Here is a 57671-nt window from a genome sequence, read left to right on the forward strand (position 1 = left end):
CACCGCCATGAAAGGCAATCGAACAATAAATTGTGAAAATAATCCAAAGAAAAATGGTTCCTATCATCTATTTTTGATGATAGGAACCATTTTTAGTTATTTTCGGCTAGTTTTGTCCCAGCCTCTTCATGTTAATCAACAAATTCAAATTCAAATTGTAAAATACGTATTGTATCTCCGTCTTCTGCCCCTCGTTTACGCAGTTCATCATCTACACCCATAGAGCGCATTTGACGAGCAAAACGACGTATTGCTTCTTCTCTATTGAAGTCAGTCATTTTGAATAACTTCTCAATTCGTGGACCAGATAGCACGAATGCACCGTCATCGTCACGGCTAACTTCAAATCCTTTTTCTTCTTTCTGATAGCGATACACAACTTTTTCTTCTGTTTCCTCTAACTGTGGTGCAGTTTTTGGTATTTGTTCTAATAGATCCGCAACAACATATAAAATATCTCTTAAACCTTCTTTTGTTAATGCAGAGATAGGAAATACTCGAATATCTTCTTCTAGTTTCGCTTTAAATTGTTCTAAGTTTTCATCTGCACCAGGCATATCCATTTTATTTGCTGCAATAACTTGAGGCCTAGTTAATAATTTTTCATCATATTGTTCTAACTCTTTATTTATTTTAAGATAATCATCAAATGGGTCTCGTCCTTCTGTACCAGCCATATCGATGACATGAATAATTACTCTCGTTCGTTCAACATGTCTTAAAAATTGATGTCCGAGTCCAATACCTTCATGGGCACCTTCAATTAATCCAGGTAAATCTGCAAGGACAAAACTTCGTTGATCACCTGTATCAACAACTCCTAAATTAGGAGCTAATGTTGTGAAATGATAATCTGCAATTTTAGGTTTTGCCGCGCTCACTACTGAAAGTAAAGTGGACTTGCCAACACTTGGGAAACCAACTAGTCCGACATCAGCGATTAGCTTTAACTCTACTTTAATGTTTCTTTCTTCACCAGGCTCACCATTTTCTGCAAAATCAGGAGCTGGATTTCTAGGTGTTGCGAACCGAGAATTTCCTCTTCCACCACGACCACCTTTTGCTATGACAGCCTCTTGACCATGGATCGTTAAGTCGGCAATTACTTGTTCGGTATCCTCATCAATGACAGTTGTTCCTGGTGGGACGGATACTACAAGTGGAGCTGCATTTTTACCGTGCTGGTTTTTACTCATACCATTCTCTCCGCGTTTCGCTTTAAAATGGCGATTATAACGAAAATCCATTAAAGTGTTTAAACCTTCATCCACCTTAAATACTACATCCCCGCCGTTTCCACCGTCACCACCAGCTGGGCCACCCATTGGTACATATTTTTCTCTACGATAAGCTACAAGACCATTTCCACCGTCTCCAGCTTTGACGTAGACACTGACCTGATCGACAAACATACTACTCACCTCATTTAATCAGGCAAAGATATCGAGAAGACAAATATTATATTTGATTCCTGCTCTTCTGCCTGGATTAACACATTTTCTAGTTTTTCACTTAGTTTATATTTCCATTTATTATAATCGATTGTTTGATCATTTATTATTATAACTAAATCGATTGAGTCTTTGCTTTCTCTTAATTCTAGACTACCTGTTACGATATCTAAATCATCTTCAATGATAATTTCAATCACTGTCTGCCCAATATTCGTTAGCATAAGATCATAGTCATGTAAATTTCGATTTTCTGTATGTATAGAATATGTAAATTGAATATGTTTATGTTCTAAATTTACTTGAATCAACCATAATGCAAAATGAGGGCAATTGATATTCATTAAGAATCTTTCTTGATTAAAACCATCAATAATTTCATTTAACTTTGTTTTAACCTTTTCTGTTTTCCCCATACTTAAATATCCATGAACAATTTGCAAATCATTCATTAAGTCATGTCTTTGTAAACGCAATAATTGAATAATATCCTTTGCTTCCACCATTATCCTCCCCCAATACGTAGAATTATAGCAGAAAACATGGATGAGTTCATTATTGGTTGTGTAGTTTAAAAGGAAAAATATTGTGTAGGGACTATCATTATTCATTTATTTTCTGGATTCAACGTAAAATGATGTTTGACGAACTACCATTATTCATTTCAGCTCAATGTCCAGCGTAAAATGATGTTTGGTGAACTCCAATCATTCATTTCATACCAACATCCAACGTAAAATCATCCAACGTAAAATGATGTTTGACGTTCTCCCATTATTCATTTCATCCCAACGTTCAGCGTAAAATGATATATAGGCTCATATACACCATGCTATTAAATTAAAAAAACTCCAACCACTAAATGATTGGAGTTTTATATGTGTTATTATGCTTCTTGAGCAACTGGGTATACACTTACTTTTTTGCGGTCACGACCATAGCGTTCGAATTTTACAACACCGTCGATTTTTGCATAAAGAGTGTCATCTCCACCGCGGCCTACGTTCTCACCAGGATAGATCTTTGTACCGCGTTGACGGTAAAGAATAGATCCACCAGTTACGAATTGACCATCAGCACGTTTAGCACCAAGACGTTTGGACTCAGAGTCACGACCGTTCTTTGTACTACCCACCCCTTTTTTGGATGCGAAGAACTGTAAATCTAGACGTAGCATTAGAGCACCTCCTATTTACTTTGTATCGTAATGAATTGATTATAGTCACGTTCAATAGTTTCGAGTGAAACAATCATACCCTCGAACAGGAGTTGTACTGTTTCCATTAGTTCCGGTTGTACCGAAGCTGGAATAGTAACTCGAAGATAACCACCTTCTGCTCCTTGTTCGATATCTAGGTCAACTTCCGTTAGCTTAAGGACAGCATTTACTGCACCGAATGAAACAGCGGATACGCCAGCACAGACTAAATCATATCCATATGGTCCACTTTCTGCATGTCCAGATAATTCAAATGACTTTATTTGATTATTATCTCGGTAAATAGTTACCTTAATCATATCGGAATCCTTAATTGTTAATCTTTTCGATTACTAATTTTGTGTAAGGTTGACGATGACCTTGCTTTCTATGGTAGTTTTTCTTAGCTTTGAATTTGAAAACAGTAACTTTCTTTTGACGACCATGTTTTTCAACTTTAGCCGTAACAGTAGCACCGTCAACGTAAGGAGATCCAACTTTAACGTCTTCCCCACCTACGAATAGTACTTTGTCAAAAGTAACAGTTTCATCTACGTCAGCTGCAACTTTTTCAACATAAATTGCTTGACCTTCTTCAACTTTAACTTGTTTACCACCTGTTTCGATAATAGCGTACATAACTGCACCTCCTTAATAAACTCAGACTCGCCATACAGGTAACTTTAAAAGTTTTACAACCTGTTCTGTGCGGTTGTAGCACGGGTGCTACGATGAATAACATACAAATGTTATCATGTATGCTATTGATTTGTCAAGGTTATTTTAAATCGTGGAATAGGTTGCAATCTCACCTATAGTTTTATGGTAATGCTTATCAAAAAAATAACTCTTTAGACAATCACTTTCATCAATTGTTACTCTTTTATTATTTGGCATTTGAATGTAGATCGAGTGTTTTACATCTCTCCTAAAATGAGAAAAAACATCCATAAGTGAATACTGGGATGGAACTGTGATTGAACTAACGGATCGAATAAGATGATTTCCTTTATATCGATTCAATAAAAAACGAATAAACGTAAAATGTCTTTTCTTCCAATCGGAGTAATTTTCAACCAGCAAAAAAATCATTAGCAAACATGCACTTAATGTAAATGGAAAAAATACAAGCTGCGCAATAATAATAAACGAAATTATTACAATAGATGCTTGTATAGTTGTATAGTAAGCTTTCTGAAACGAAAAACGTTTTGATAGTAAATAAAACAATAATTTACCACCATCTAATGGCCAAACAGGAAGTAAATTAAATATTAATATTGTTGTGTTGTAAAATAGAATTGTGCTAATTAACGATGGGGGCAACAATGAAAAAATGGAAACAAAATACATGATAAAATAAATAATTAGATGTTGAAAGGGACCTGAAATGGTTACTATAAATTCTTCCTTTATCGGTCTATTCCCGTGTTCATCCGTATCCATTACCCCACCAAAGACCCATAGCATAATCCTCTTAATTCGCCACTTATAATATGAAGCTGCAAAAAAATGTCCTAACTCATGTATGAATACAATGGAAATAATAATAAACAAATCAATGAATGTACCAGTTAAAATTGAAATGAAAATAAAAATGAATAAAATTGGGTGTATATGTATTGTCGGTATAAATCTATGGTTGATCGTCAACTTCGATCACCTGTACCGGATCTACAAATTCATTGTTCTTTTCAATAGAAAAGTAGACCACTTCATTTGCATCTGTTGGATTAAATTCACCAATTCGTTGATTTGCATCGACGATTTGATATAAGTGAACGTCAATTGAACTTAAAAATCCATAAGTTGTTGTTGATTTATCCGCGTGTTGAATTACAATTGTTTTATTCGTTTCTGACTTTTTCCCAGAGAATATGACGATTCCTTCCCTTAATGCTTGTACAGAAGTAGTTTCAGTTGGAGCAATTGTAATTCCTTTGCCATTCGTCTGAAACGTTTCAATCACATTTCCTGATACAGGTAGTGCAAGTGGAGTCTCGTCAACCACTGTTTCCTTTGCAGGCGAAAAAGCTAAAGGAGTACCAAAAGAATCTTTATACCACTGGTAAACACTAGCAAATGGAAATTCTTCAGTGAGTACACTCGCCGTCCATTCCTTAGGCTTGTCAAAAATTTCCGCATCATTTTGCCATATAATTGCGATAGAAAAAAATAGCATGACCGAAAACAGCCCTTTTAAAATAATCCCTGTTATGGTATTATTTTTTTCACGATTGGTTTCGGTTTGATCAATAAAATTAGGATAAAATCCGTGTTTCTCTTCTTCTTGTGGTAAAGAAGGCATGATTGTATTTACTTTGCTCGTTTTTGTACTAGTTGGTATCCCGCGTGATTTTTTTCGTTCACTTATTGATTTACGTACATCTTTAACTCGTTTCTTCATCCATCCTCATTCCTTCATTCATCGTTTATTTCATTGTATGAAGGGTTTGGACAAGATATGATTGAACATCCTAGAGTTTTATATTGGCTTGTACCGGCTTTAATTAAAATTTATTTAAGTCTTCACTAAATACCAATTCGTAAGTTGCGTATTTTTTATTGATATCGGGTAACAAGTGACTCTTAATAATTTCATTTGCAAATTCTGTTATTTCCTTGTGAATTGTAGATTGCTTGGCTTCATTTTGGGATTCTACTGCTAAGGCTATTTTTACTGGACTCTCAAATTTTTTAATAGCTATTCCTTTAACACAAGGGAATTTCTTATCTAAAATTCTTGTTTATAGTCATATTGGATAATATATCTCCCATTTAAATCAAGACAATGTTTATCTTTAATATAACTTACGCTGTATATTCTATTTCTTCGTCATTAACATATAGTTTGATAGGGCCGAATGGCGTTAGTAGCATATGAACACCTACTTCTCTAATAAAAAAGAGTTCTAAATCATTAATGATATTTAGAACTCAAGATGAATTAAACTATTAACTTCTTATCCCAAAAAACTTCTTCACTCTTTTAAACATACCACTTTCATCTTCTAACGATTGAAGTGGTACAGATTCGCCTAAAATTCTTCTAGCAATATTACGATATGCGATAGAAGCTTTAGAATTTGGTTGGAATGCTACAGGCTCTCCATGGTTAGATGCTTTTATTACTTCATCATCATCTAAAACTATACCAATTAATTCAATCGATAGAATTTGGACGATATCATCAATTTCGATCATGTCACCATTTTTCATCATATGTTTACGGATACGGTTAATCACTAAAGTTGGAGGAGCAATTTCTTCTTTCTCTAATAACCCGATAATTCTGTCAGCATCTCGAACACTAGATTTTTCTGGAGTAGTCACAACAATAGCTTTATCTGCACCAGCAACTGCATTCTGATAACCTTGTTCAATACCAGCTGGACAATCAATTAGAATATAATCATATTCTGTCTTAAGTTCTTTAATAATTCCTCGCATACCTTCTGGTGTTACAGCAGTTTTATCACTTGTCTGAGCAGCAGGTAATAAAGAAAGATAATCAAATCGTTTATCTTTAATTAGAGCGGCCTTTAATTTACAGCGCCCTTGAATAACATCGACAATGTCATAGATAATCCGATTTTCAAGCCCCATAACGACATCTAGATTTCTTAAGCCAATATCTGTATCAATTAAACAAACTTTTTTCCCCATTAGTGCTAATGCTGTTCCGATATTTGCAGTTGTAGTTGTTTTACCAACTCCACCTTTTCCGGATGTTATAACGATTGCCTCACCCATTGATTAAACTCCTTTCAAATCTACTTAAACTATTACGTCTCTGTGCTAAAACTTGTAATCTATCAATAATTATTTTATCTTTTTCCGTATCGATGAGACCACATTCCATATATACACCATCTGATTCATAATCTGGAGCCCGACTTATGTAATCTGCTATACGAAGTTGACTCGGGTTCATATAGGAAGCTGTTATTATTGCGTTACGGTCACCTTCTGAACCTGCATGTGCAATTCCATGCAGGCTCCCCATTATATATATATTACCTGTGGAAACTACTTTCCCACCAGGGTTTACATCGCCAACAAGAAGTAAATCCCCTTTCACTTCTAGTACTTGTCCAGAACGAACGATACGATTTACGGCTTTTACTTCCGTCTCTTCAAGCATTTCTAGGGCTTCATCTCTTAATATCACATTCGACTCAATTGCTTGGATAGTGAATTGATTTAATTCGGTAATTAACTCTTCTAACATTTCTTTTTGATCCTCATAAAGATAACGGTTCCCTAGTTTAATAGTTACCGCTACATCTTTATCTTCTTTGTTCGATTTATTTACCGATAATTTTTCCCTTAACTCACTACACGCTTCTTCAAATGAACAGCGGTCATCAATGAAAAGTGTTAGCCCTTCTCGAGTACCTTTTATCGTTACATATTGTCTTTGTTTTGCATCTTGCATGCTTTCACCTCATTAATACTTCATATATAGCGTGTAGGGGTTGTTTATTACTTTAATAGACGTTCTAATTCACCCTATAACTTTTCCATTTTTCTAGTTTCTTTGTAAACAAAGGATATATTAACGCTAAGAAGATTGAATTAGCTAGTATAGATGGTATCAATCTAACCATCAAATAATCTAGCCACTCCGAATTCATTACACCAATCACAAAATAAATCAGATTAATTATTAATTCAGCTATGATAATACTTATTATACCAAACAATAGTGTGGAATAAATATTACTATGCAATAATTTTTTCATACCATGGATGACATAGATCACCAATCCATAAGTAAACATATAAACACCTAATATACCTGTGTAAGCAATGTCTATCAATAGTCCAAAAATTAATGCATAAATAATTGAGTGGATAGAGTTATTATCATCATAAAAAATAGTGATTAAAATTAGGAACATTAATACCCAATGAGGAGTTATCATCAAATTACCGTCAATGAGACTACTTGGTAATATGTCTAATGCAACTCCTTCCAAAACTACAAAAAGTAGTAGAAGAAGGGGTAGGATTATATGTCTCATTGCTCCTCCCCCTTACCAAGTTTCCGCTCAACTACAATAACATTATTTATTTCGTACATGTTGGCTGCCGGTTCAACTAAAGCAGTGCGAGTTAAGCCATATTGATCTGGAATAACTTCCTTTACCTTTCCAATTAACAATCCTGCTGGAAAGACTCCACCCATACCAGAAGAGAACACTAACTCTCCCTCTTCGACATTATGCTCAGATTCTTCTATAATCCTAAACAATAACGAACCACTTTTCGCATCGTATTCTTCAATTAAACCAAAAACATTTTTATCATCTTCTTTGGAAATAGTAGCAGAAATGCGGTTAAAGGCATCAAATCCTGTTAATAGCTGAACAGTTGAAGTTAGTTCAGAAACACTTTGCACTTTTCCAACCATACCTTCCGCGGTGATAACTGCCATGTTCTCTTCTACTCCAGCTAGGGAGCCTTTATTAATAGTAACTTGTTCAATCCAACGTTCTGGAGATCTTGCTGTTACCGTGGCATGAATCGGATTATAGGAACGAATCGTTTCACTCTTATCGATTATTTCTCGAAGTTCAGCATTTTCTCCCTTTAATTCCTGAACTTCATAGATTAATGCTTTATACTGTGCTAACTTTTCTCTTAATATCTGATTTTCAGTATACGTATTTTTGGCATCATCAATATTACTAATAATACCAGTAACATATTTTACTGGTGTGGAAATAATGTTTTGTGCAAGTCCAATAATATCATGGACAAATTGTTCACCTGTTGTTAAATTACTACGATCTCTTAAAGAAAAACCTATAAGAACAACTAGGATAATAATCCCAATTAATAGCAAAAATAATTTCTTTTTACGAAAAAACGACATAAAAACACCTACTTATTCTACTGTAGGACGAGTAGATACATTTGGCTGCGCCTTAAATTGTTGAATATAATCCAATGACTTGCCAGTACCAATGACAACACAGTCAAGTGGATTATCAGCTACAAAAACAGGCATTTTAGTTTGGTCACTAATTACCTTATCCAAATTTTGTAGTAGAGAACCTCCTCCAGATAAGACAATCCCTCGATCCATTATATCAGCTGATAATTCTGGCGGAGTATTTTCTAACGTCACCTTAACTGCTTCAACTATTGCATCTACTGTATCCATAAGTGCATCTGATATTTCTTTACCATGAATTGTTACTGTATGTGGTAATCCTGTAAGTAAATCCCTACCACGAATTTCCATACTTTTTTCTGCAAAACTCTTATCACTAGCAGAACCAATCTCTATTTTAATCTGCTCTGCTGTTCTTTCACCGATCATTAAGTTATACGTTTTACGAATATAATTGATGATAGATGTATCCATATTATCACCGGCATTTCTAATAGACTGGGCAGTAACAATTCCCCCAAGGGAGATAACAGCTACTTCAGTAGTCCCACCACCGATATCAACAATCATACTTCCAGTTGGTTCCCATACAGGTAATCCTGCACCAATTGCAGCTGCAAAAGGTTCAGCTATCGGGAATGCTTCTTTTGCTCCTGCTTGTTTGGAAGCATCTATAACAGCTCTCTCTTCAACCATCGTAATTCCTGATGGTACACAAATCATAACATTTGGTTTGCTAGCAAATCGCGACCTACTTCGCATCGCTTGTTTAATATAGTATTGCATCATTGCAGCTGTCGTATCATAATCAGCAATTACTCCATCTTTCATTGGACGTATAACCGAAATACCACCCGGATTTCTGCCAATCATATTTTTAGCTGAACGACCTACTGCTTCTATTTCTCCGGTTTCCACATTTTTAGCAACAACTGATGGCTCTCTTAATATTACACCTTTTCCTTTAACAAATACTAATGTATTTGCAGTACCTAAATCAATCCCCAAATCTTGTGAAAATCCAAAAATCCCCAATAAAATCTTCCTCTCCTATATCATGTGGTTTTCTGGTTATTTACTTTACTATCTTATTTTATTCTATGTGACGACCCACATAATATAATCCCATCAGGACAATTTATATATGTATATATCTCTTTATCTTTTTACTAACTCCACTTGAAGAAGCGCCACTTTCACTGCTTTTGAAAATGGCGCTATGTTTCTATCTATTATACGAAAAAAACGATAAAATTGATAGTACAACAATTATAAGTAACCTTTTTCTTTTAAGGATACAAATTTTCTGTCACCAATAATTAAATGATCTAACAATTCAATACCAATCATTTTTCCTGATTCAACTAGTCTTCTAGTAACATGAATATCTTCTTGAGATGGAGTCGGATCTCCGGAGGGGTGATTATGAGCAACGATGATAGAGGCAGCGGAACGCTTAACCGCTTCACGAAATACTTCACGGGGATGGACAATTGAGGCGTTAAGGCTCCCAATGAAAATGGTCTGCCTATGAATAATTTGATTTTTAGTATTAAGAAAAATAGCTACGAAATGCTCTTGATTTAAATTTCTCATTTCTTCCATCACATAATCAGCACCATCTTCAGGTGATCGAATGACATATCTTTCATTAGGCTTATATTGACTCAGTCTCTTTCCTAACTCTAGAGCAGATAGTATTAATACTCCTTTTGCCTTTCCAATCCCTTTAATTGCTGTTAATTCTTCAATGGTTGCATCTTTTAATAATTTTAATCCTTCAAAATGCATTAATAATCGATTTGCTAAGTCCATAACGGATTCATTCTTTGTACCACTCCCTAATAATATGGCAATTAACTCTTGATTAGATAAATGACTTGCACCTAAAGTTAATAATCTTTCTCTTGGTCTATCCTCCTTTGGTACATCTTTTATCATTACATTGGATGTATTCAATCGCTTTTCTCCTTTCTAATTTTAAAAATAGAATAGCTTATATTAAGTTTCTAGACAAACCACTATAATGCTATTATGCAACTGATACCAAGCATAAAAACAAAAAAACAGTAAGTAGAATTTCATTTCTCCTTACTGTTTGTTCATCAATTTTTTATATTTACATATTATCTTAATTGGAAAAGATAGATTGGTAGTCTGCCCAAATAGAAAGTAATATATGATTTGATTCTTTCTCATTTACTTGTTGGATACTATCTTTTAATTCACTTTGAAAACTTGTTAACCTATCCGATTTTTCTGGTAATGAATCGAATAAGGTATTCCATTTTTCATCGTTCCATTTCCCTTCATTTAAAGATGCCACCCACGTTTGCTGGAACGAAGTGATCCATTCTGATTCTTGTTTCGTAAGTTGAATTTCTTTTCCATCTACTACCCATTCTTTTCCATATACATCTAGCCCATTCTCTGTTAAAAAGTTTATGTCTTCTTGTAAATCCTCTTTCTTCTCACCAACTTGCACTAATAAAAAGAATTGATTATCTTTTTCCCAAACAAAGGGTGAGTAGCCTAGTTCATTAAACTGAGAAGATATTTTATTTGCATTTTCTAGTGTTGAAAATATGCCACCTTGGATAACAAAAGCAGACAACGGTTCAATAGTATACAATGTTCTGTCTTGTGAACTGGTATCGTCGTTATTATTTGTCCCATTCTCTTTATCTGGGACTAAGATTGCTGGGGAAGAATTTAAACTATTATCAAAGTTAACAATGACTTTCAACATGACAAATCCTAAAATAGAACCGACGATAAGAGCTGAAGCTATAGCAATAATGATTGGTTTAAACATATCAAATTTATTTATTTTATGAATTGCCGATTGATTACCAATTGACGTAATATCGTATTCTCTCGTATAGGTATGGATTCGATCTTCACTACTATCTTCTGCAGCTGCAATTTCGTCTCTACTTATCTTCTCTATGTCCTTCGAATAACCTTTTCTATCACTTGTTAATCTTTTACCATCTATTTTAACAACGATAGATTTATCTTTTGACATATGCTTCTCCCCTCACTTAGTAGATTAGTTTGTTCTACTCTAGCATAATAAAACTAAAAAGTAAGGAGAATATTGTCATGATTCATTTATTTTTTTCAACATAATTAGCGATAATCTGTAATGTACTTTCGAACCGTTCCGATAAAGTGTAAAGATCCCGCAAAAAAATAAGCTTCCTGATTATTCATATTTTCTAACGCTTGTCTCCAATCACTAATGATAATATTATCAGAATCAATACCATCTACTATCTCCTCAGCATGTGCTGCACGAGGGTGACTAAATGTAGTAATAATAACCGAATCAAAAACTGGTATAGCAATTTGTAACATCTTTTGTAATTCTTTATCTCTAAATCCGGCAAATATAAGTACTTTACGATTCGTTTTATATAAATCATCAACTGTATTTAGCAAGGCTTTCATTCCATCTAGATTATGTGCACCATCTAAGATGATTAAAGGGTGTTGTTTTACCTTCTCAAATCTGCCTGGTATCGACACATTATTAAGGGCAACAAATACTTTATCCCAATCTAGCTTTATTTTTAATAGATGTAGTGCCATCAAAGCTAATCCAATATTTGCGATTTGATGTTTTCCTTGCATCATTATTTCAAATTGATAATGATTCTTCTGATGTCTCCATTCAATTAATTGACTATCTATAGCGTTGGATTTACCTAAACAAAGAAAGTCTTTATTCAATTGATAGATAACAGATTGCTTTTCATTTGCTTCCTTGTATACAATCGGTAAGCATTCCTCTGGAATATCCCCTATTACTACAGGAACAGATTGTTTAATAATGCCTGCCTTCTGAAAAGCAATTTCTTCTAATGATTCCCCTAAAAAATGGGAGTGGTCCATAGCGACATTTGTTATAATAGATAGAATCGGAGTAATACAGTTTGTCGAATCTTCTCGACCACCCATACCAGTTTCTATGATCGCAATATCAACATTATCTCTGAAAAACAGTAATGCAATAGCAGTAATTATTTCGAATTCTGTCAGATATAGGTCTTCTGCGTCCAGCAACTTTATTGTTGGTAACAACTGATTAAATATAGTAACAAATTGTTCTTCCGAGATTTCATCGTCATTTATTAGGATATGGCCAGCTAACCCTGTTAAACTAGGAGAGGTGAAAATACCGACTTTATAATCATTACTAGTTAAAGCTCCTTTTATAAAAGACAATGTAGAACCTTTCCCATTTGTTCCAGCAATATGGATAAATGGTACATTTTGGTGTGGGTTACCATGTAAATCTAAAACCCGATTCATTCTTTCTAGACCTGGCTTAATGCCAAGTGTTCTTCTGTTTTCAATAAACAATTCTACTTGTTTGAGATTCTGATACATAAGGAATCCACCAACTTTCAAGTCGATTTGAACTAAAGTATAGCATAGAAAGAGAGGCTAACGTATAATGAACAAATTTGGATGGATTATTTATAATGGCAATTTACCTGGTAATAAATTTCTTGATTATGCTGAGATGCTCCACGAAGCAGCAGCTAAACAAAACTCACATACGAAGATAATTAAAAATAATGACTTACTATCGGAATTTAACACACTTGGTTTACACCTTATTTCCGACATGGAGTTACCTGACTATGTTATATTCACCGATAAAGATATTTATCTAGCACGACAACTTGAATTGTTAGGTATACCTGTCTATAACAATTCCATTGTCATTGAAACTAGTGATGATAAAATTGCTACGTATCAAATATTAGCCCAGCACAAACTCCCAATTCCTAAGACAATTGTAGCACCTAAAGTTTTTTATCAACGGGAAGATAAGACTTTACCTAATTTGCATAGCATAGTAAATACTCTCGATTTTCCTTTAATCATAAAGGAGGCATTTGGGTCCTTCGGTGAACAGGTGTATATCATACATACAATGGAAGAATTAGAATCTAAAGTCTCTGAATTGTACGGAAGGCCATTTATGTTTCAGGAATTTGTCTCAACAAGTTATGGCAAAGATTTGAGACTACAGGTTGTTGGTAATGAGGTTGTCGCTGCAATGAAGCGAACGGCGAAAGATGATTTTCGAGCAAATATTACTGCTGGCGGGACGATGGAGAAATATGAACCTTCAATCAAAGCAAAAGAAATTGCCATCCAAGCAGCAAAAGCTATTGGAGCTGATTTTTGTGGTGTAGATTTACTCTTTGGAGAAGATGGAGAGTATATCATTTGTGAAATTAACTCTAATGCGCATATAAGGAATCTTTATGAATGCACGGGTATTAATGCTGCTGATGCAATTGTAAAGCACATCCTAGCACAATTATAATAGTAAAAATATGCTACATTACTAATAACATGATAAGGAGCTGCAACAAAAGCTTTCCCTACATAGTAAAAAACCGAACTATACGATATGGGTGCAACTAACCCGCTCTGGAAATATACTTCGCTTTCCGCGGGCGGCTGGTGAGCCAGGCTACTACAACGAATTTGCTTCTTCGCTGCCTTGCACCGAGGAAGCTTTCTTCGTAGCGTGACTTGCAGACGCAGGTGCATCAAAGGGTCTCACCGATGCCTTTCCTCCCGCTGGAGTCTACGTATATTTCCGGAGCTAATGTATCGTATTGTTCGGCTTTAAAATTAGAAATTTAATTTTGTCCCAACCTATTTTCGTTATTTCAATTCATTTAGTCTTGCTTGTACAGCTGCTTGTTTTTCAAGATAATCTTTTTCTTTCTTTTTCTCTTCTTCCACAACTGCCTCTGGCGCTTTTGCAATAAATCCTTGGTTAGATAATTTCTTCTGAACACGTTCTACTTCTTTATTCCATTTTTCAAGTTCTTTCTCAAGACGAGCAATTTCTTTATCAAAGTCGATTAACCCTTCTAGAGGTAAGAATATTTCAGCACCGGTAACAACAGCAGTCATTGCTTTTTCAGGTGCATCTACAGAAGTAGCGATGACTAACTCACTTGGATTACAGAAACGCTCTAAATAACTTCGATTATTCTCTAATTCCGTTACAATTGCTTCATCTTTTGCTTGAATTAGAAGACTTATTTGTTTTGACATTGGAGTATCCACTTCGGCACGGATATTACGTACAGATTTAATGATTGATACGAGACGTTTCATTTCCTCAGATGCTTTTTCGTCATGGAATTCTTCTCGTACTTTAGGCCAATCTGCAATTGTAATAGATTCCCCTTGATGTGGAAGCTTTTGCCAAATTTCCTCAGTAATAAATGGCATAAACGGATGTAATAAGCGCATTGTTTGATCTAATACATGTGCTAAGACAGATTGAGTCGTTTTCTTCGCTTGCTCATCTTCACCATATAGAGGAAGCTTAGCCATTTCAATATACCAATCACATAATTCATCCCAGATGAAATTGTGTAAGTGGCGTCCTGCTTCACCAAATTCATATTTATCTGTATTTCTTGTTACTTGCTCAATCGTCTCGTTTAAACGAGTTAAGATCCATTTATCAGCAAGAGACAAGTTTCCAGTTAAATCCATTTCCTCATACGTAAAGCCTTCTAAATTCATTAATGAGAACCTGGATGCATTCCAAATTTTATTGGCAAAATTCCAAGTAGATTCTACTTTTTCCCAATAGAAACGCATATCTTGACCTGGAGAAGTCCCTGTTAATAAGAAATAGCGAAGGGAATCAGCACCATACTTCTCGATAACATCCATCGGATCGACACCATTTCCAAGAGATTTACTAAATTTCCGCCCTTCTGAATCACGAATGAGTCCATGTAGTAATACATCTTTGAATGGACGTTTCCCAGTAAATTCTTTCGATTGGAATACCATGCGCGCTACCCAGAAAAAGATAATATCATAACCTGTAATTAAAACGTCTGTTGGGAAGTATCGCTTATAATCTTCTGATTCTTCGTTTGGCCAGCCCATTGTCGAGAACGGCCATAAAGCACTAGAGAACCATGTATCTAATACATCTTCATCTTGTTCCCAGTTTTCTATATCTTTTGGTTCATCTTTACCTACATAAAGTTCACCAGTTTCTTTATGATACCATGCTGGGATTCGATGTCCCCACCATAATTGGCGACTAATACACCAATCACGAATATTTTCCATCCAGTTTAAATACGTTCTTTCAAAACGTTCTGGTACGAAGTTTACTCGTTCTTCTGTATTTTGCATTTCTAATACAGCATCTGCTAATGGTTGCATTTTTACAAACCACTGAGTAGATAAATACGGCTCAACTACTGCACCACTACGCTCGGAATGCCCAACTTGGTGAACATGCTCTTCTATTTTAAATAGAACACCTAACTCTTTTAGATCGTTTACAATCTGCTTACGGCATTCGAAACGGTCCATTCCTTCATATTTTCCAGCAGTGGCATTCATCGTTCCATCTTCGTTCATTACTAGAACACGTTCTAGATCATGACGATTACCAATTTCAAAATCATTAGGATCATGTGCTGGAGTTATTTTAACTGCTCCTGATCCAAATTCCATATCTACATATTCATCCGCTACAATTGGAATCTCTCGCCCAACAATAGGTAGAACAACTGTTTTCCCAATTAAATGTGAATAACGCTCATCTTTCGGGTGAACAGCTACTGCAGTATCACCAAGCATCGTTTCTGGACGTGTTGTCGCTATTTCAATTGTTTCATCACTATCTTTAATTGGATATCTCATATGATAGAAATTACCATTTACTTCTTTATAAATAACTTCGATATCAGAAAGAGCTGTTTTTGTTACTGGATCCCAGTTAATAATATATTTCCCACGATAAATTAACCCTTTTTCATAAAGTTTAACGAACACTTCCTTAACTGCATCTGATAATCCCTCATCTAGCGTAAAGCGTTCTCTTGAATAGTCTAACCCTAATCCTAACTTCTCCCATTGAGAGCGGATAAAGCTTGCATATTCTTCTTTCCATTCCCATGATTTTTCTAAGAACTTCTCACGACCAAGCTCATAGCGATTAGTTCCTTCTTCTTTTAATCTTGCTTCTACTTTTGCTTGTGTTGCAATTCCAGCATGGTCCATTCCTGGTAACCATAACACATCGTATCCTTGCATGCGTTTCATACGAGATATAGTATCTTGCATCGTTGTATCCCACGCATGACCAAGGTGTAAACGACCTGTTACATTAGGAGGTGGAATAACGATAGAGAATGGTTCTTTCTCTGGATCACCTGTTGCTTCAAAATATTTACCATCTAACCAAAATTTATAGCGGTCTTGTTCCACTTGCTGATGGTCATATTTGGGTGGTAATGTAGTGTTTTTTTCTTGCATCTTATTATCCTCCTTAAAAGTGTTAAAAATAAAAAACCCTTTCCATCCTTAATAAAAAGGACGAAAAGGGTAAATTTTTCCGTGGTACCACCTTTGTTTACAGAAATAATTCCTGTACACTCATTACTTGATATCGGTTACGAACCGGCAAACTCCTACTGAAGTTTTCAGAGTTGCTACATCAAGGGCGACCTTCCAAAATGTTTACCTAGAAAACTCTCACCAATGTTTTCCTCTCTTAAAGGCAACTCTCTTGTACTCTTCCCTATCATTTGTTTGAAGTATATAATTATTAATCTATTTTATCCAAAAGAGAAAATAAAATCAACTCATAATTAGATAATTGCACAAATTGACTATGATTATACATATAGTATTACACAACAGTTAAAAGGTGAATACATTTTTAAAGAGGTGAAAATGTTATGGCAAGATATTATCGCTACCGTTTACCACCATGGGCAAGAAAATGTTTAATTATTGCTGAAAGAGTTACATTGCCAATACTTATCTTTCAATTAATTCGAACAATTCTTATTCCAACAACACTTGATGTATTACTCACCCTCTTTTTTGCAGGGATATTTGTAGCGTTTTATTTAAAATGGATTTAACTTTCACTACTACTCTCATCAAGTGATATCATTTCATATTCTTCTTCCACAAATTCTGAGAAACTAATTCCAAATACAAGTTGGCGATGCAAACGTTGTAATCTGATGACGGTGTCGATCATCGTTTGATCAGATTCTCTACTTATATAATCGTTTATGATTTCCAAATATGCAGAAGGGTCCAGGAGATAGATTGCAAGTAATGTTAATTCATGAATTTCTAATCTATTCTCTTCCATGTAAAATTTAAACTTATCTAAAAGTAATCGTTTATCCGAATCATAATACAAAGTTTTATTTTTAATGAACTGGGTTAAGTCGACGATTGGATGTTGATAATTTGCTTGTTCCCAATTAATAAAATAATATTGATTCCCAGAAAGAAAGTGAGAATCTTTTAATCTTCCATGGCATAATGTTACCTTTGTCTCGGATACGTCTTCTAAGGATTCGATATATTGGTTAATTCGTTTTTCAAGTAAGTAATATACTTGTACCATATCCCGATATTGTGTACAGACTAGTAATTCAACCGGAGACATAAAGTGCTCTTGTTCAAATTCTTCTACATGAAAGAGTAGTTTCTTTCTACTGTCTATCATTTGTTTTTTGTAAAGAAGAAAATCCTCTTTTAATTTTTCTCTAATATCAGCAGTAATCGGCTGAGATTTCTTTGTTTTTGCATGAATATAGCCAATATGTTGATATATTTTTTCAATTGGATGATTACGATTTGTGGAATCTATCCAGGGGGTCAAATAATAAATATCATTACCTTCTTTAACATATAATTGATTAGAATTAGTAAGGTAAACAGGCAATATACTTTGGAGGTTAGTTGCTTGGGCAATTCGATATACTTCTAACCAATCTGATAATTTTTCTTCATGTAAGTGGCTTTTCTTTAATGCATAATGATGCTTATTTCCTTTTATTTTAAATAATTTCTCGGACACTTTTTCGATATCTACCGGATAGATATGATAAGATTCTAGGACTCGCCTAACTTTCTCCAAGCTGTTTCACCACCTATATTTTCATTAAACATGATACCCCTTGACAGATGACAAGGGGTATCTGGGTATTATGTTCATTTGTTTTTCACTGGAATATAGAGGATCTGACCTTCTATAATATCATCATCTTCCAGTCTATTTTGGCTACGAATATGAAGAGTAGTAGTTTCATATTTTTCAGCTAGTTTTTCGATTGTATCTTTTTCTTGTACAATACATAACTTTAACTTAACGTAATCATCTTCATCACTTCGAAACATATCTGCTAAGTATGTTAAATCCGCTTTTTCATTTCTACTTTCGTAACTTTCTTCCTCTCTACTGTAAGATTCTTCTTCTAATAAAGAGGAGGATTCTTGTAATGCTTCTTCTACTATTTCTGGTTCAGGTTCTTTATTCTTCTGGAAAAACTCTTCAAAGCTTTGTGTTTTTTGCTTGAATAGCCAACGGTCATCTTTTGTTTCATTGTTATCCTCAGCAGTTTCTAATGTTGGTAATTGCTCAGGAGATTCTTCTATATAGCTAGAAGATTCATTCTCCACGACTGCTTCAAATTCAAAAAGTTCCTCTGTTTCCCTTTCTTCATCCACAACATCTGCAAATTGTTCTTGTGTACCTTCCTCTTCCTCAACTTCTTCCAATTGATTATTAATCCCATGTATTTCAATGGCAGAGCGTAAGTACAATTGATTAGATTTTCGTAATTCATAATCAAATTCTGAAATTAGAACTGTAACATCATCTAAATCTTCTACTCGATAGGAAGGTACAGTAATTTCAACAGGAAAGCGATGCATAAATTCTGCATGATTATATTGTGTATCTGTTACCCGTTCCATAAATCTCTTGGAATCATATCCTTCTAGGTAAGAATCTTCCTCACTACCTGAATCTTGGGCCTTCTGATAAGAACCTTGTAATTCTATTACCCCTCTAATGGAGATATAATCATTAAATTCCTGAATGGAGATTTCTGGCTCCAGTGAAATACCCATAATTTCTTCTACTTCCTTGCCTTTCTCAAAATACAATGACTCGTTTAATTCAAAGCGAAATACATTTTGCTCGTTTACCAAGTCGTTTCCTCCCTTCAAAACATACATTCCCATATGCTCTTATCTCTTAATTATCTATATGAGCCAAGGTATTAGGATATGCTAAGGAATGAGAAAACTCTTGACTAAAAACGTTTATTACTTTCACAAAATGGAAAAAAGCCCGTACACAATCCAGCCTCCTATAGGTAAATGATTCCCACCTATAGAAGACACCAAGTGTACGGGCTGCTATGTGTAAATAGCTTTTATTTAAGTTTTGAAAATGCCTTTCTGGCAGCTTGTATTGTTTTTTCAATATGTTCTTCCGTATGTGCAGTTGATAAGAATAGACCTTCAAATTGAGATGGTGGTAAAAAGATCCCCTCTTCAATCATTGTTCGATAATATTGATTAAAGTGTTCTAGATTAGAACTGGAAGCTGTAGCAAAACTAACGACAGGTTCCTCTGCAAAAAATATGCCAACCATTGAACCAGCTCGATTAATTTGTAATGGAATATGATATTCATCTGCTGCTTTTCTATAACCTTCAACAAGTAGATCTACTTTTTTATTCATTTCCACATATGAATCTTCCGTTAAAGCATTTAACGTTTCATAACCAGCTGTCATAGCTAATGGATTTCCAGATAATGTGCCGGCTTGATAAATCGGACCAGCTGGTGCAACTTGTTCCATGATTTCCCGTTTACCACCATAAGCACCGACAGGTAATCCACCACCAATAACTTTTCCTAAACATGTAAGGTCTGGTGTCACATCAAAATGTCCTTGTGCACTATGATAACCTACTCTAAATCCTGTCATTACTTCATCAAAAATTAATAATGAACCATGTTCCTCAGTAATTTCCCTAAGAAAACGTAAGAAATTATTAATTGGTGGAACAACACCCATATTTCCACAAACAGGTTCTGCAATAACAGCTGCAATATTATCTCCGAATTTTTCAAAGGCAGTACGAACACCTTCTTGGTCGTTATAAGCTACCGTAATCGTATTTTGTGCTATTGTTTTTGGAACTCCTGGACTATCTGGCAAGCCCAATGTCGCAACACCAGAACCAGCTTTAATTAATAAGGAATCACCATGTCCGTGGTAACTTCCTTCAAATTTCAAAATTAAATCTCGCCCAGTATATCCTCTAGCCAGTCGTAAAGCACTCATAGTTGCTTCTGTTCCTGAGTTTACCATACGAACCATTTCAATCGATGGGACACGATCAATGACTAATTGAGCTAATTTATTTTCCAATAATGTTGGTGCTCCAAAACTAGTTCCTCTCTCAATTACATCATGAAGTTGACCTACAACTCGTTCATCGGCATGCCCAAGAATTAATGGTCCCCAACTTAACACATAATCAATATATTCGTTTCCATCGATATCTTTAATTGTTGCCCCTTTTCCACTTTCCATAAAAATCGGATCCATACCTACCGATTTAAATGCTCTGACTGGCGAGTTAACTCCACCAGGCATCAAATTAATTGCTTCTTTGTATGCATCAATTGATTGACTAAAACGATCCATTATTTCCACCTCATTTATTTTTACTCTTGCAACCATTTTGCAACGTCTTTAGCAAAATAAGAGATAATTAAATCTGCACCTGCTCGTTTCATAGAAGTTAGTTTTTCTAGTACAAGTTCTTTTTCATTAATCCAACCATTCATTGCTGCAGCTTTTACCATGGAATATTCCCCGCTTACATTATAGGCAACGATTGGAAGGTTAAAGTTGTTTCGAACATCACGTACAACATCTAAATAGGACATCGCTGGTTTGACAATTAGAAAATCAGCGCCTTCCTCCACATCTGATTCCGCTTCACGCAATGCTTCAAGCCGATTTGCTGGGTCCATTTGATATGTTTTACGATCCCCAAACTGTGGTGTACTGTCTGCTGCATCACGGAAAGGACCATAGAATGCTGAAGCGTACTTAACTGCATAAGACATAATGGGAATATGTGTATATCCCGCTTCATCTAATCCGTCTCTAATCACTCTCACAAAGCCGTCCATCATATTTGATGGAGCAATAATATCAGCACCTGCTTCAACCTGTGAAACCGCAGTCTTAGCTAATAATTTCAATGATTCATCATTATCAACATCTTGATTCTGAATTACCCCACAATGTCCATGGGAAGTATATTCACATAAACAGGTGTCAGCTACAATTAAGATATCTGGATAGTGTTCTTTTATTACTCTTGTTGCTTCTTGTACTATTCCGTGATTATGGTATGCTCCACTTCCGACGTCATCTTTACTATTCGGTACACCAAATAAGATAATCGATTTTATTCCAAGATTATGGACTTCCTTTACTTCTTCTACTAATAAATCTAAAGAAACTTGATAGACATTTGGCATAGATGGAACTTCATTCTTTATATTTTCTCCTTCTACAACAAACATTGGATAAATAAAATCTTCAACTCTAAGATGATTCTCTCTAACCATGCTTCTCATAGACTGGGATGAACGTAAACGACGATGACGCTTAAAATTCGTGTTAATTTGCATTTTTATTAATCCTTTCTTTTCAATGATTGCACATGACCTCAATCATACTTTCCGTTGTATATTGAACAGGTGAGATCGTATTTTGAAAACCTAACTCTCTTGCTCGAGCCTCTGTTGTATGGCCGATACAAACAATAGTCGTATCTTCTGGAATATCTTCACCTGAAAATTTCACAAAGGCCTCTACAGTGGATGGACTAGTAAATGTAATAAAATCCAATTTGACAGATCTTAACACCTTTTGTAATAAAGGTGCCGATTGATCATTGTTTACTGTGTCATAAACGATACAAGATTGAAAGCGTACACTTGCTTCTAGTAATCCCTTTGCAATCACATCTCGTGAACGATTGCCTTGCACGAGAAGTACTTGGCCTACCTCTTCATACTGATTTAGAAATTCTTTCACAAATGTTTCTCCGTCATATATTGATGGGAGAAAATCTGCTTTATAACCATATTTCTCGAGTTGAGCCTCTGTTTTATGTCCAACTACTGCAATTTTTATAGGAGGAAGGCTAAGCTGATGATAATTAATGGATTCGAAAAAACAATTTACACCATTTATACTAGTAAAGAAAAGCCAATCAAATTGTTCTAGTGCTCGTAACATTTTTATATCTTGATTGAAGGTTCTACATGATATCTTTAATAATGGGACCTCATATACATCCGCACCACTCGATTCAAGTTGTTTTGTGAATTTCTTGGCAAGGCTTTCCTCACGAGTCACTAAAACACTTTTCCCTAATAATGGAGGTTCCATTATTTATCTAACTCCTCTTTAACTTGCTCAACAATTTCCTTAGCACCTTGACTTAATAATTTCTCCGCTGCTTCTTTTCCAACTTGGATTGGGTCTTCCCCTCTAACAACTTCTTTTAAAATTGTCTTTCCATCTGGTGTACCAACTAGTGCTTGTAATACAACCTCGTTTTCTTCTAGATAGGCATAACCACCAATTGGAATCTGACAGCCACCTTCTAATAAATTAAGATAAGTTCTTTCTGCAGTGATCGTTTTCGTTGTATACTCATCATTGATTTTTGCAAGCATCGAACGCAACTCGTTATCATCTTCACGACATTCAATAGCTAATGCTCCTTGACCTACAGCAGGTAGACAAATCTCAGGTTCTAAATACTCTGTTATAAGTTCTTCATTCAAGCCAACTCGTTTTAAGCCAGAAACTGCTAAAATAATTGCATCATAGTTCTCTTCGTTTAATTTGCGAATTCTCGTTTCTATATTTCCACGTATCCACTTAATTTCTAAATCTGGTCTAAAGGCCAAAATCTGTGCTGCTCTACGTAAACTACTCGTACCTACAACAGCACCTTGTTGTAAATCTTTTAGCTTAATGTCATTTTTAGAGATAAAAGCATCACGATGATCCTCTCTAACAGGTATAGAAGAAATAACTAACCCTTCCGGAAGTACAGCTGGCATATCTTTCATGCTATGTACTGCAAAATCAATTTCTTTATCATATAGAGCTTTCTCTATTTCTTTAACAAATAATCCTTTTCCACCAACTTTAGAAAGTGTTACATCAAGAATTTTATCCCCTTTTGTAACAATTTCCTTTATCTCAAATTCATTATTAATACCCGCATTTTTCAGTTCATTAATAACCCACTTTGTTTGTGTTAATGCAAGATTACTCGTTCTTGAACCTACGATAATTTTTCTCATCTATGCCCCTCCTAGTTAAATATGAAAATTTGAAAACCTACTAAATAAAAAGAAATTAATAATTAAAATAATAAACGCACATGTATTAAATAACGCTAATGACCTTCCAGTGAATTTTCGAATAATCTTCAATAAGAAATAAAGGATATAGACCATTAATACAGTAATGGAACCTAATGTCTTAACATCTAACCAGTAAAACTCCACATCCTCCGTATAAGCCCAACCAAAACCTAAGATAATCCCAATTAATAAAAACGGAACACCGAGAGAAATCATCCGAAATGTAAATTGATGGAGTCGACTTAAATCACCTAGACGCCATATCCACTTCACTGCTTTTTTCTCTTTCAACAAATAGTACTGTACTAGATACATGATAGAGAATAAAAAAGAAATCGTAAAAAATCCATAAGATACGATGGAAAAAGTAATATGTGCAATTAATATTTCATCTACAAGTTTTATCCAATTTTGGTCGATAATATGAGTCCGAGCTACTAAGGAAATATGCATTAACAAAATAAAAAAGCCAAATAAATTTATGAAGAACACAATAAAGTCCATCTTAAATAACTTGTTAGTTATTAAAGAAAACGAAACGAGTACCCATGCATAAAAAAACAAACTATCGGTTAAAGTAGCTATTGGAAAACGGTTATCGATTAGTATAGTCGAAAATAAAAAAACGGTTTGAGCAATCCAAACCATACTAAGTAACCAGAAGGCTAATTTATTCGCCTTCCGGTTTTCTTGCACAAAATCAAGAAAATAAACAATGATGCTTAATGAATATAAAAATAAAATACCTTCATAAATCCAACGAACATCGACCATATGCCTAGTCCTTTACATCATTAATTTGTAGCTAATTTATTAATGAATGAATCTTTATTTTCTATTGATTTTTGGAATACATCACTTTTCTGTGCTTGTTTTTCAAATTCTTCTTTTACTTGTTCTTCAATTCCAAATATATCTATAAATAATTGTAATGCCTCAGCAGCCTTTTCCGTTCCTGCTAATTCTTTCGCTTGTGTTATTGGTTCTTTTAATAATTGATTAATAATACTTTTAGTATGTTTACTAATTACTTTCTTCTCACGTGCTGTTAAATCTGGCATTTTTCGTTCGATACTTTTCATCGTCTCAGCTTGAATAGAAAGTGCTTTATTTCTTAGTGCAGAAATAACTGGAACAACTCCTAGTGTTTTCATCCATTCTTTAAAAGTGACAATTTCATTTTCCATCATCATTTCAATTTGGGATGCTGCTTTTTTTCTTGCTTCTAAGTTCTCGTCCACAATATGTTGTAAATCATCAATATCATATAGGAAAACATTATCTAAATTACTTATCTTAGGATCCAAGTCTCTTGGAACCGCAATATCAATTAAAAATAATGGCTTATCTTTACGTTTTTTCATTATTGGTTCTAGCGTTTCCATCGTCATTACATAGGAGTCAGAGCCAGTTGAACTAATTAAAATATCAGTTTCTGCTAATACCTCGTTTAACTGATCTATTTGCTTTGCATTTGCATGAAACTTTTTGGCTAAGATGTTAGCTTTCTCTAATGTTCGATTTACAACGGTTATCTGTGTATTTCCAGAACCTTGTAGATTCTTAGCAGCAAGTTCCCCCATCTTACCGGCACCAAGTATAACTACATGTTTATTATCTAAAGTTCCAAAGATTTTCTTGGCAAGTTCTACTGCAGCATAACTTACCGATACTGCATGTTCCCCAATTGCAGTATTACTTTGTGACCGTTTAGCAAATGTAATTGCTTGTTTGAACAATTCATTAAATATCGTACCAGTAGCATGAATTTCCTGTGAAGTTAGAAATGCTTGTTTCACTTGGCCTAGTATTTGTGTTTCACCTAATACCATAGAATCTAGACCAGATGTTACTTTAAATAAATGTTCTAGTGCACCGTCATCTTCAGTTATTCGTAAAAAGGCAGAAAACTCCTCTTTATCGATTTCAAACCAATCTGCTAGAAATTGTTTGATATAATATCGACCAGTATGCAGCTGATCAACTACAGCATAAATCTCAGTACGGTTACATGTTGATATAATAACATTTTCAAGAATACTTTTACGTTCTTTTAATGCTTCCATTGCTTCCTGAAGAGAGTTTTCTGAGAAAGTTAGTTTTTCTCTAATTTCAACAGGTGCTGTTTTGTAATTTAAACCAACTTTTAATATATGCAACGTTTCTCTCCTCCAAATTTATTGCTCACACGTCATTCATTTAAAATACGACCATAGTATAACATAGGAAAAGCTATAAATTATTAACTTTCTATGAACAGAATATGAAATAATTGTGATATTATAAAATGAGTGTTACAGATGTACTCTATCACATCAAAGCATATACAATCAAGAAGTCGGAATTCAATCTTTGTTCAATACCATTATGTCCTTATAGGAGGTGTTCTATTTGAAAAATAAGAATAAGTTAACAGCCTACTTATTAATTGGTATTGGGCTTTATTTTCTTTTAAGACAATTAAAATTACCAATTTTTACAGATTTTTATTCTTGGCCTACCATTTTAATAATTATTGGAGTTACATTATTGATTTATAGTTTTAAAGCAAAGGAATACAACCATTTACTTGGCGGAACTATATTATTCGGGATTGGTATACATTTTCATGGGATTAAATATTATAATTTTTGGATCGATCATTGGGCAGTCTATCCACTTATTGTTGGAGTGGGATTCATAGTGCGCTATATTAAGACAAAACAAGGTTTACTTCCTGGACTTATATTAGTTGCCATAGCCTGTGTCTTTATCTTCTCTATAAATATGCCAGAATGGCTTAATTGGGTATATGATGTTTTTGATGTTATTCAATTATACTGGCCAATTCTTTTAATTATTTTTGGTATATACTTATTAAAGAAAAAATAAATGGTTTTGGGTAGTCTCCCCAAAACCATTTCCTTAACCAATATATTTACTTAATATTCTCCACGCTTCCTCTTTACCTTCACCTGTTTCCGATGAAAATGGTAAAACAACGTCGCCTTTTTCAATTTGCAATGTGTTGATTGTTCGCTTTAAATACTGAGCTCTTTTTCCTTTTGGAATTTTATCTAACTTAGTTGCTACTACAATTACCGGTAATTCATAATGTTTTAGAAAATCATACATCATAATATCGTCATTTGTAGGTGCGTGGCGTATATCGGTAATTAATAGAACGGCTTCCAAGTTTTCTCGATTGATGAAGTATTCCTCCATCATTTTACCCCATTTTTCACGTTCTGTTTTTGATACTTTTGCATAGCCATATCCTGGAACATCCACAAAGTAAAACGATTCATTGATTCGATAGAAATTAATAGTTTGTGTTTTACCAGGTTTAGATGAAGTTCTTGCAAGACTCTTTCTACTAATTAACTTATTAATAAAGGATGATTTTCCTACATTAGATCGACCAGCTAGCGCAATTTCAGGAAGTCGGTCATCAGGATACTGTTTTTGACTAACGGCACTTATTACAATTTCTGCATTTGTTACTTTCATGTTATTCCTCCACTAGGGCATGTTTTAATACTTGATCAAGATGGTTAACTGGAATAAAGGTTAGATCGTTTCGAACACTCTCCGGTATATCATCTAAATCCTTTTTATTATCTTCTGGAAATAGAACAGTAGTAATACCAGCACGATGAGCACTTAATGATTTTTCCTTTAATCCTCCAATTGGTAATACGCGCCCTCTTAATGTAATTTCTCCAGTCATAGCAACTTCTTTCTTTACAGCACGGTTAGAAAGTGCAGATACAAGTGCAGTTGCCATTGTAATTCCCGCAGATGGGCCGTCTTTAGGTGTTGCTCCTTCTGGAACATGTATATGAATGTCATACTTTTCGTAAAAATCTTCTTCAATTCCAAGTTCCTTAGCTCTTGAGCGAATATAACTAAATGCAGCTTGTGCAGACTCTCTCATCACCTCTCCCAGTTTACCTGTTAGAGTTAATTTACCTTTACCTGGATAATGAGATACTTCAATAGATAATGTGTCACCACCAGCTGACGTATATGCTAGACCGGTTGCAGCACCAATTTGGTCTTCTTTTTCCATTTGTCCATATCGAAATATTGGTTTACCTAATAATTCTTCTAAACTTTTTTCCGTAACAATAACTCGTTTCTTTTCTTCAGACACTACTAATTTCGCAGCTTTACGGCATATTTTTGCAATCTGTCTTTCTAAAGTACGAACACCTGCTTCACGAGTGTATCTTCGAATCACTTTTAATAGCGCTTCATCCCGAATTTGCAAATTGCTCTTCTTTAAGCCATTCTCTTTAAGTTGCTTCGGAAAAAGATGTTCTTTAGCAATATGAAGTTTTTCAATTTCTGTGTAGCCTGATAAAGAAATAAGTTCCATTCGATCCAATAATGGACCAGGGATATTGTTAACAAAGTTTGCTGTTGCAATAAATAGAACATTCGATAAATCATACGGTTCTTCAATAAAATGATCACTAAAACTATTATTTTGTTCTGGATCCAGTACCTCCAACATTGCAGAAGATGGATCACCACGGAAATCATTGGACATTTTATCAATCTCATCTAGTAAGAAGACCGGATTAATTGTTTTGGCTTTTTTCATACCTTGTATGATTCTTCCTGGCATCGCACCGATATACGTTCTTCTATGCCCTCTAATTTCAGCTTCATCACGAACCCCTCCTAAGGAGATTCGTACAAAATTACGATTAACCGATCGCGCAATAGAACGAGCTAATGAGGTCTTACCTACACCAGGTGGTCCTACTAGACATAAAATAGGGCCTTTTAGTGAATTAGTTAATTTTTGTACAGCTAAGTATTCTAATATTCGTTCCTTTACCTTATCTAGACCATAATGATCTTTATCTAGTATTTCTTGAGCAAAAGTAATATCAATTGTATCCTGCGATTGATTTGTCCAAGGAAGTACTAATAACCATTCTAAGTAATTACGAATTACTGAACTCTCGGCTGAGGATTGTGGAACTTTCTCATATCGATCTAGTTCTTTTAATGCGACTTCCTTAATACGCTGAGGCATATCAGATGATTCAATTTTCTTTCGCAAATCACTTACTTCACCAGATTTACCATCTTTATCTCCTAATTCTTTCTGTATTGCCTTCATCTGCTCACGGAGATAGTATTCTTTTTGGGTTTTCTCCATCGAAGATTTAACACGCTGTCCAATTTTCTTTTCTAGATCTAAAACTTTTTTTTCATTTGAGATTAAGTTAATTAAATACTTTAATCTTTCTTCTCTATTGATAATTTCAAGTATCTCTTGTTTCTCTTTTAATTTGAGAGAAAGATGTGAAGTAATAATATCGGCAAGTCTGCCAGGCTCCTCAATATCAAGTACAGAAGTTAATGTTTCTTTCGTAATCTTTCTAGAGACTTTCACATACTGCTCAAATAATTTTATAATACTTCTCATGAGCGCTTCTTCCTCTATGTGATCTCCTTTTTCTTCTTCCAACTCTTGTACTTCCACCACAAATTCATTTTCGTCATCTATATATCGAATAATCTCACCACGATGTAATCCTTCTACAAGAACACGAAAAGTACCATTAGGAAGCTTTAGCATTTGTTTAATTTTTGCCAATGTACCAATACGATAGATTTCTTCTGCTTTTGGTTCATCAATGCTTACTTTCTTCTGAGCAGCAAGAAAGATAATTTGATCATCGACCATCGCTTTTTCTAAGGCTGCTACAGACTTGTCACGTCCAACATCTAAATGTAATACCATTGTCGGAAAGACTAATAAGCCACGTAATGGGAGGAGGGGAACTTGTACTGAATTCTTTATCATTATGTATGTACCTCCAATAATATAAATTTCATTCTAATAAGTATGTATACTAAACAAGTTTATAGAAGTGTGTTAGCTTTGTAAATTAATTATAAAGTTAACCTTAGTTTACCCTTATCATAATTAACTAATTCTATCTTTACTTACCGTTTAAGTTGAAACAAAAAAGGACTGACTAGGGACTTTTTCTTTCCATAACAGATAAATATCTGGTAAGGAGCCAATAATCCTAGTCAGCCTTCTAAGTCATATTATGCTTAATTATGCACTTTCTTTTGGTAATTTTGTAAACTCATCTATTACCGTTCCATCAGAAAAATATAGCTTAGGTCTGCCATTTTCGTTCGTTACTGTTTCCTTAGTTATTACACATTTCGTAATATCTTCTCTTGAAGGAAGTTCGAACATTACTTCAAGCATTATTGATTCGATAATGGAACGTAATCCTCGAGCACCGGTTTTTCGTTCAATTGCTTTTTTAGCAATTTCCACTAATGCTTCGTCTTCAAATTCTAATTCTACATTATCCATCTGGAATAATTTTTGATATTGTTTAACAAGTGCATTTTTTGGCTTTGTTAATATTTCGACTAATGCCTCTTCATCTAATGGCTCTAAGCTACCAATAACAGGTAATCTCCCTATAAATTCAGGAATTAAACCGTATCGATGTAAATCCTCAGGCAATACTCGTGCAAGCAGTTGGCCTTTATCTAAATCCTCTTGCTTCTCATTAGCACCAAAGCCAATAACTTTTTTCCCAAGTCTTCTCTTAATTACTTGTTCAATACCATCAAATGCCCCACCACAAATAAATAGGATATTTGTTGTATCAATCTGAATGAATTCTTGGTGTGGATGCTTACGCCCACCTTGAGGTGGAACACTTGCTACAGTTCCTTCAAGGATTTTCAGAAGGGCTTGCTGAACCCCTTCACCAGATACGTCTCTCGTAATCGATGGATTTTCTGATTTACGGGCAACCTTGTCTATTTCATCGATATAAATAATTCCCTTTTCGGCTTTTTCTATGTCATAATCTGCTGCTTGTATTAATTTCAATAGAATATTTTCTACATCTTCACCAACATAACCTGCCTCTGTTAACGAGGTAGCATCAGCCATTGCAAATGGAACATTTAAAATACGTGCTAGTGTTTGTGCAAGTAATGTTTTTCCACTTCCTGTCGGTCCAATCATCGCTATGTTACTTTTTGATATTTCAACATCATCATTGTTCTTTGGTGAGTTAATACGTTTATAGTGATTGTATACAGCTACAGATAAATTCTTTTTAGCTTTTTCCTGACCAATTACATAATCGTCTAGAATTTCACAAATTTCCTTAGGCTTTGGAACTTCTTTAAATTCTAATTCTTCCTCTGTACCTAATTCTTCTTCTACAATTTCTGTGCAAAGCTCTATACATTCATCACATATATAAACGCCAGGACCAGCAACTAGCTTTCGAACTTGTTCTTGGCTTTTCCCACAGAACGAACATTTCAGCTGTCCTTTTTCATCATTAAATTTAAACATTAATTTTTTCACCCCTAAAGTTTCTGGTCAGATAACACAAACGTAAAGTTAACTATTAGCTATCATATCAGAAGCAGTTTTTAAAACAAAATAAAATACATTAATTTTCTGTATAAAATTTTGATTATATTCATTTAAGTTAATTTTCAAGTGGAGTAATCATAACCATATCCATACAGTTTATATTTTATTATTATATATAGTATATGTCACTATGCCCAATAAAATTGACAATGATTCGCAAAGTAAAATACTTTGTTTATTATCATACTAAAAAATTGTGAAAAATACTAAGGAATCGCATTGGTTAGGATATTATTATCTTTGGTTAAAAAAACAAGGTACGAATTTCGCACCTTGTTTGTCTTGTATATTATCAGTTTGTAATATAATTATGCAACTGTTTTGCTGTTTTCAACTAGGAAATCAATTGCTTTACGGAATAATAGATCTTCTTTAAGAGCATCTGTGTTACCACCAAGCATTTGTACTAGTTGATCTGCATCTGTACCATACATTTCAGCCATTGTTTGTAACTCTTTGTTTAAATCTTCATCTGATACTTCTAGATTTTCAGCTTTAACAATTGCTTCTAATGTTAAGTTTGTTTTCACACGTTTACCAGCATCTTCACGCATTTGTTCTTTTAAAGCATTCTCATCTTGACCAGAGAATTGATAGTAAAGGTCTAAAGTCATACCTTGCATTTGTAAACGCTGCTCGAATTCGCGCATCATACGATCAAGTTCGGAATCAACCATAACTTCTGGTACTTCAACTTCTGCGTTATCAGTAGCTTTATTAATAAGCTCTTCACGTTTCGCATTTTCAGCTGTTTGTTTTTTCTCTGACTCTAGTTGTTCGCGTTTCTTGGTTTTTAATGCTTCAAGTGTTTCTACTTCATCATCAACATCTTTTGCAAATTCATCATCAAGTTCAGGAAGTTCTTTAGTTTTAATCTCATGGATTGTTACTTTAAAAGTAGCTTCTTTACCTGCTAATTCTTCTGCATGATAATCTTCTGGAAAAGTAACGTTAATGTCTGTTTCCACTCCGGCTTCTTTACCGACAAGTTGTTCTTCAAATCCAGGGATAAATTGACCAGAACCGATTTCTAATGAATGGTTTTCACCTTTTCCACCATCAAATGCTTCACCATCTAAGAAACCTTCGAAGTCCATAACAACTGTATCGCCTTCTTCAACAGTTCCTTCTTCTTTAACAACAAGTTCAGCATGACGCTCTCTTAATTGATTGATTTCATTATCCACATCTTCGTCAGAAACAGTAACTTCAAGTTCTTCTACTTCAAGACCTTTGTACTCACCAAGTTTTACTTCAGGTTTAACTGTTACTTCTGCAGTGAATACTAGTGCTTTACCTCTTTCAATTTCGTCAATATCAATACTTGGTTGATCGATTGGATCAATTCCTGATTCTTCTACAGCTTTCACATAAGCTTCAGGAAGCACGATATCTACTGCATCTTGGTATAATGATTCTACACCAAAACGTTTTTCAAATAATGGACGAGGCATCTTCCCTTTACGGAAACCTGGTACTTGAACTGTTTTAACAACTTTTTTGAAAGCTTTATCTAGAGCAGTTTCAAATTCCTCTGCAGAAACTTCAAACGTTAATACTCCTTCATTGCCTTCTTTTTTCTCCCATTTTACTGACATAAAAATTCCCTCCAAAATCTATTATTTCTATTAACTACTTTAATTCATTAATTAGATAGGTTTATGTGTTCATAAAACGTTTTTAAATTTGCAACCATCTTATTATACCATAATTACTTAGCCTTTCAAGACATAAGCTAAAGTTCCTTTTATTCATGAATAATAGATAAATATAACTGTTCACAGTTTAATATATCATTTAAATACTGGTCTACTTTAGCATGATTAGATAAGGCATTAGTTGTTTGCTGAAACAGTTCATCACCTATACGTAGTAAACTTCTCGCGATATCACCAGCATTGTCAAAAGGTGGAATAATTGGAAATAATACATATAAATATCGATAAAGTAACCTTTCTAAAAAGTTATAAAGGGTCGGATTACTTTGCTCGACATCTTTTATAATATTTATTACCGCCACATATGTCGGATGTGTTTGAATTTTTGATAAGTTAATAGGGATTACTTGTAATTCTTGCCCAAATTTATGTACATTAACCATTTTTGAATAATTATGATTAGCTAATATAAATAATAATTCTGTTTTTATTACTGGGTGAACTTCCGCTTCATTTAAAACCGGAATAATTCGTTCATCCAATTCCTTCATCACTGTTTGAAGATTCATGATAGACTGCCACTGTTTGTCATAATTTGATTGCTGAATCGCTGCTAATAGTTCATCAACGTACATCGAAGATTTCTTGTCATCAATCTCCGTTACCATTGTTTTACTCATATTGTACAGCTGCAAAAATTGCTCCCTTAACAGTTCAGGCAATCCTTTTGAATGGAGCTCATCCTCTAAACGTTCCATTAATAATTCATACTTGTTAGTTTGAAATAATATTGTGAAATACATATGTAAATAATGATAGTAATGTTTATTATTTTTATCACTAATTATTTCCTCACAAAGTTCTTCCGCTTCTTGATAACGGTATAACTCCATTAAACACATTAGTTTACCGATTAAAATTTCATGGTCATTCTTGCTGAACTGTAACAATTTATTTAATTTTTCCAGGGCTTCTTCATATTGTTTTTCTTGAATATGGTAAAAGCTTTCTTCCTTTAAATTAGACTCCCACCTCGGGAACATGATAATATTCTCATCCATGACTTCCCTCCTCTATTAAATAAGTGTAAACGAAAAAAGTAGTTAAATACACTAAAAAAAGAAACCTATAAAAATAGGTTTCTTTTTTGTTAGCGTCCCAGGAGAGATTCGAACTCCCGACCCACAGCTTAGAAGGCTGTTGCTCTATCCTGCTGAGCTACTGGGACATATGTATGGAGCGGGTGATGGGAATCGAACCCACGACATTAGCTTGGAAGGCTAGAGTTTTACCATTAAACTACACCCGCGTTGATTATTTAGTTTAAAATGTTAATTTAGTTGCCCGCGCCATGTTTGGTCCCATTATGCCTCTGCGTCTGCTAGCTTATTCGAAGATGTTTATTCCTCGAGGCAACTCGTAGCAAATCCGGTGGAAGTAATGCTCGTTACTACACCCGCTGTACTTCGGCTAAGTATTAGTTCAGCCATTATGCCCTTGCGTCTACTAGCATATTCGAGGATGTGTATTCCTCAGGGCAACTCGTAGCTTATTCGGTAGGAGTTTCGCTCGTTACTACACCCGCTGCTGTCTGGCGAGGGTTAGTGGTGAACTTATTTGTTACTCTTCCCTAAAAAGCTTGAAGCATTTTTTTGTGTTTCCGTTTTGGTCACAAGTGTTATTATAGGCAGTTTTGGATTTATTGTCAACACCTAAATTTAAATTTGTAATTTGCAGAATTTTTAATGGGTAAAGGGTACGGTTTAGGTACCCTTTAGATCATTGATTTAACGAGGTTTTAAAGGATAATTCTGGAACAATTTCTCCTTCAATTGTGTAATATATAACCTCTATTTCCTCTTTATCTTCCCATTTTACGACTGCGTATGTTTTTTCTTTTCTCATTCTTGGCTGTCTTACACTACCAGGATTTAGAAATAGTTTTCCTCTCGCTACTTCCGCTCCTGCAATGTGGGAATGCCCAAAACAAACAATATGCGCATTTACTTCTTCCGCATAATACGCCAAATTATTTAAATTCATTTTTACATTATGTAAATGTCCATGGACAACAAGAAATGTTAAGCCATTAATTGTTTTTATCATTTCATTTGGAAAGTCACCATAGAAGTCACAATTTCCCTTTACTGTATATATCCCTTTTAGTTCGGAGGAATTCTCTTGAAGTTCGGAATCACCACAATGAAAAATATAGTCTGGTTGCTCTCTCATTTTAATAACATTAATTTCGTTCGTTAAGCCATGAGTATCACTCATAATAACAACTTTCGTCATACATACCTCTCCACTACTGTTGATTTTGTATCCATTCCTCTAGTTGTTTAATAGCATTTGCACGGTGACTAATTTTATTTTTTTCATCCGGCCCAAGTTCTGCCAATGTTTGATTGTACCCTTCAGGAATAAAAATAGGATCGTAACCAAATCCATGTATTCCTTTTTCTTCAAATCCAATAACACCTTCACAAGTACCTTTTTTATAAATAGTTGAATTTCCTGGGATCGATAGGGAAAGAACACAAACAAATCTTGCAGTACGTTTCTCTACCGGTAGATCACCAAGTTCACGTAACACTTTTTCTATATTCTTTTTATCATCCTTTGGTTCGCCTGCATAACGAGCAGAATATATTCCTGGCTTTCCACCAAGAGCATCGATAACTAAACCTGAATCATCCGCTAAAACTGGAATGTTTAAAATCTTAGCAATACCTTCAGATTTTAATGCTGCATTCTCCTCAAAGGTTTCCCCCGTTTCTTCTATATCGGGTAAATCTTCTTGTAAATCTAATAATGATTTTGCTATGATTCCATACCGTTCAAAAAACACTTTAAATTCTTCAGCTTTACCTTTATTTTTGGTAGCAATTAATAATTCTTTCATTTTTTATTTCCTTCTTTTACAGTTTCACCAATTCGATTAGCTAAGTCACCAATTGTTGCTTTTTGTTTTTCAAAGATTTCCATTAGTCCTTCATTAGCAAGACTTAATAATGTTTGTAGCTGTTCCATAGAAAATGTTGCTTCTTCTCCAGTTCCTTGGATTTCTACAAATTCACCGGAACCTGTCATTACAATATTCATATCTACATGCGCTTTCGAGTCTTCCTCATAATTTAAATCTAGAATCTCAGCCCCATTTGGAAGGATTCCAACTGATGTGGCCGCTAAGAAATCAATTACTGGCATTTTCTTCAATACATTAGTTTCTAACAACTTGCCAAATGCCAGTACCATAGCAACATATGCCCCAGTTATGGAAGCTGTTCTAGTTCCACCATCCGCTTGAATAACGTCACAATCGATCCAAATTGTTCTTTCACCGATATTTTCTAAGTCTACTACGGAGCGTAGAGCTCTTCCGATAAGGCGTTGAATTTCCATTGTTCTTCCAGAAACTTTTCCTCTTGAAGATTCTCGAATATTTCTATCTTGTGTCGCTCTTGGTAACATCGCATATTCTGCTGTAATCCAACCTTTACCTTGTCCACGCATAAAAGGAGGAACTCTGTCTTCGATCGTTGCATTACAAATTACTTTTGTATCGCCAACCTCTATGAACACAGAGCCTTCTGGATGTTTAATAAAATTGCTAGTTATTGTAATTGGTCGTAATTCATTTTTGTTACGTTGATCATTTCTCAATATAAAACTCCTCCTTCTCTCGATTAGCTTATCATATTTTACTGGAAAGATTCACCTTATTACATTACCACTTGTACTTATTATTTCCAAAAAAAAAAAAGAGGAGCATAAAATATACTCCTCTACCTTTTATTATAGCTTTTCAGATGGAACAAATACGTCTCTCGTTACAGGTTCTGTATACACTTCTCCATTTTCATTAGCGATTTGTTCTACATTTTCAACCTTTACATCGACAGCTTGGATGTTCTCTTGTTCGGTTAATGTTCGTACTATAGTTTCCATTACTTGGTCAGAAATTACTCCATTCTCCATGTCTTTTAATATCTCTTGACTGAACACTAATTCTAATACACCACTGTTTAATTTTGGTTCGTCTAGTAAGACAGTTCTTTCATCAAAGACTTGCATCAAATTCGTTTCATAGGTTGGCCCTTCGATCAGTGCCTGAACAATCGCAAGGTGAACATCATCATTTTCTACGTTTACGTATCGAGTGACTGGAACAAAATACTCTGTATCATTATGTTCTGTTGGATAATACATTGTCACCGTTTGGCTATTTATTAAATCCACGGTATCTGATTCAATAATATTAATTCCATTTGCCCTCGTATATCCGTTAGCAATTGGAGTACCATCTACAGGCATAACTTGTAAATCTTCTCCATCTACTCGTAATTTCACACGTTCCACATTATCAAATTGTGTTAATGTAAACGTCATGGCTTCTAAAATTCTCATTTCTTCACTTGCTTGATATTCCTTAAATTCCTCTGACAGATCTACAGTAATTGTACCATCTTCAATACTTGCACCTAGAATCTCTGTATCCGCAGGTAATACTGCCTGAAATCCATTTGGTAATAAAGAAGTTACAGGACCATCCTTAACAAGATACTCTAACAATTGAGTTGCCACTTCTTTAGATTCTGGGACCGGTAATTCAATAGATTGTGGTGCAACTAATCCATTCGAATCTAGTAAATACAGTTGGCGTTCTACAGTTTGATTACTTTCTACCTCGCCATCCACATTTTCATCTTCTGTGGTTGAAGATTGCTCACTTCCGTCTACTGCCTCAGCATTCTGAGGTGGATCAATATCAGGTAAAGATTGTTCACCCTGGAAACATCCTGCTAATAATAATGAACTGAATGCCACTACCAAAATGAGTGTTAAATGCTTTCTCATGCCATTCCCTCCTACGATGGTTTGTACTAATATGTATACGAGCCTATCTCATATTTAGACCAAAAATTTTAGTCAACAAAAAAAAGAGTCTATCCCAATTTAGACATAATTGCCTGTAGCTTATTGGAATAAACCCTTTTATTATTTACTAACTTCTAGGTAGTTTAAATTACTACTTTTTCAATAGAAACTGATTTTAAGTTTTCTATATTACTATTGAAGATTTTTTGTGTTAAGGATGTGAATAACCCCACATCTCCTGTCGTATAAAATTGATGAGCACATAATCCGTTATTAATATTTAACAACTGATTAACTTGTAAAATCGTGCTAGTCTCTCTTGCTGTTTCTTCACTAGAAGAAATCAAAATAATTTCAGGACCTACAACTTGTTGAATAACATCTTTTAATAATGGGTAATGGGTGCAACCTAATATAATAGTATCCATTTCTTCTTTTATTAGAAATGGGGACAAAGTTTGTTTTACTGTCTCCAAAGCTTCAGGTCCATTCAGGATTCCTTTTTCTACCATCGGAACAAATAATGGACAAGCCAAAGAGGTTGATTGAATATTTGGTTTTAACATTTTAAGCGCATGACTATACGCATTACTTTTAACAGTACCCTCAGTACCTATTATCCCAACATAGTCTTTAACAGTGGATTTAATTGCTGCTCGTGCACCAGGTTGAATAACACCGACAACTGGTATGGAAAGTTTGTTTTGTAATTCTGTTAACGTATAAGCAGTTGCTGTGTTACATGCTATTACTAACATTTTAATATCTTTCGTTAATAAAAAATCAACCATTTCCCAGGTGAATTTTTTAATTTCTTCTGGAGTTCTTGGCCCATATGGACATCTTTTTGTATCACCAAGATAGATTAGCTTTTCCTTTGGCAATTGTCTCATTAACTCATGTACAACGGTCAAACCACCGACTCCTGAATCAATGACGCCTATCGGTTTATTCAATACTATTCGCCTCTTCTAAGTTGTTATTTTTCATTGACAATTTTCATTTGTTGATGAAGTAATTCAAGTAGTTCAATTAACATGTTAGATTGGTCTTCAGTAAAATTTTCTAATACATCACGTAGATATTCCTGCCTCTTTAATATTACTTCTTCAATAATGCGATGTCCTTTTTCTAACACATGGATACGTACTACTCGTCTATCATTTGTATCACGAATTCTTTCCACTAAATTATTTTTTTCCATACGATCAACTAAATCAGTAGTTGTACTAAAAGCAAGACCATTTTTAGCAGATAATTCTCCGATTGTAAGATCTCCCTCTTCTTTTAACCACTGTAAAGCAATAAATTGTGGATTGGTAATGGGATAATTATTAAGTATTTTACGTCCATTTTGTTTAATTCCACCTGATATATGCCTTAACGTTTTTTCTAGTTTTGCAATTATTTCATCTGAAAAAGGTTTATTCAAAACGTTACCTCCCGAACTTATGCTTTACTTATGCTTTAATATAGTCATATTTTATCATAAAAGCTCGAAAAACTTATGTTTTATTTACAAAAACAATATTATTCGTTAAAAAATCTAGGTAATTTAATATATTTTTCGCAATCAAGAAATGTGCGCACCGTTTATTATTCATCACATAAGCTAATAGTGACTAAATAATTCCCTTCATAAATGCAGCTCTATGACAGCAAGGAGGGGTTAACATTTGAAGGACAACGAGTACAAACCGAAGCAATTATTAACTAAACGAGAAAAAGAAGTTTTCGAGCTCTTGGTACAAGACAAAACTACTAAAGAAATTGCCCAGGAATTGTTTATATCTGAGAAAACTGTCCGTAACCATATTTCAAATGCTATGCAAAAACTAGGAGTCAAGGGGCGCTCACAGGCAGTTGTAGAGCTAATCCGTATGGGTGAATTAAAGCTCTAAAAAAAACCGACTTTCCTTAAAGGAAGTCGGTTTTTCTTAGGAAGAATAACAACTAACGGGTTATTATTACCCCTAATTTCTCTTTAATTTCATTTTTTAACGGGAGTGGCTTACCAGTAGCAGCATTTATATATACAATTCTGCCACGACCTGTAATGCATACTTCGTCATTTTGATTTACTCCCATATAATGAATATCGAACGAAGTATTACCTATATGTGACGCTTTTACATATAGTTCTAAACTATCCTGAAAATACATTTGCTTTAGGTAATCACATTGTAAATCAGCTACAATAGGTATCCCCTCATTACTACTATCATTATTGAAAATTCCTACTGATTTCAAGTATTCAATTCTTGCTTCTTCAAAATAAATAAATGGACTTACATTATTTACATGCCCAAACATATCTGTTTCCGAAAAACGGATCCGAATTGGAATAGAAAAAGAAAATTCTTCTCTCCATTTTGTAAAATCTTCTATATAGGAAATTCTTCTCATTATGCCATCCTCCTTGATCCAGATAAAAAAAGACCCCTACCTAAATACTCGAGGTAAGGGTCTTGTTGTCTTGATTTCTTAATGTGCATTGTCACTTCCAAAGAAGTTCTTAAATGATTGAACAGTAGCAGCACGGTTCATTGCTGCTATTGAAGTAGTTAATGGAATACCTTTCGGACATACTTGAACACAGTTTTGTGCGTTACCGCAACCTACTAGTCCACCATCTTCCATTAATCCAGCAATTCTTTCAGCTGCATTCATTTCACCAGTTGGATGTGAATTAAATAGACGTGCTTGAGAGATAGCAGCTGGTCCAATAAAGTTTGATTTATCGTTTACATTTGGACAAGCTTCTAAACAAACACCACAAGTCATACATTTAGATAGTTCGTAAGCCCATTGACGTTTTTTCTCAGGCATACGCGGACCAGGTCCTAAATCATACGTACCATCAATCGGAATCCAAGCTTTCACTTGTTTCAATGCATCAAACATTCTTTCACGATCGATCACTAAGTCACGTACTACTGGGAATGTAGACATTGGTTCTAATCGAATTGGATGTTCTAATTCATCAACAAGCGCAGCACAAGATTGTCTTGGAACCCCATTGATTACCATGGAACAAGCTCCACACACTTCTTCTAAACAGCTCATATCCCATGCTATTGGTGTTGTCTTCTCCCCATCAGCAGTAACAGGATTCTTTCTAATTTCCATTAACCCAGAAATAACATTCATATTTTTACGATATGGAACATTAAATGATTGTTTATATGGAGCAGAATCTGGGCTATCTTGACGCGTAATAATAAAAGTAACAGTCTTTTGTTCAGCCATTTTTACTTACTCCCTTCGCTATTTTAACTTTCCGTCTTAGTGCTTCTTCGTGTAATCACGTTTACGCGGCGGAATTAATGATACATCTACATCTTCATATGAGAATACAGGTGAGTTTGTTTTTTCATCAAACTCTGCAATTGTAGTTTTTAGCCATTCTTCATCATTACGCTCAGGGAATTCTGGCTTATAATGTGCTCCGCGGCTTTCATTACGGTTATATGCACCAATCGTAATAACACGTGCTAAATGAAGCATATTCTTTAGCTGTCTTGTGAACATAACACCTTGGTTATTCCAACGTGATGTATCGTTAATGTTTATATTTTCAAATCTCTCTAGTAATTCTTGGATTTTTTCATCAGTTTTTAATAGTTTCGCATTTTCACGCACCACTGTGACATTATCAGTCATCCATTCACCTAATTCTTGGTGAATTTGGTAAGCGTTCTCTTCCCCGTCCATATTCATTAATGCCTGGAACTTCTCTTCTTCTTCTTTTACACGGTTGTCAAATAAACTTGCGTCTAAATCTTCCACATGTTTAGATAATCCATCTACATATTCAATCGCTTTCGGACCTGCAACCATACCACCATAAATAGCTGATAGTAACGAGTTTGCACCTAAGCGGTTAGCACCGTGTTGTGAATAATCACATTCACCAGCAGCAAAGATTCCTGGAATACTAGTCATTTGATTATAATCAACCCATAATCCACCCATTGAATAGTGAACCGCAGGGAAAATTTTCATAGGAACTTTACGTGGATCTTCACCTACGAATTTTTCGTAGATTTCAATAATACCACCAAGTTTAATGTCTAATTCTTTTGGATCTTTATGAGATAAATCTAGGTAAACCATGTTCTCCCCATTGATTCCTAGTTTTTGATTTACACAAACATCAAAAATTTCTCGTGTAGCAATATCACGAGGAACTAGGTTTCCGTATGCAGGATATTTTTCCTCTAGGAAATACCAAGGCTCCCCATCCTTATAAGTCCAAACACGTCCACCTTCACCACGTGCAGATTCACTCATAAGACGAAGTTTATCATCCCCAGGAATTGCAGTTGGATGGATTTGAATAAATTCACCATTCGCATATTTTGCACCTTGTTGATATAAAATCGATGCAGCTGAACCTGTATTTATCATAGAGTTAGTTGACTTACCGAAGATAATCCCAGGTCCTCCAGTAGCCATAATTGTTGCATCGGAAGGGAATGATTTAATCTCATGTGTCTTCATATCTTGTGCAACAATTCCACGTCCGACGCCTTCTTCATCAAGAACGGCTCCTAGGAATTCCCAACCTTCGTATTTCGTAACTAATCCTTCTACTTCATAACGACGTACTTGTTCATCAAGCGCATATAATAATTGCTGTCCTGTTGTTGCCCCAGCAAAAGCAGTACGGTGATGTTGAGTTCCACCGAAGCGACGGAAATCTAGTAAACCTTCAGGAGTACGGTTAAACATAACTCCCATACGATCTAACATATTAATAATTCCCGGTGCTGCTTCACACATTGCTTTAACTGGTGGTTGGTTTGCTAAGAAATCCCCACCATAAACGGTATCATCAAAATGAATCCAAGGAGAATCTCCTTCTCCTTTAGTATTTACGGCACCATTAATACCACCTTGGGCACATACAGAGTGAGAACGCTTTACTGGTACAATAGAAAATAAGTCAACGCTTACACCAGCTTCAGCAGCCTTTATCGTTGCCATTAGACCAGCAAGGCCTCCACCGACTACAGCGATTTTACGGTTACTCATAATAAAAAACTCACTCCTTCTTTCAATCTATCTTTATACTCCGTAAGCAAATGTAATTAATGTTCTTATTCCAATATAGCTAACTACTAGGAATACTAGCAATGTAGCATATGTAACGATTTTTTGTGATCTTGGTGATTGCGCAATTCCCCATGATACGAAGAAGCCCCAAAGACCATTTGCAAAATGGAATACAGCTGAAAGAACACCAATAACATAGAACCAGAACATTACCGGATTATCTAATATTCCTTCCATTAGGCTGTAATTGACTTCAGCATTTCCAAGAGCCACTTGCACACGAGTTTCGAACACATGCCACGCAATAAATACTAATGTAACTATTCCTGTAATACGTTGCAAATAGAATAACCAGTTACGCACAAAGCCAAAACGTCGTACGTTGTTTTTGGCAACGAATACAATATAAACCCCTAAAATTGCATGGAATAAAATTGGTAAATAAATAACAAAGATTTCTAATACTAAGACGAATGGAAGATTCGCCATAAATCCTGCAGCTTTGTTAAAACTTTCTTCCCCGTATACTGCAAAATGATTGATTATTAAGTGTTGAACCATAAATAGCCCAATTGGTACTACACCTAATAGTGAGTGCAATCTCCTTGTAAAAAACTCCCTATTTTCCGCCATGTGATACCCCCCTTAGTTCTTCTGATGTTTTAATTAAATTGTCTGACATTTTACACAAATTAAACCGAACTAAATTTGTGTCTAAAATGTAGCACTTACAACAATTTTATTGTACGACTAACTCTTATTAGCGTCAAGAAAAGGCCATTCTATTTTTAAATCGCTTTCAGTCTTTGCTAAGTCTTGCTTTAAAATAATAATGCATGGATAATAATAATATACTTATAATGGTATTATGCAATCTTTACATACAGGAAGGAATCATAAAATGAATAAAAACGAAGAAAAGCTTCCAATTGAATTACTCGATAAAATCCAATCAGCTGGGGCTGGATATGATTTGTTAAGGTATGTTAGTTTACCTGATGTTTTTGGTTCAGAAGCTGATGCCTTATTATACTTTATGGGAAAAAGCCTAGCTAGGAAATTTAATATACAATCGTTAGGAGACATTAGTTACTTTTTTGAAAAAGTTGGTTGGGGAAGACTGGAACTTTTTAAAGAAAAAAATAATAAATTAGAATTTCATCTACTGGCAGATACCGTTGTGCAACGATTAGCTATGCCAGTTGAAACAGAATTCCGCTTAGAAGCTGGTTTTCTCGCAGAAGCTATATCATCGTTAAAAAGAGTAGATTGTGAGTGTGTCGAAGAAATTAGAAAGAAGATACATCAAGTTGAATTTACAGTTTTTTATATTGATTAAAGCTTCGGTATATAACTAAAAGAGGATATGCAAGTAATAACCTATCCAATTGGTTAATCTTGCATATCCTCTTTCTTATCCTTCTTGTTTAGCTCTGTAATAATAATCTCTGCAGTATTTTGTGGAATTCCAAGTTTTGTTATTTCCTGAGTAGTTGCATTCCGTATGTCATTAATTGATTTAAAATGAGTTAATAATAATTTTCTTCTCTTTTCACCAACACCAGGTATTTTATCCAATTCGGACTGAAAAAGATTTTTACCACGAAGTTGACGATGGAAACTAATAGCAAATCGATGAACTTCATCTTGGATTCGTTGAATTAAATAAAACTCTTGGGACTGCCTTGATAATGGAACAACTTGAGGTGGAAATCCATAAAGTAATTCACTCGTTCGATGTTTGTCATCTTTTGCTAATCCACATAACGGGACATCCAGACCAAGTTCATTTTCTAACACATCTAGTGCTGCACTCATCTGCCCTTTTCCACCATCTACAATAATTAGATCTGGTAGAGCTAACGATTCCTTTAACACACGTGAATACCTTCTTCGGATAACCTCTCTCATCGTTTCATAATCATCAGGACCTTCAACATCCTTGATTTTATATTTCCGATAATCTTTTTTGCTCGGTTTTCCATCAATAAATACAACCATAGCTGAAACAGGATCTGTCCCTTGTATATTTGAGTTATCAAACGCTTCAATACGGTGTGGCAATTCAATATTTAATGCTTTACCAAGTTTTTCTACTGCTAAGATTGTACGTTCCTCATCTCGTTCAATAATAGAGAATTTTTCTATAATGGATGCTTTAGCATTTTCCATTGCTAATTCAACGAGTTCCTTTTTCTTACCTCGATATGGTGTATGCACAGTTACATCTAATAGCTCTTGGAGTATCTCAATATTTGTCCCAATAGGAACAAATATTTGTTTTGGTTTTAAATGATTTTCATGGAGATAAAATCTACCAATAAAACTAATAAATGCTTCTTCTGCTTCATCAAAAAATGGGAAAACTGAAACATCACGCTCTATTAACTTACCTTGCCGTATAAAGAAAACTTGAATACACATCCAGCCTTTATCAAAACTATATCCAAATACATCGATATCAGAACGATCAGACAACGTCATCTTTTGTTGTTCCATAACTACTTCAATATGTTGGATTTGGTCACGCAATTCGATTGCTCTTTCAAAATTAAGCTTTTCACTAGCTTCTTGCATTTTAGTTAATAAATTTTTCTTTATCTCTTTAAATCCACCTTGTAAAAAAGAGGTAATATCTTGAATAATATCTTTGTAAAATTCTTCCGATGGTGGACTATCACTACAAGCAAAACATTGGTTCATATGGTAATACAAACATGGCTTACCTTTAGGATTATTACATTTTCTAAGTGGGTAAATACGATCTAATAATTTCTTCGTTTCTCTAGCTGCAATTACGTTTGGATATGGCCCAAAGTACTTACCTTTATCTTTTTTAATTTTTCGAGTAATTAACAGTCTTGGATGCCTCTCTGCGGTAATTTTTAAATAAGGATATGATTTATCATCCTTCAGCATAACGTTATACTTTGGATCATATTTTTTAATTAAATTCATTTCCAGAATAAGTGCTTCTATTTCTGAAGACGTAATTATATATTCAAAGTCTACTATTTCTTGTACTAACCGCTGTGTTTTTTGATCATGTGCTCCTGTAAAATAGGAACGAACACGATTTTTTAATAGCTTTGATTTTCCAACGTAAATAACAGTATTATGCTTATCCTTCATTAAATAACAACCTGGTTTGGCAGGAAGAACCGCTAGTTTCTCTTGTATTTTCTGGTTCATATTTTTTCATTCCTTCATTCTAATGAAGTTCCTCTTCTTCGTAAAGAATCCCTTGTTACATTTCGCAACAAGGGATTGTTTGTTTAGCATTAAGCATGTTTGTTAACTAATTCAACTAATGCTTCTTTTGGTTGGAAACCAATTACTTGGTCTACTACATTACCATCCTTAAATAGTAAAAGTGTTGGGATACTCATAACACCATATTTACTTGCTGTTTCTTGGTTTTCGTCAACATCAAGTTTAACGATTTGAACTTTATCTGACATTTCACCATCTACTTCTTCAAGTACAGGAGCAATCATTTTACAAGGACCACACCATGGTGCCCAAAAATCTACTAATACAAGACCACTTGCAGTTTCTTCTGCAAAATTTTGATCTGTTACATTCTTAATTGCCATTTGCTTTCCTCCTTTTGAAACATATACTCAAAAAGAGTATATCATTATATACTATTCCTTACTAACAGTTTGCTTATCCTAGTGATTATTATCCAAAATGAAACTAAAAATTATTATGTCTCGATACCCGCAGCCCGAATACACTTTGCTTTCACTTTGGAGTACAAGTGCAACATCACTATAACATTAAATATTATGCTTTTAGAGCCTTAATTTCTTCTGTTAGTAATGGAACAATTTCAAAAAGATCGCCTACAATACCATAGTCTGCTACATTGAAAATATTAGCTTCTGGGTCTTTGTTAATGGCAACGATCACTTTAGAGTTAGACATCCCTGCTAAATGTTGAATTGCTCCTGAAATACCTACCGCAATATATAAATCCGGTGTAACTACCTTACCAGTTTGACCAATTTGTAAAGAGTAATCACAGTAATCCGCATCACATGCTCCACGTGATGCTCCTACTGCACCACCTAGAACTTCAGCAAGTTCATACAATGGTTTAAACCCATCTGCACTTTTTACACCACGTCCACCAGCAACAACAACTTTCGCTTCAGACAAATCTACACCATCAGTAGCTTTTCGAAGTACTTCTTTAATCACTGTACGCAAATCAGAAATTTCCACAGTTTTATCTTGTACATCACCAGTACGTGATTCATCACGGTCTAGTGCAGCGATATTGTTTGGACGGACTGTTGCAAATACAAGTCCTTCTGAGATTACTTTCTTTTCAAATGCTTTCCCCGAATAGATTGGTCTAGTAAAGACTACTTCATCCCCATCAACTTCGATATCAACCGCATCAGAAATTAATCCCGCTTCGAGTTTACTGGCAATTTTAGGAGTTAAATCTTTCCCGATTGCAGTGTGGCCCATAATAATTCCATCTGGATTTTCATCTTCAATTACAGATAATACTGCTTGACCATATCCATCAGATGTATAAGTAGCTAATTTTTCATTTTTAACTGTGACCACTCGGTCTGCACCATAATATATCATTTCTTGTGCTTGAGTTCCTAAATCATCGGCACCACACAATACACCAACAACTTCTGCATCACCATTCACCTTTTTCGCTGCAGCAATTGCTTCAAAGGTAACGTTTCTAAGTACATTATCTCTTGATTCACCAATAACTATTATCTTTTCACTCATTTTATATTCTCCCTTCTGCTCTCTTAAAGTACTTTCGCTTCGTTTCTAAGCAGCGAAACAAGTTCTTTTACTTGATCCTCTATTTCTCCTTCAAGTACTCTACCAGCTTCTTTTTCAGGAGGTAAGAAAACATTTAATGTCTTTGTTTTTGGCTCAAGTTCATCTTCATCTAAGTCCAAATCATCAATTTCTAATTCTTCAAGTGGTTTCTTTTTCGCTTTCATTATTCCAGGTAAAGAAGGATATCTTGGTTCATTTAAACCTTGCTGACAAGTAACTAGTAAAGGTAATGAAGTTTCGATTTTTTCTACATCACCTTCAACATCTTTATCAATATTGACTGTATTCCCATCGATGGAAAGACTAGTAATAGTTGTCACATAATTAATTCCTAAACGTTCAGCTAATCTAGGACCAACTTGACCACTTGCCTCATCAATAGCAACATTACCGGCTAAAATTAGATCTACTTCTTTATCTTTAAAGTATGCTTCTAGAATCTTCGTTGTGGTAAACTGGTCACCTTCTTCTAAATCATCTTCTGTATTTATTAGCACAGCTTTATCTGCACCCATAGCTAGTGCTGTACGAAGCTGTTTTTCGGAATCTTCATCACCGATAGTTATAACTGTTACTTCTCCACCATGTTCATCACGCTGTTTTATCGCCTCTTCAACTGCGTATTCATCATATGGATTAATGATGAATTCCGCACCATCATCTTCAATACGACCATCAGATACAACAATCTTTTCTTCTGTATCAAATGTCTTTTTTAACAATACGTAAATATTCATTCTAATTCCTCCTCTAGTAATCTATTAGGTTATTTATCTATGAAATTAGGCTTTCGTTTTTCAATGAAAGCTAAAACCCCTTCTTTTGCATCCTCTGAACCAAAGATTTCACCAAATGCCTTGGCCTCTGCTTTTACACCAGCAGAAAAACTTTCCACTTTAGCATATGGAACTAATTGCATAATTCGATTAATAGATGGCTTACTTTTTGCAGCAATCTTTGAAGCTAATTGTTCAGCAACATCAAATACTTCTCCTTCAGCAGTAACTTGATTTACTAGTCCAAATTGATATGCTTCACTTGCAGATATTGGTTCACCAGTTAAAATCATTTCATATGCTTTAGCAGTTCCTACATATTGTGGTAGTCGCTGTGTACCTGCAAATCCTGGTATAATTCCTAATGTTAATTCTGGCAGGCCAAGTTTAGTATTTTCAGAAGCAATGCGAATATGACATGCCATCGCTAGCTCCATTCCTCCACCTAGTGCTGCTCCATGAATTGCTGCAATAACTGGAACAGAAAAGTTTTCAATTCTATCAAATAATTGTTGGCCATATTCAGCTAAGGATTGATAATCTGTTGCCTCCTGCAGCGAAGTGAATTCCTTTATATCAGCTCCTGCAGAGAAAAATCTGCCCTCACCTTTTAAGATAATTGCTTTAACATGATCTTCTTTCTCAATCAAATCTAGTTTTTCGGAAAGCGCCTTCAAAAGTTTGCTAGATAAGGCATTGGCAGGAGGACTCTGTATAGTTAGAGTAGCAACATGCCCAGTTAATTCATATGCAATTGTTCCCATCTTTACACCCCTTCACATTTGAATTATTAGTTTAACCCACCCAAAAAAAGATTACTTTTTTCGGGTGAGGACTATTCATATATATTAGTCTCCTCTTCCAAGCTATATTAGCTAGTAAAAAGAAACATTATATCCAATTTAATGTATGAGAGTTAATCGGTTGAAATACCCTTAATAAGTAAACTGTGTACATGTGGTGTTAGACCAACTAGATCATATTTTTCTTCATTCATTACCCAGTTAGTTACTGTTTCATCCAGTGCACCAAAAATCATTTGTCTCATTAACGGTATATTAATATCATTTCTAAATAACTTTTCTTCGATGCCTTCCTTTACAATTCCATCAATAACTCCCAAATATGGTTTTAAAACACGATTAATTTGTTGTCGTAATGATAGGTTCGACTGTCTTAACTCTAACTGAGTTACAATCGCTAAATGATGATTAGCTGCAAGTTGACTAAAATGCATTTCTATTAATGTGTATAATTTTTCATTAGCATTATCTTTCTCACTCGTGGCAGTTGCTATTTGTTCAATAAACTGTCCCATCTTATCCTCAAAAACTGAGACAAGAATGTCTTCTTTATTTTTAAAATATAAATAGATGGTGCCGTCAGCTACCCCGGCTTTTTTAGCAATTTTAGATACCTGTGACCCATGGTAACCATTTTCCGCGATAACATCGACGGCAGCATCTATTATTAGTTTGTATTTTGGTTTATTATTTTTCATTTCCTTCTCCTTCAAGCGTACATAGCATAATGAATGAATCATCATTCAGTTTTCATTATAATAGCCTAATAATATTCTGTCAATAAAATGCTTGTACTACTTGCAGGAAAATATAAGGCTCAATCTAAGTAGTTGGTACTTCTTCTTTTATCTTTTTCTTTTCTTCATCGATCAGCTGTCTTCTTAAAATTTTTCCAACTGCAGTTTTAGGTAATTCTTTACGAAATTCATAAATACGTGGAACTTTATAAGCAGCTAATCGCTCTCGACAAAACTTATTCAATTCTTCTTCCGTAACAGCGGAGCCTTCCTTTAATACAACATATGCTTTAACTGTTTCACCTCGATATGGATCCGGTACTCCTGCAACAACCGTTTCTTGTATCGCTTCATGTTCGTATAATACTTCTTCTACTTCACGAGGATATATATTATATCCTCCAGCGATAATCATATCTTTCTTACGATCAACGATAAAGAAGTATCCATCTTTATCCATATACCCGAGATCACCAGTTAATAACCAACCATCTTTCATCACACTTTCTGTATCCTCAGGTTTATTCCAATACCCCTTCATGACTTGAGGTCCTTTCACTGCAAGCTCGCCAACTTCACCAATTTCTACTTCTTCAAATGTTTCAGCACGAACTATTTTGGCATCCGTATCAGGCCAAGGTAATCCGATACTACCACTTACTCTATTGCCATAGATTAGATTAGCATGAGTAACTGGAGAGGATTCGGTTAGACCATAACCTTCAACAAGTTTTCCACCAGTAACTTTTTCAAACTTCTCTTGAACTTCCACTGGTAGTGGGGCTGAACCACTAATACATGCTTCAATGGAAGATAAATCATATTTATTTAGATCTGGATGATTTAAGATTCCGATATAAATGGTTGGTGCTCCTGGGAATATCGTTGGTTTTAACTTATGGATTGTTTTTAATACTTCACCCGCATCAAATTTTGGTAACAATACCATTCTAGAACCGGTAAGTACGGAAATATTCATTACTGCTGTCATTCCATACACATGGAAAAATGGAAGTACTCCAAGAATCGTTTCTTCGCCATGCTTCATTTTGTAAATCCAAGCATTACAGGCAAGCGCATTGGATACAAGATTTCGGTGAGTAAGCATTACACCTTTTGGGAATCCAGTTGTTCCACCAGTATACTGAAGTAGAGCAATATCTTCTACTGGATCCACTTCTATTGCTTGGTACTCAGCCTTTGCTTTATCCATTAAGGATGTCCAACTATGTGTATCAGATGACTCTTCTACTTTTACAACAATATTATATTGCTTTTTTTGTATGAATGGGTAAATTAAGTTCTTAGGAAATGGCAAATAATCCTTTATACCAGTAACAATCATATGTTCTAAAGAAGTGTCCTTCTTAACATTTGTTACTCTCGGAACTAAAATATCCAAGCATACAATTACTTTTGCTCCTGAATCGTTTAGCTGATACTCAAGCTCCCTTTCCGTATACAAAGGGTTGGTTTGAACAACAATTGCTCCAGCCATCAATGAACCGTAATAGCTGATTACAGATTGAGGGCTGTTCGGTAGCATAATTGCTACACGATCTCCTTTTACAACGCCTAAACCTTGTAAATAGTTTGCAAACTTTTTCGCTTGCATAAGTAGCTCAGCATACGTTAATTCTTTCCCCTGGAAATAAAGCGCTTTCTTTTCTTTGTAACGTGCAGCCGCTTCTTCTAAAAAATAATGTAGTGGCTTATTGTCATAAGAAAGAGAGCTAGGTATATCTTCAGGGTAATGCTTAAGCCATACTTTTTTTTCCCCCATTAACTAACCTCCTTTTTATATAGTTACTTACATTATAACTACATATTAGCTTTTTTTGAAACTATATTTTCTATTTTTAGACATTTTTTTATATATTGATAGTTTGAATCGTTCTAAAAGTAGGTATTTAGTACTTTTTAGTTATATTATTCATTAGGGTAATCACGAATTCTTCGGAGGATTGACAAATAAAAAATATTAGAGTTAGGACATATAACTAGCCCCGGAAGTATACTCCCGGGGTTAGTACTTTTTTATTAATTACTATTTCTAATTCCTAAAAAACACTAAAATCAAAATCAAATACTAAATATAGAACTCCTACGATGACGAATACTGTTGCGACTCCTATACATATTTTTGCTAATGTTTCCATACTTATCTCCCTTAGACTAAAATACTTGCGCCGATAACATATGATAATCCGATTGATATGATCATCGAAATAAGACCTACTGCTTTATTTCCTTTTCCTATTTCTTCATCCACACTTAAATTAGGGGTTAGGAACTCAAAGATAAAATAACCTAATAATAATAAAATAAACCCAACTGTTCCCCAAGCAATACTTGTTAGCAACGCATCATTATGTTCAATCGAATAACGGAAGATATTTGCAATACCAAAAATTTTACCGCCAGTTGCCATTGCAACGGCAATATTACCATCGCGAATTTCTTGCCAGTTATTATATTTTGTAACTAACTCAAAAACAGCTAAGAATACAACTGTACAAAGGATAACGACACTATAGCTCGCAGCTGTGTTAATTAAGACATTTTCCCAAAAGTTATTCATTCCTATTTCCCCTTATTTTATTTAAATTCAATAACCGTAACACCACTACCACCTTCACCAGCAGCACCTGGTCTTGATGTAGATATACTTGGATGTTTCTTTACAAAGTCCTGGACACCTTTACGCAATGCACCTGTACCTTTTCCGTGGATAATAAATACTTTAGGATAACCAGCTAATGTAGCATCATCCACATATTTTTCCAACTTTAATAATGCATCTTCATATCTTTCCCCTCGTAAATCTAGTTCCAGTGGTACATGATAATTGGAACCTTTTACTGTTGCTAACGGCTTTTGATAGGTTACTTTGGGTTTTCCAATCAATTGTAGATCACTTCTTTTTACTTTCACTTTCATTATTCCAACTTGCACTAAATATTCATTATCGTTTACCTTTTCAAGAACAGAACCATTTTGATTAATCGTTAGTAGCTTAATTTCATCACCAGGACTAAGCTCCTCAGTGGATGGCTTTACATCTGGTTTATTCTTGTCTTTGTTAGTAAGTTTTGGCTGAGCTTCCTCTAGAAGTTTTTTCGCTTCAATCCACTCATGTTCTTTTAATTTTGTTTCTGTCTTCATTTTTCGGATTTCACTAACGATAATTTCTGCTTCTTCTCTAGCTTTAATTAATGCCTTTTCAGCTTTTTCTTCTGCTTTTTTAAATAATGCTTCTCGTTTATTTTCAAATTGATTCCATTCTTCTTCAATTTGCCTTCTAAGTTCTTCACTCTCTAACAGAATTTGATGTGCTTCTTCATACTCTTTTTCTGCTTGAATCTTTGATTTTTCAAGTGATGCAATCATATTCTCAACACTTTTAGAATCAACACCTATATGGCCTTTAGCGCGATTAATAATCGCATCATCTAGTCCTAGCCGCTTCGAAATTTCAAATGCATTACTCCTACCAGGAACTCCAATTAATAAACGATATGTTGGTTGTAATGACTGAACATCGAACTCCATTGACGCATTAATAACATTCTCACGATTATATCCATAGGCTTTTAATTCTGGATAATGTGTAGTTGCAATTACACGAGCATTTCTAGCAATAACTTCATCTAGAATTGACATGGCCAATGCCGCACCTTCTTGAGGGTCCGTACCAGCACCTAATTCATCAAATAAAACTAATGTCTTATCATCTACATACTGTAAGATATTGACAATGTTTGTCATATGTGAAGAAAATGTACTTAAGTTTTGTTCAATTGACTGCTCATCCCCAATATCAGCAAAAACATGATCAAAAACTGCCATTTCACATCCGTCAAGGGCAGGGACTTGAAGACCAGATTGTGCCATAAGTGTACACAAACCAACCATCTTTAATGTAACAGTCTTACCTCCTGTATTAGGACCAGTAATAACAATTGAAGTATAATCCTTCCCAATTTCAATATCATTTGCAACTACTTCATCGATTGGGATTAATGGATGTCTAGCTTGTTGCATTTTTATATAACCCCGATTATTCATCTTTGGTCGTGATGCCTTCATTTCACTACCTAACTCGGCCCTTGCAAACATATAATCCACTTGAGCAAGAATTCGAACATTCTCAGCCAAGGAGGCTTCTTCTTCTGCAATTTGTTGACTTAATTCTCTTAAAATCCGCTCAATCTCTTGTTTTTCGCGAGCATATTGTTCTTGGAGTTGATTGTTTAAATCCACTACTGCCTTAGGTTCCATAAATAACGTCTGACCAGAAGCTGACTGATCATGGACAATACCACCGATTGCTCCACGATATTCATGTTTAACAGGAAGAACATAACGATCATTTCGAATCGTTACAATTGCATCTGAGAGCATATTGCTTTTTGTTCGAGTATAGTTTTCTAATTTCTCCCTAATTCTGCTTTCATGGGTCCGAATAGAAGTACGAATCCCCCGTAATTTGTCAGTTGCACTATCCATTACTTGTCCATGGTCATCAATACAACTTTTAATCTTCATTTCTAAATCTTTTAAAGGAGATATTCCCACTACTAACTCCGATAAAATTGGTAACTCATCATCTAGTCCTTCTACAAAACCTTTTACTTGGCGCCCACCATAGATTGTGTTAGCTACATCTAGACATTCTGATGTACTTAAAACACCACCAATCACACTCCGTTTTAAACTTGGGCGAATATCAAAAATCCCACCAAGTGGAACTGGGACATTGAGGCGAATAACATGAGCAGCCTCATCTGTTTCCTCTTGTAATTTATTAACTTCCTCCAAATTAGTAGATGGTCTTAACTGAGAAGCTAAGTCCTTACCAATAGAAGTTTCAGCATGGTGTATTAAGCGATCTATAATTTTTTGAAAATCCATTACTCGTAAAATTCGTTCATTCATCGACTTGCTCCTTTTTGAGGTGGTGTTCTCTTATTTATTACGATTGAAGTATTCGATAAGTTTCTCTTTTGTCCAAGTATTTAAGATCGTTTCTTTCGGTAACCATCCTTTTCTTGCAACACTTATGCCATATTTCATATGTTCTAACATTTTGTAATTATGGGCATCTGTATTAACAGCAATCTTCACGCCTGCTTCTAGACAAGCTCTAGCCCATTCTGCTGAAATATCTAATCGATTAGGATTTGCGTTAATCTCGAGTGCGGTATTCGTTTCCCTCGCTCTTTCAATTAGTTTTTCCATATTTACTTTATATCCATCTCTCCTGCCAATCAGCCTTCCTGTTGGGTGTGCTATCAGAGAAACATATGGATTGTCTAACGCAGTGTATAATCTTTTCATAATTTGTTCTTCTGTCTGACTAAAGCTCGAATGGATAGCAGCAATACAATAGTCTAATTCTTTAAGGAACTCATCCGAAAAATCTAATGATCCATCAGGCAAAATATCCATTTCTACTCCCGCAAAAATATGGATATCAGAGTACTTCTCATTTAACTTATAAATTTCTTCTCTTTGTTGTCGTAATCTATCTTCATCAAGTCCATTAGCTACTCGTAAATTCTTAGAGTGATCAGTAATAGCAATATAATCATACCCATAGCTTCTTGCTTGATTTACCATTTCTTCTAATGTCTGTGCCCCATCACTCCAAGTAGTATGCATGTGTAGGTCACCACGAACATCTTTTAATTCAACTAATTCAACATTGTTATTAAATGCTTCAACTTCTCCAGTACCTTCCCTTACTTCTGGGGGAATAAATTGTAGACCAAAATGATTAAAGAAATCTTTCTCGGATGAAAAAGTAATGACTTCTTTTGTTTCATCTACCTCAATACCATATTCATTAATTTTTTCTCCCCTAGATTTTGCCAATTGACGCATCATGACATTATGATCTTTTGAACCTGTAAAATGATGAAGAGTAGTAGCAAACTCTTTTGAGGTAACTAGTCGAAAATCTACATTAACATCATATACATCGTCAAGGGTGACAGATATTTTCGTATCCCCTTTTGCAATAACTTCTTTTAGATTAGGTATCATAAATAACTGTTCTCGTACTTCTGTTGGGTTCTCTGTTGCAATAATAAAATCCAAATCTTTAATCGTCTCTCTCATTCTTCTTAATGATCCAGCACGAGAAAATTGTTGGACTTCTGAGATAGTTTCTAAGTAGATTTCAATTTGCTCTGCTATTGGCAACATATATGCTATAGGTAATCGTTCTGGACGCTTACCAAACTCATTTAACGCAGCAAGTATCTTTTCCGCAGATTTCTTTCCAAATCCAGCCAGAGTTTCAACTTTTCCACTCTCAATCGCATCTTTAAGGCTTGTTGCATCAATTACTTGTAACTCTTGATATAGCTTGGCCAACTTTTTACCACCAAGTCCCGGGACATTAAGCAATGGTAACAAACCAGAAGGAATTTCTTCTTTTAATTCCTCTAAAGTGTTTGACTTACCTTCTTGTAAGTATTCCAATATTACTGTATTTGTTCCTTTTCCAATCCCCTTAATTTGGGTAAAATCTTTTATATCTGATAATGAACGTTCATCCCGTTCTAATGCCTGTGCTGCTTTTCTAAACGCCGATATCTTAAATGGATTTTCCCCTTTAAGTTCTAAATATACAGCAATTGTTTCTAATAATTTAATAACATCTTTTTTATTAATTTCCATTTTAATACACCTACCTGAAATATTACTTAGTAATCAATCAAAAATAAGGCTAATTCATTAGGATATATATGTATTGTACCGACCATACAAAGATATTCCTAGTATTTGAATTAGCCTTATTAATTATAAATTCATCATGGTGACAATATGGGTAGACCATAAGTCTTTTATTTTATCAGAAAAATATGGAGTATTTTCTACAATAAATAATGCAACACTTGAATTATTAATATATTGTTGTACTGCTTCAATAGGTGTAAGGGCAATAATAAATAAAATAACAAAAATAATTAAGTATACTTCTAAGAAACCTAGTATTGCGCCTAATATTTTATTAATAGAATTTAAGATTGGTAATGAAGCAATAACATCAATCATGGAAGCAAAGATCTGTAATCCAAATTTCACAATAAAGAAAATTAAAGCGAAGGAAATTGCATTGTAAAATGCTGTTTCTAAGGGCATAGCTTGTAGAAAGTCAGCCCATAGACTGTCATTTTTCAACTCTGGATAAGGGATTAATAGGCCAAAATGCTTCGATAAGTCATCATAAAAAAGTGCTGCTACAATAAATGCAACAATAAACCCTATAAGATGAACCGCTTGCAGGATTAACCCCCTCTTTAATCCAACAAGGAATCCAAATAGTAATAAACTAATAAGTATTAAGTTAACCATATGTAAATTATCCTCTTTCTCGTTTAATTGAACCTAATAGAGTGGCGTACTCTTCTTTTAGTATCAAATGATCATTCATTGTATTTATCGCAGTTAAAACAGCAAGACTAGCTGTATCAAGTGAAGGATTCATTTCATGAATTTCTCTCATTTTCTGATCAACAAGGCTAGCTACTAATTTTACGTGACTAGCATCCTCATTCCCAACTATCGTATAGGATCTATTTCTTATTTCAACCGTTACCCGAGTTTTTTCTTGTTTATGGGTCACTAGGG

The 57671-nt window shown here is 34.7% G+C and carries 56 protein-coding genes, 2 tRNA genes and 2 other annotated features; of the genes, 5 read left to right on the forward strand and 53 right to left on the reverse strand.

The annotated features are described in order from the left end of the window. Positions 1 to 131 precede the first annotated feature (131 nt). The 15 genes from obgE to IEV35_RS15615 all read right to left on the reverse strand — a co-directional run bounded on the left by obgE (position 132) and on the right by IEV35_RS15615 (position 12946). Positions 132 to 1412: a GTPase ObgE gene (gene obgE / locus IEV35_RS15545; protein WP_188385591.1), complete on the reverse strand. Its 1281-nt coding sequence runs from the start codon at positions 1410 to 1412 to the stop codon at positions 132 to 134. 14 nt (positions 1413 to 1426) lie between these two features. Then, a complete protein-coding gene (locus tag IEV35_RS15550; protein WP_229740772.1) occupies positions 1427 to 1957 on the reverse strand; it encodes a Spo0B domain-containing protein in 531 nt (176 codons plus the stop codon). A 380-nt stretch (positions 1958 to 2337) separates the two neighbouring features. Continuing rightward, complete coding sequence (rpmA, locus tag IEV35_RS15555) at positions 2338 to 2628, reverse strand: 50S ribosomal protein L27 (protein WP_010098994.1); 291 nt, start codon at positions 2626 to 2628, stop codon at positions 2338 to 2340. An 11-nt stretch (positions 2629 to 2639) separates the two neighbouring features. Then, the gene (locus tag IEV35_RS15560; protein ID WP_188385593.1) at positions 2640 to 2969 is read right to left on the reverse strand and encodes a ribosomal-processing cysteine protease Prp; all 330 of its coding nucleotides are present in this window, start codon (positions 2967 to 2969) and stop codon (positions 2640 to 2642) included. Between the two features lie 10 nt (positions 2970 to 2979). Then, a complete protein-coding gene (rplU, locus tag IEV35_RS15565; RefSeq protein WP_188385594.1) occupies positions 2980 to 3288 on the reverse strand; it encodes a 50S ribosomal protein L21 in 309 nt (102 codons plus the stop codon). 13 nt (positions 3289 to 3301) lie between these two features. Then, positions 3302 to 3373 (reverse strand) — a sequence feature (ribosomal protein L21 leader region). 59 nt (positions 3374 to 3432) lie between these two features. Further along, entirely contained in the window at positions 3433 to 4302 is an 870-nt protein-coding gene (locus IEV35_RS15570) for a site-2 protease family protein (protein ID WP_188385595.1), read from the reverse strand. Beyond that, positions 4286 to 5056, reverse strand: a complete 771-nt coding sequence (locus IEV35_RS15575; RefSeq protein WP_188385596.1) for a M23 family metallopeptidase — start codon at positions 5054 to 5056, stop codon at positions 4286 to 4288. The genes IEV35_RS15570 and IEV35_RS15575 overlap by 17 nt, the downstream gene beginning before the upstream one ends. A gap of 548 nt (positions 5057 to 5604) precedes the next feature. After that, positions 5605 to 6402, reverse strand: a complete 798-nt coding sequence (gene minD, locus IEV35_RS15580) for a septum site-determining protein MinD (protein WP_188385597.1) — start codon at positions 6400 to 6402, stop codon at positions 5605 to 5607. Continuing rightward, the gene (minC, locus tag IEV35_RS15585; RefSeq protein ID WP_188385598.1) at positions 6395 to 7087 is read right to left on the reverse strand and encodes a septum site-determining protein MinC; all 693 of its coding nucleotides are present in this window, start codon (positions 7085 to 7087) and stop codon (positions 6395 to 6397) included. Before minC ends, minD begins: the two co-directional genes overlap by 8 nt. 64 nt (positions 7088 to 7151) lie before the next feature. Next, entirely contained in the window at positions 7152 to 7676 is a 525-nt protein-coding gene (gene mreD / locus IEV35_RS15590; RefSeq protein ID WP_188385599.1) for a rod shape-determining protein MreD, read from the reverse strand. Then, positions 7673 to 8530, reverse strand: a complete 858-nt coding sequence (gene mreC / locus IEV35_RS15595; protein ID WP_188385600.1) for a rod shape-determining protein MreC — start codon at positions 8528 to 8530, stop codon at positions 7673 to 7675. The genes mreD and mreC overlap by 4 nt, the downstream gene beginning before the upstream one ends. Positions 8531 to 8542: 12 nt before the next feature. After that, the gene (locus IEV35_RS15600; RefSeq protein ID WP_308419797.1) at positions 8543 to 9586 is read right to left on the reverse strand and encodes a rod shape-determining protein; all 1044 of its coding nucleotides are present in this window, start codon (positions 9584 to 9586) and stop codon (positions 8543 to 8545) included. 234 nt (positions 9587 to 9820) lie between these two features. Next, complete coding sequence (gene radC / locus IEV35_RS15605) at positions 9821 to 10492, reverse strand: RadC family protein (RefSeq protein ID WP_188385670.1); 672 nt, start codon at positions 10490 to 10492, stop codon at positions 9821 to 9823. Between the two features lie 190 nt (positions 10493 to 10682). Next, positions 10683 to 11579 (reverse strand): hypothetical protein, encoded by an 897-nt coding sequence (locus IEV35_RS15610; RefSeq protein WP_188385601.1) that lies wholly within the window; start codon positions 11577 to 11579, stop codon positions 10683 to 10685. 104 nt (positions 11580 to 11683) lie between these two features. Continuing rightward, positions 11684 to 12946, reverse strand: coding sequence for a bifunctional folylpolyglutamate synthase/dihydrofolate synthase (locus tag IEV35_RS15615; protein ID WP_188385602.1), 1263 nt, complete (start codon positions 12944 to 12946; stop codon positions 11684 to 11686). A 67-nt stretch (positions 12947 to 13013) separates the two neighbouring features. Here IEV35_RS15615 and IEV35_RS15620 point away from each other — a divergent pair, with 67 nt between their 5' ends. After that, complete coding sequence (locus IEV35_RS15620) at positions 13014 to 13898, forward strand: ATP-grasp domain-containing protein (protein WP_188385603.1); 885 nt, start codon at positions 13014 to 13016, stop codon at positions 13896 to 13898. A 347-nt stretch (positions 13899 to 14245) separates the two neighbouring features. Here the strand turns inward: IEV35_RS15620 and IEV35_RS15625 are convergent, their stop codons facing one another. After that, positions 14246 to 16885 carry a valine--tRNA ligase gene (locus IEV35_RS15625; protein WP_188385604.1) on the reverse strand — a complete coding sequence of 880 codons (2640 nt, stop codon included), beginning with the start codon at positions 16883 to 16885 and terminating at the stop codon, positions 14246 to 14248. Positions 16886 to 16938: 53 nt separating this feature from the next. Then, positions 16939 to 17166, reverse strand: a binding site (T-box leader). A gap of 144 nt (positions 17167 to 17310) precedes the next feature. Between IEV35_RS15625 and IEV35_RS15630 the strand changes: the two genes are divergently transcribed. Beyond that, a complete protein-coding gene (locus tag IEV35_RS15630; protein ID WP_188385605.1) occupies positions 17311 to 17499 on the forward strand; it encodes a YszA family small membrane protein in 189 nt (62 codons plus the stop codon). Here the strand turns inward: IEV35_RS15630 and IEV35_RS15635 are convergent. The 8 genes from IEV35_RS15635 to hemA form a co-directional block, all read right to left on the reverse strand. Next, positions 17496 to 18515, reverse strand: coding sequence for a protein kinase family protein (locus IEV35_RS15635; RefSeq protein ID WP_188385606.1), 1020 nt, complete (start codon positions 18513 to 18515; stop codon positions 17496 to 17498). The genes IEV35_RS15630 and IEV35_RS15635 overlap by 4 nt on opposite strands. A 74-nt stretch (positions 18516 to 18589) precedes the next feature. Further along, positions 18590 to 19591, reverse strand: coding sequence for a stage VI sporulation protein D (spoVID, locus tag IEV35_RS15640; RefSeq protein WP_188385607.1), 1002 nt, complete (start codon positions 19589 to 19591; stop codon positions 18590 to 18592). Positions 19592 to 19818: 227 nt separating this feature from the next. Continuing rightward, positions 19819 to 21105, reverse strand: coding sequence for a glutamate-1-semialdehyde 2,1-aminomutase (hemL, locus tag IEV35_RS15645; protein ID WP_188385608.1), 1287 nt, complete (start codon positions 21103 to 21105; stop codon positions 19819 to 19821). A gap of 20 nt (positions 21106 to 21125) precedes the next feature. Next, positions 21126 to 22106, reverse strand: coding sequence for a porphobilinogen synthase (gene hemB / locus IEV35_RS15650; protein WP_188385609.1), 981 nt, complete (start codon positions 22104 to 22106; stop codon positions 21126 to 21128). 19 nt (positions 22107 to 22125) lie between these two features. After that, positions 22126 to 22872 (reverse strand): uroporphyrinogen-III synthase, encoded by a 747-nt coding sequence (locus IEV35_RS15655; protein ID WP_188385610.1) that lies wholly within the window; start codon positions 22870 to 22872, stop codon positions 22126 to 22128. Then, on the reverse strand, positions 22872 to 23801 hold the full coding sequence (hemC, locus tag IEV35_RS15660; RefSeq protein ID WP_188385611.1) for a hydroxymethylbilane synthase: 930 nt from the start codon (positions 23799 to 23801) through the stop codon (positions 22872 to 22874). Before hemC ends, IEV35_RS15655 begins: the two co-directional genes overlap by 1 nt. Before the next feature lie 15 nt (positions 23802 to 23816). Then, positions 23817 to 24638 (reverse strand): cytochrome C assembly family protein, encoded by an 822-nt coding sequence (locus tag IEV35_RS15665; RefSeq protein WP_188385612.1) that lies wholly within the window; start codon positions 24636 to 24638, stop codon positions 23817 to 23819. A gap of 20 nt (positions 24639 to 24658) precedes the next feature. Then, positions 24659 to 26023 carry a glutamyl-tRNA reductase gene (gene hemA, locus IEV35_RS15670; RefSeq protein ID WP_188385613.1) on the reverse strand — a complete coding sequence of 455 codons (1365 nt, stop codon included), beginning with the start codon at positions 26021 to 26023 and terminating at the stop codon, positions 24659 to 24661. Between the two features lie 223 nt (positions 26024 to 26246). Between hemA and IEV35_RS15675 the strand changes: the two genes are divergently transcribed. After that, positions 26247 to 26735 (forward strand): LiaI-LiaF-like domain-containing protein, encoded by a 489-nt coding sequence (locus IEV35_RS15675; RefSeq protein ID WP_308419799.1) that lies wholly within the window; start codon positions 26247 to 26249, stop codon positions 26733 to 26735. A 33-nt stretch (positions 26736 to 26768) separates the two neighbouring features. Here the strand turns inward: IEV35_RS15675 and yihA are convergent, their stop codons facing one another. The 13 genes from yihA to IEV35_RS15740 all read right to left on the reverse strand — a co-directional run bounded on the left by yihA (position 26769) and on the right by IEV35_RS15740 (position 39264). Further along, positions 26769 to 27353, reverse strand: coding sequence for a ribosome biogenesis GTP-binding protein YihA/YsxC (gene yihA, locus IEV35_RS15680; RefSeq protein ID WP_188385615.1), 585 nt, complete (start codon positions 27351 to 27353; stop codon positions 26769 to 26771). Position 27354: 1 nt separating this feature from the next. After that, entirely contained in the window at positions 27355 to 29670 is a 2316-nt protein-coding gene (lon, locus tag IEV35_RS15685; RefSeq protein ID WP_188385616.1) for an endopeptidase La, read from the reverse strand. 261 nt (positions 29671 to 29931) lie between these two features. Beyond that, positions 29932 to 31209: an ATP-dependent protease ATP-binding subunit ClpX gene (clpX, locus tag IEV35_RS15690; RefSeq protein WP_188385617.1), complete on the reverse strand. Its 1278-nt coding sequence runs from the start codon at positions 31207 to 31209 to the stop codon at positions 29932 to 29934. A gap of 392 nt (positions 31210 to 31601) precedes the next feature. Then, positions 31602 to 32891, reverse strand: a complete 1290-nt coding sequence (tig, locus tag IEV35_RS15695; protein WP_188385618.1) for a trigger factor — start codon at positions 32889 to 32891, stop codon at positions 31602 to 31604. Between the two features lie 149 nt (positions 32892 to 33040). Next, positions 33041 to 34012, reverse strand: coding sequence for a tetratricopeptide repeat protein (locus IEV35_RS15700; protein ID WP_188385619.1), 972 nt, complete (start codon positions 34010 to 34012; stop codon positions 33041 to 33043). Between the two features lie 93 nt (positions 34013 to 34105). Continuing rightward, positions 34106 to 34179: transfer RNA gene (locus IEV35_RS15705), tRNA-Arg, on the reverse strand. A 7-nt stretch (positions 34180 to 34186) separates the two neighbouring features. After that, positions 34187 to 34260 (reverse strand) — tRNA-Gly (locus tag IEV35_RS15710). 470 nt (positions 34261 to 34730) lie between these two features. Continuing rightward, positions 34731 to 35246: a metallophosphoesterase family protein gene (locus IEV35_RS15715; RefSeq protein WP_188385620.1), complete on the reverse strand. Its 516-nt coding sequence runs from the start codon at positions 35244 to 35246 to the stop codon at positions 34731 to 34733. Positions 35247 to 35259: 13 nt separating this feature from the next. Then, positions 35260 to 35856, reverse strand: a complete 597-nt coding sequence (locus IEV35_RS15720; protein WP_188385621.1) for an XTP/dITP diphosphatase — start codon at positions 35854 to 35856, stop codon at positions 35260 to 35262. Beyond that, on the reverse strand, positions 35853 to 36617 hold the full coding sequence (gene rph / locus IEV35_RS15725) for a ribonuclease PH (RefSeq protein WP_188385622.1): 765 nt from the start codon (positions 36615 to 36617) through the stop codon (positions 35853 to 35855). The genes IEV35_RS15720 and rph overlap by 4 nt, the downstream gene beginning before the upstream one ends. Before the next feature lie 132 nt (positions 36618 to 36749). Further along, positions 36750 to 37811: a GerMN domain-containing protein gene (locus IEV35_RS15730; protein ID WP_188385623.1), complete on the reverse strand. Its 1062-nt coding sequence runs from the start codon at positions 37809 to 37811 to the stop codon at positions 36750 to 36752. Positions 37812 to 37975: 164 nt separating this feature from the next. Beyond that, positions 37976 to 38788 (reverse strand): glutamate racemase, encoded by an 813-nt coding sequence (racE, locus tag IEV35_RS15735; protein WP_188385624.1) that lies wholly within the window; start codon positions 38786 to 38788, stop codon positions 37976 to 37978. A gap of 23 nt (positions 38789 to 38811) precedes the next feature. After that, the gene (locus IEV35_RS15740; RefSeq protein WP_188385625.1) at positions 38812 to 39264 is read right to left on the reverse strand and encodes a MarR family winged helix-turn-helix transcriptional regulator; all 453 of its coding nucleotides are present in this window, start codon (positions 39262 to 39264) and stop codon (positions 38812 to 38814) included. Positions 39265 to 39508: 244 nt separating this feature from the next. On the opposite strand from IEV35_RS15740, the gene IEV35_RS15745 reads away from it, so the two are divergent. After that, positions 39509 to 39733 (forward strand): helix-turn-helix domain-containing protein, encoded by a 225-nt coding sequence (locus tag IEV35_RS15745; protein WP_010099041.1) that lies wholly within the window; start codon positions 39509 to 39511, stop codon positions 39731 to 39733. A 52-nt stretch (positions 39734 to 39785) separates the two neighbouring features. On the opposite strand, the gene IEV35_RS15750 is transcribed toward IEV35_RS15745, so the two are convergent. The 4 genes from IEV35_RS15750 to IEV35_RS15765 form a co-directional block, all read right to left on the reverse strand. Further along, a complete protein-coding gene (locus tag IEV35_RS15750) occupies positions 39786 to 40238 on the reverse strand; it encodes an acyl-CoA thioesterase (protein WP_188385626.1) in 453 nt (150 codons plus the stop codon). A gap of 78 nt (positions 40239 to 40316) precedes the next feature. Then, positions 40317 to 41081: a succinate dehydrogenase iron-sulfur subunit gene (gene sdhB, locus IEV35_RS15755; RefSeq protein WP_188385627.1), complete on the reverse strand. Its 765-nt coding sequence runs from the start codon at positions 41079 to 41081 to the stop codon at positions 40317 to 40319. A gap of 36 nt (positions 41082 to 41117) precedes the next feature. After that, entirely contained in the window at positions 41118 to 42869 is a 1752-nt protein-coding gene (gene sdhA / locus IEV35_RS15760; RefSeq protein WP_188385628.1) for a succinate dehydrogenase flavoprotein subunit, read from the reverse strand. A gap of 33 nt (positions 42870 to 42902) precedes the next feature. Then, entirely contained in the window at positions 42903 to 43523 is a 621-nt protein-coding gene (locus IEV35_RS15765) for a succinate dehydrogenase cytochrome b558 subunit (protein ID WP_188385629.1), read from the reverse strand. 268 nt (positions 43524 to 43791) lie between these two features. Here IEV35_RS15765 and IEV35_RS15770 point away from each other — a divergent pair, with 268 nt between their 5' ends. Further along, positions 43792 to 44229 carry a YslB family protein gene (locus IEV35_RS15770; protein WP_188385630.1) on the forward strand — a complete coding sequence of 146 codons (438 nt, stop codon included), beginning with the start codon at positions 43792 to 43794 and terminating at the stop codon, positions 44227 to 44229. A 53-nt stretch (positions 44230 to 44282) separates the two neighbouring features. Here the strand turns inward: IEV35_RS15770 and uvrC are convergent, their stop codons facing one another. The 12 genes from uvrC to zapA form a co-directional block, all read right to left on the reverse strand. Next, positions 44283 to 46082, reverse strand: coding sequence for an excinuclease ABC subunit UvrC (uvrC, locus tag IEV35_RS15775; RefSeq protein WP_188385631.1), 1800 nt, complete (start codon positions 46080 to 46082; stop codon positions 44283 to 44285). 89 nt (positions 46083 to 46171) lie between these two features. Further along, a complete protein-coding gene (gene trxA / locus IEV35_RS15780) occupies positions 46172 to 46486 on the reverse strand; it encodes a thioredoxin (protein WP_188385632.1) in 315 nt (104 codons plus the stop codon). Positions 46487 to 46679: 193 nt separating this feature from the next. Beyond that, the gene (locus IEV35_RS15785) at positions 46680 to 47654 is read right to left on the reverse strand and encodes an electron transfer flavoprotein subunit alpha/FixB family protein (protein ID WP_188385633.1); all 975 of its coding nucleotides are present in this window, start codon (positions 47652 to 47654) and stop codon (positions 46680 to 46682) included. Between the two features lie 23 nt (positions 47655 to 47677). Continuing rightward, entirely contained in the window at positions 47678 to 48451 is a 774-nt protein-coding gene (locus tag IEV35_RS15790; RefSeq protein ID WP_188385634.1) for an electron transfer flavoprotein subunit beta/FixA family protein, read from the reverse strand. 29 nt (positions 48452 to 48480) lie between these two features. Next, positions 48481 to 49254 (reverse strand): enoyl-CoA hydratase, encoded by a 774-nt coding sequence (locus tag IEV35_RS15795; RefSeq protein ID WP_188385635.1) that lies wholly within the window; start codon positions 49252 to 49254, stop codon positions 48481 to 48483. Positions 49255 to 49406: 152 nt separating this feature from the next. After that, complete coding sequence (gene fadR, locus IEV35_RS15800; protein ID WP_188385636.1) at positions 49407 to 49991, reverse strand: fatty acid metabolism transcriptional regulator FadR; 585 nt, start codon at positions 49989 to 49991, stop codon at positions 49407 to 49409. Positions 49992 to 50115: 124 nt separating this feature from the next. Continuing rightward, entirely contained in the window at positions 50116 to 51813 is a 1698-nt protein-coding gene (locus IEV35_RS15805) for a long-chain-fatty-acid--CoA ligase (protein ID WP_188385637.1), read from the reverse strand. A 387-nt stretch (positions 51814 to 52200) separates the two neighbouring features. After that, complete coding sequence (locus tag IEV35_RS15810; RefSeq protein ID WP_188385638.1) at positions 52201 to 52611, reverse strand: DUF350 domain-containing protein; 411 nt, start codon at positions 52609 to 52611, stop codon at positions 52201 to 52203. Between the two features lie 17 nt (positions 52612 to 52628). Continuing rightward, complete coding sequence (locus tag IEV35_RS15815) at positions 52629 to 54968, reverse strand: endonuclease MutS2 (RefSeq protein ID WP_188385639.1); 2340 nt, start codon at positions 54966 to 54968, stop codon at positions 52629 to 52631. 30 nt (positions 54969 to 54998) lie between these two features. After that, positions 54999 to 56717, reverse strand: coding sequence for a DNA polymerase/3'-5' exonuclease PolX (gene polX / locus IEV35_RS15820; protein ID WP_188385640.1), 1719 nt, complete (start codon positions 56715 to 56717; stop codon positions 54999 to 55001). Between the two features lie 123 nt (positions 56718 to 56840). Beyond that, positions 56841 to 57395 (reverse strand): CvpA family protein, encoded by a 555-nt coding sequence (locus tag IEV35_RS15825; RefSeq protein WP_188385641.1) that lies wholly within the window; start codon positions 57393 to 57395, stop codon positions 56841 to 56843. Between the two features lie 7 nt (positions 57396 to 57402). Further along, positions 57403 to 57666 (reverse strand): cell division protein ZapA, encoded by a 264-nt coding sequence (gene zapA, locus IEV35_RS15830; RefSeq protein WP_188385642.1) that lies wholly within the window; start codon positions 57664 to 57666, stop codon positions 57403 to 57405. Positions 57667 to 57671: the final 5 nt, after the last annotated feature.

The sequence above is a fragment of the Ornithinibacillus halotolerans genome, from assembly GCF_014637405.1.
Classification (GTDB): Bacteria; Bacillota; Bacilli; order Bacillales; family Amphibacillaceae; genus Ornithinibacillus; species Ornithinibacillus halotolerans.

Excerpts from the sequence above, each read along its gene's own strand:
- obgE (WP_188385591.1), bottom strand. The coding sequence starts at position 1,412 with ATGTTTGTCGATCAGGTCAGTGTCTACGTCAAAGCTGGAGACGGTGGA.
- IEV35_RS15550 (WP_229740772.1), bottom strand. The coding sequence starts at position 1,957 with ATGGTGGAAGCAAAGGATATTATTCAATTATTGCGTTTACAAAGACAT.
- rpmA (WP_010098994.1), bottom strand. The coding sequence starts at position 2,628 with ATGCTACGTCTAGATTTACAGTTCTTCGCATCCAAAAAAGGGGTGGGT.
- IEV35_RS15560 (WP_188385593.1), bottom strand. The coding sequence starts at position 2,969 with ATGATTAAGGTAACTATTTACCGAGATAATAATCAAATAAAGTCATTT.
- rplU (WP_188385594.1), bottom strand. The coding sequence starts at position 3,288 with ATGTACGCTATTATCGAAACAGGTGGTAAACAAGTTAAAGTTGAAGAA.
- IEV35_RS15575 (WP_188385596.1), bottom strand. The coding sequence starts at position 5,056 with ATGAAGAAACGAGTTAAAGATGTACGTAAATCAATAAGTGAACGAAAA.
- minD (WP_188385597.1), bottom strand. The coding sequence starts at position 6,402 with ATGGGTGAGGCAATCGTTATAACATCCGGAAAAGGTGGAGTTGGTAAA.
- minC (WP_188385598.1), bottom strand. The coding sequence starts at position 7,087 with ATGCAAGATGCAAAACAAAGACAATATGTAACGATAAAAGGTACTCGA.
- mreD (WP_188385599.1), bottom strand. The coding sequence starts at position 7,676 with ATGAGACATATAATCCTACCCCTTCTTCTACTACTTTTTGTAGTTTTG.
- mreC (WP_188385600.1), bottom strand. The coding sequence starts at position 8,530 with ATGTCGTTTTTTCGTAAAAAGAAATTATTTTTGCTATTAATTGGGATT.
- radC (WP_188385670.1), bottom strand. The coding sequence starts at position 10,492 with ATGATAAAAGATGTACCAAAGGAGGATAGACCAAGAGAAAGATTATTA.
- IEV35_RS15610 (WP_188385601.1), bottom strand. The coding sequence starts at position 11,579 with ATGTCAAAAGATAAATCTATCGTTGTTAAAATAGATGGTAAAAGATTA.
- IEV35_RS15615 (WP_188385602.1), bottom strand. The coding sequence starts at position 12,946 with ATGTATCAGAATCTCAAACAAGTAGAATTGTTTATTGAAAACAGAAGA.
- IEV35_RS15620 (WP_188385603.1), top strand. The coding sequence starts at position 13,014 with ATGAACAAATTTGGATGGATTATTTATAATGGCAATTTACCTGGTAAT.
- IEV35_RS15625 (WP_188385604.1), bottom strand. The coding sequence starts at position 16,885 with ATGCAAGAAAAAAACACTACATTACCACCCAAATATGACCATCAGCAA.
- IEV35_RS15630 (WP_188385605.1), top strand. The coding sequence starts at position 17,311 with ATGGCAAGATATTATCGCTACCGTTTACCACCATGGGCAAGAAAATGT.
- hemL (WP_188385608.1), bottom strand. The coding sequence starts at position 21,105 with ATGGATCGTTTTAGTCAATCAATTGATGCATACAAAGAAGCAATTAAT.
- hemB (WP_188385609.1), bottom strand. The coding sequence starts at position 22,106 with ATGCAAATTAACACGAATTTTAAGCGTCATCGTCGTTTACGTTCATCC.
- IEV35_RS15655 (WP_188385610.1), bottom strand. The coding sequence starts at position 22,872 with ATGGAACCTCCATTATTAGGGAAAAGTGTTTTAGTGACTCGTGAGGAA.
- hemC (WP_188385611.1), bottom strand. The coding sequence starts at position 23,801 with ATGAGAAAAATTATCGTAGGTTCAAGAACGAGTAATCTTGCATTAACA.
- IEV35_RS15665 (WP_188385612.1), bottom strand. The coding sequence starts at position 24,638 with ATGGTCGATGTTCGTTGGATTTATGAAGGTATTTTATTTTTATATTCA.
- yihA (WP_188385615.1), bottom strand. The coding sequence starts at position 27,353 with ATGAAAGTAACAAATGCAGAAATTGTAATAAGTGCCGTTAGTCAAAAA.
- lon (WP_188385616.1), bottom strand. The coding sequence starts at position 29,670 with ATGATAAAGAATTCAGTACAAGTTCCCCTCCTCCCATTACGTGGCTTA.
- clpX (WP_188385617.1), bottom strand. The coding sequence starts at position 31,209 with ATGTTTAAATTTAATGATGAAAAAGGACAGCTGAAATGTTCGTTCTGT.
- tig (WP_188385618.1), bottom strand. The coding sequence starts at position 32,891 with ATGTCAGTAAAATGGGAGAAAAAAGAAGGCAATGAAGGAGTATTAACG.
- IEV35_RS15700 (WP_188385619.1), bottom strand. The coding sequence starts at position 34,012 with ATGGATGAGAATATTATCATGTTCCCGAGGTGGGAGTCTAATTTAAAG.
- IEV35_RS15715 (WP_188385620.1), bottom strand. The coding sequence starts at position 35,246 with ATGACGAAAGTTGTTATTATGAGTGATACTCATGGCTTAACGAACGAA.
- IEV35_RS15720 (WP_188385621.1), bottom strand. The coding sequence starts at position 35,856 with ATGAAAGAATTATTAATTGCTACCAAAAATAAAGGTAAAGCTGAAGAA.
- IEV35_RS15730 (WP_188385623.1), bottom strand. The coding sequence starts at position 37,811 with ATGAGAAAGCATTTAACACTCATTTTGGTAGTGGCATTCAGTTCATTA.
- IEV35_RS15750 (WP_188385626.1), bottom strand. The coding sequence starts at position 40,238 with ATGAGAAGAATTTCCTATATAGAAGATTTTACAAAATGGAGAGAAGAA.
- sdhB (WP_188385627.1), bottom strand. The coding sequence starts at position 41,081 with ATGGCTGAACAAAAGACTGTTACTTTTATTATTACGCGTCAAGATAGC.
- sdhA (WP_188385628.1), bottom strand. The coding sequence starts at position 42,869 with ATGAGTAACCGTAAAATCGCTGTAGTCGGTGGAGGCCTTGCTGGTCTA.
- IEV35_RS15765 (WP_188385629.1), bottom strand. The coding sequence starts at position 43,523 with ATGGCGGAAAATAGGGAGTTTTTTACAAGGAGATTGCACTCACTATTA.
- IEV35_RS15770 (WP_188385630.1), top strand. The coding sequence starts at position 43,792 with ATGAATAAAAACGAAGAAAAGCTTCCAATTGAATTACTCGATAAAATC.
- uvrC (WP_188385631.1), bottom strand. The coding sequence starts at position 46,082 with ATGAACCAGAAAATACAAGAGAAACTAGCGGTTCTTCCTGCCAAACCA.
- trxA (WP_188385632.1), bottom strand. The coding sequence starts at position 46,486 with ATGGCAATTAAGAATGTAACAGATCAAAATTTTGCAGAAGAAACTGCA.
- IEV35_RS15785 (WP_188385633.1), bottom strand. The coding sequence starts at position 47,654 with ATGAGTGAAAAGATAATAGTTATTGGTGAATCAAGAGATAATGTACTT.
- IEV35_RS15790 (WP_188385634.1), bottom strand. The coding sequence starts at position 48,451 with ATGAATATTTACGTATTGTTAAAAAAGACATTTGATACAGAAGAAAAG.
- IEV35_RS15795 (WP_188385635.1), bottom strand. The coding sequence starts at position 49,254 with ATGGGAACAATTGCATATGAATTAACTGGGCATGTTGCTACTCTAACT.
- fadR (WP_188385636.1), bottom strand. The coding sequence starts at position 49,991 with ATGAAAAATAATAAACCAAAATACAAACTAATAATAGATGCTGCCGTC.
- IEV35_RS15805 (WP_188385637.1), bottom strand. The coding sequence starts at position 51,813 with ATGGGGGAAAAAAAAGTATGGCTTAAGCATTACCCTGAAGATATACCT.
- IEV35_RS15810 (WP_188385638.1), bottom strand. The coding sequence starts at position 52,611 with ATGAATAACTTTTGGGAAAATGTCTTAATTAACACAGCTGCGAGCTAT.
- IEV35_RS15815 (WP_188385639.1), bottom strand. The coding sequence starts at position 54,968 with ATGAATGAACGAATTTTACGAGTAATGGATTTTCAAAAAATTATAGAT.
- polX (WP_188385640.1), bottom strand. The coding sequence starts at position 56,717 with ATGGAAATTAATAAAAAAGATGTTATTAAATTATTAGAAACAATTGCT.
- IEV35_RS15825 (WP_188385641.1), bottom strand. The coding sequence starts at position 57,395 with ATGGTTAACTTAATACTTATTAGTTTATTACTATTTGGATTCCTTGTT.